This is a genomic window from Pseudodesulfovibrio nedwellii, assembly GCF_027923765.1.
GTDB classification, from domain to species: domain Bacteria; phylum Desulfobacterota; class Desulfovibrionia; order Desulfovibrionales; family Desulfovibrionaceae; genus Pseudodesulfovibrio; species Pseudodesulfovibrio nedwellii.
Genome location: NZ_AP026709.1, coordinates 1,287,158 through 1,344,828 on the forward strand (window position 1 = coordinate 1,287,158; position 57,671 = coordinate 1,344,828).

Consider the following 57,671-nt stretch of genomic DNA (forward strand, 5'->3'; position numbering starts at 1 on the left):
CCGAATTCACCAAGTCCTTTCAATACAGACAACATGGCGTGCCAGAGAGGTTCTTCCAGCGTCTCTGCATTCGCTGAGCAGTACTGTATGAACTTGCACTTCAGAATGAAGTCAGCAGGATTCACGAGGCTGTTACTAGGAGGCCTGTGAACCATTTCTTTATGCCATCGATATAAAGCGGCTAACGGCTCTGCCAAACGATAAGACGCAGGGGGGATCTCAATATGACGCGGCTCACGCGCTAATTTAATCAAGTCGTCGTAGCTTTGTGTCGACAGCTCCTCCCAGGTAATAGGAACCTTGTACATACCATTTGGCCGCTGGATATTATCCATCCGCAATAGCTTTCCTTTCCCCATGCAGTACATGCTGGTGTCCACTGAATTCGGTTGGTCATACCCAATACGCACAGTGATAAACCGCACCATGCTTCCATAAATACGTGGAAGCAAAGGGTCACCTTCAGTCCCGCCAAACAGATACGACGGGACCATTATATGAAAGCCCTTGGAGCCAGTTATCCAGTAAAGCAACTCTTCCGGACGTACGTGATGGCCTAGCAGGTATTTCACAAATTGAATGCAATCCTTCCGGGCTATTTCCGGATCATCTTTGCAGTCAAAATCAATGACAAGGTCACCAACCCGATTTGGTTCTTCCTTGCCTTTTTCTGGTTCATGCTCGAAAGCCATAGTCGACAGAAAGGCTGCCCCTTTTTGTCGCACCTGCTCTAGAACATTCTTACAGGCCTCAATAATTTTCCAGGGCCCTGGCTTATCGCCGTTCATGGAGGCCCAATAATGAATTAATTTCATTAGATTTCTCCTTTTACAAAATGAAAAGGCCGGGGAGCTTATGCTCTCCGGCCTTTCGTGCACCTCATTGAGGTGAACCTCTAGTTTATCTGTTGCATCCACCAATCCAAAAACGGATCACGTACAATCAGCACTTTTCTCGCTCCTTGCCGCTTGAAACATTCAGAAGGGATCTTCTTTTGTGCCCTCAAGTTCTGGACAGTCCTCCACCTAATTGCGCCCGAAAAGAGAGAATCCAATGATGTCCCAGCAAAGACCGGGGGTAGATGTTCAACCAGTTGTTGTTTTAAGTTTTCCACAGTAATCTCCTTGGTTTGTTTTTAACTCATAGGATGTCACCAGTGAATAAAAAATAATTTGAGGATGTCATTCGGCTAGCCTGCATATTTGCGTTAGCGGGCTGGACGTGACATTTAAAAGATAAGTAATCGTGAATTATTCAAACAGGTCTGAAAGATATGAACAACAAACGGTATCGCTATGTTCGTTATGAAAATAAAACCATTTCCCATTTCATAGACAGCCCTGATGAATGTGCACGGCAAATCTCTCTGGGGGCAGCGCAATTCAGCGTCCACTCTTATTCCAGCCCTCTGGAGCATGAGGCCCGACCGAAACGAATCTGGGGGGATTTACACTTGTGTTTTATCTTTTCCACCGAGACCTTCAATTCAGAAAGGCTCTCAAGCCTGCTCAACCTACTCACCATCCACGATATCCCAAACCAAAGTGTAGCTGCTTACTACATAAACAACGGCGTTGAAGTCATCATTGATGAACGCACCTTCAGGGGCGAAGTCGGGTCGCCTTGTCGTTTCGATTTTGACGGAGCCATTCAAAGACTGGCCCAAGCTGACTCCCTTTCATACCTAACAATCAACAATGTCCGAGTGACAATGAGCCAGATCCCAGTGGCCACAATTAAAGACCCGGAAGCATTGGAACAGACTCGCCATCCGTTATTCGCAACCTGTACTCACTCCAAAAACACAGATGTCGTCACCACTTTAGCCAGGACCTACTATGCCCACCACTACAAGCTCAAAGGTTTGCAGGACTATATGGTCCCAAAACATGCATACACAGCCAACTGTTCAATATACAATACATTATTAAAGAGAAGTGAAGCCTCGTTAAATGAACTGGCGATCATATTCGATCTCTTCGGAGGTGACGATGAGTACTTCAAATATCTACTAGACCTTCACGGTCGCCAAAACATCCTTATCAACGTCCCGTCCATCCAACTCCGAAAGGCCCGCGCGCACCTAAAATCACGAATGAAGTGTAACAATGTGGAAAAAGCTCTTGGACGCATCGACAAGGCATACACCTGCCACCAAAAGTGCGGCGTCTCGACACCTCAGGCGTTCCCGTTCACAGCCGGTCACGATTGCCCGGCTGGATTGATCAAAGAAGACTCTATCTTTTCCCTTCGGCCTACGGGGCTATATGCCTTCTACCCTGAACAAGACCGTTGGTTCAGAATCATGGACCCGATTTGGGTGAACCGGACCATGCCTGACACTCAAGGCGGCCTAGGTGCCCGAGAGATAATCTGTCACGATGTCGATGGTTTCTCCAAAACACTCGTCATTAACCAAAAGGATTTTGACTCCACGACTTTCTTTTCCATTCTGCAAAATAACCGCGTCCACGTACCGAATGACAACAGGATGAAAGGACAACTTCGTGCCTTCTTGGCTGGCCAATATCCCCGACAACCACGCACTGACCAAACAACTATGGTGGACCAATCCGGATGGCAGAACGGCTTTCAGTATATACCGTCAGGCACGCAACACTCACTATCAGCACCATACAAAGCACGAAACCAGGCCCTTCCCATCACATATGATGTGCGGCCCTCCCTCAAGGGTCTCCGCAAAACGCAAGATTCCGCATGCCGCCACCTGCTCCTTGGCGCACTCGCTTCTATGACAGCCCCGACCCTGGCCCTAGTCAAGACTCCGGGCATTTGTCTGCACTTTCACGGGAGAAGCCAGAGCGCTCGAAACGCACTGCTTGCTTCCATCTCCAAGGTAGCTGGCCACGCCATCTACTCGCTCCCCGACGCTCTCAAGCACGTGGTAGCGCTAAAGGGACATCACAAGGACTCAACTCTTCATATTGCCGAAGTCGAAGACGACGACATCAAAGGGATGCACCGTTTCATCCGCCGCTATTTCCTAGGCAGAAAAGGAAAGGATGGGCCTGTTGCCGGGATCATCATCTCAACGGGCAATAGCCCGCTTGGGCAAAAAGGCGGCCACCTGTTCACCCACAACAAAAGAGTCCTCGCGGTTGACGTGGAGTTACCCGAAGACCACACGGCAACCTACACTGAACTGCAGCCACTCCAGGACGCACTCATTGAAGCGTTGACAGTGCACCGTGATGAAACTCTCTCCGCTCTCAAAGGGAAAAAAGAGGAGCTTCTACGCGCCGAGCCTCAAGCCAAAGACCAGGTCGGAAAGCAAGTAGCATCAATCTTCTGGCTGTGCGCAGCTGTGGGAACTTGGTTTCAGGAACAAGGAAAGCTTAGCTGGTGGAAAGGCAGAACCATTCAGAATCTGTTCAACGAAATAATCGTCAAATACAACCAGCATGAGTGCTTCATTTCAGCCTTGCATAAGCTATCCCTCATCATGCCGACGAACGCCAAAATCGGTGAGTATAAAATCAAACGACCACGCGAGATGGAAGAAATATCCAGAGGGGAAATTCTGATCCCTACAGCCGAAATGAGAGAGGTTGTGCCACCTCAACACACGTTACGCCAATGGACGGCCTGGCTTCTGAAGAATACAATTTTGATCCCCAACAAAGCTGGAAGATTGAGCGCCACCTACTATTCAAAGAAGCAAGGAAAGTCGATCAAAGGCTACTTGGTTAACCACAGAAAATTGCATAAAGTCCTGAATAGAGCCCAAAAAAATGTTGCCAAATCTAGTTATTTAGTATTCTAAAAAAAAGCGTAAGAGAAAGAAGCTTACGCAATATAGAATAAAAGATAACATTCGCATACACAAAACAAAATCTCAAAGTAAAATCACTCAGATGACCCCTGAGCCTTATGCAACGGCACCACTTTTCCACCAGTTTTCTCAGCAGTTCGACTAGCTTCCATCTGCTTGACTGCAGCAACCAAGTCATCGTTAGCCAGATGCCCATATCGCTCGGTCACGTTGATACTGCCATGTCCCATTAGCTTGGAAAGAGCGTAGAGACTACCGCCTGCTTTGAGGAAATTACTAGCGTAAGAATGCCGTAGACTGTGAAAGACAACCCGCATCTTACGGTCGGTAACACCATCATTCAAACCGATCCTGTTTACGGCCTTGTCAAATGAGTTGGAGAGCGCCACAAGCTGCCTGCCGAATCGATCCTTGAAAACGAACTCGCCGGTATTACCAGGAGCCCTTTCCTGCAGCATAGATTTAGCTCTCTGGGTAACAGGAACCCAACGGCTTTTGTCACTCTTGGTGCGACGTAAATGAAGCGTGTCAGAGTCAAAGTCTACACAATCCCAAGTCAGAGCAAACATCTCGCCACGTCTAAGACCGCACTCAATAGAAAGCAAAGCCATATCGTGCAATTGCTGACTTCGTCTGGACAACTCTTCAAGAAGTTTGTCCTCTTCTCCTCGTGTCAAAAATCGCTCTCGGCGGTTATCCACCTTGGGCATAGTTTTGCGAAAGCTCCGTTTCTTCGCAGGACTTTCACCCTCAACAAAACCATCCTCTCTAGCCATATTCCAAATCGCATTGAAAGTGATGAAAACGTACTGAATGGTCCGAGGGCTGCGTTTTTTCCTATTCAGATTGGCCCGGATTCGCTTGAGATACTCAAGTCCAATCTCGCGCATCGGCAGTCCCTCTACAACCGGATCTATCCATATATTTACTTGGATTTTTGTCTTGTCGACTGTCTCAGGCCTATTCGCTAGCTCTACTTCTGGGAGATAATACTGCTCGAAATAATCCTTAAACGAAATATTTAGTCGAGCTTGTCGTCTCTGTTCAGCCTCGCGTTCTGACCGCTCTTCATCACCCTCTGCACGCATCTCAGCAATGGTTCTTGGACCAAATCCTTTCTTACGGTTCTCTTTAAGCTTACAATGAAGCTCAAACGCTTCGGACGGCTTTATCCCTTCCGATGCCCACCCAACAGCCTCTGTTTTGGTCTTGCCATCAATCTTGTACGTCAGCACATAGTACCGATCAGGCTGAACACCATGCTTTCTCGTAGCATGCTTCCGATACCTGACACCTTTGAACTCAGTTTTGTGGAATTGAGGCGATTTCGACATTCTGTACAACCCCTGTACAACTTTTTAGCGTGACACTCTGTTTTTTCTTGTGAGAACATGTGAACTTTAAACCCAGCGTTAACCCCTGTCAACAAAGGGTTTTCAAGTCATTTAGTGTTTTCTTGTGCAGACCTGTGAAAGTACCACCTTTTTGAGTTCAAATCTCCTCGTCTCCACCAAGAAAAGATGGGACTTCAAGAATATACTTGAAGTCCTTTTTTTATTATTTGAAATATATACCATACTCTCACCTTTACTCCCCACTGCTCTTGGCAAAAAAGCACCTTTCATAAAAAATGGAAAATCCGATAATTTCCAATCTAAACATTCAACACATATCCAAAAGAACAAACTCGACCCCATGCGACGAGCAAAACAATCCCACTACACTACGACCGTTTTAGCCACGCTTTCTTTCGCTTTAGCGATGATCCCCTCAATGCAGTCGATTGTGTCCTCGACCATTTTGACGCAGAGCTTGCTTTCACGAAGGCGTTGTTTTCCCTCGGGGGTATGCATTTCCATATTGTTAAGAGAAAGAATCTTTGAGCATTGGTGGGAGCCGTTGCGCTCGGCAAATCTGGCGAGAAGTGACTGTGTTGCATTGTACGTTGTATCTCGGGCGTTGGCATCACTCAAATCATTGGATGCGAGAGCCAAACCGAGCACCATGCAGCCAGCGGCCACTGCGCCGCAGGTCAGACCTGATGCAAAACCACCGCCAAACCCTGCGGTCAACTTTCGGGCATCTGTTGAGGATACGCCATATCGCTCGCAATAGGCCTCGAGTACGGCCTGAGCACAGGATGAACCACCCAACAGAGCGATCACAGCGTTTTCTTTGATATTCATGATTCATCCTCGTTTATGTGGTGGGGAAAAAAAAGAGACCGTGAGCCATTGCATTGACAGTGGCGTCAATTCGTTCCCATGCAGCATCCGCTCGCAAATCAAGCCCACCGACAGTGCGGGTATGTCGCGATTTCACCAACAATAAATTCACTGCTGCAAAAAGCATCAATACGCCGGTGGTCAAATCACACTTCTCCGCGCCGTGCAGTTCCATTTGCTCAAAACATTCCAGCGCAGTCCGCACACGGATATCTTCAAGTCGAATCGCCATGTCATGGTGCGCAGTCATCTCCCAAGCCATTATTTCAAGCGTCAACGGACGCTGCCGAATAGCGCGTACATAATTCCTGAAAAAAAACCGGAGCATTTCCGCGCCACCCACCGGCCTGACCTCGTTTAATGGCGGGATCAATTCCTCAAGAGGCGGCCAATATTCGATTGAATTTCCATACTCGGTAACAAGCTCAGCCAACCCACCAAAATAACGGTAGATAAGCACCTTATCCACACCAGCTTCCTTGGCGATACGGTTCACGCCGAGTCTTTTGAATCCACCTTCGGCAAGCACCCTTCCTACGGCTTCGACAATCCGATGCCGAGTCTGTTCCTTATCTTTTTTTATGTGTGACATAAGGTCCTCCTGTCTCCATGTCACCACTAGTGACATAAAGGCAAAAGCGTTGTCAAACATGACAAAAAAAAGCGAATGTACTGAGTACATTCGCCCTACGAAAAGATGTTTTTTGTCAGTACATCAATTTTTAAAGTTTCTCTTTATGATAGCATCATATGTCCCATCGGCCTTGAGCGTATCAAGAGCCTTCTGCCATTTTTCAATGGTAGTATCCAGCACATCACGAGAAAAAGCGATCCATGCTGTCGAACCGGCTACTTTGGGACCAATCCGCTCAAAGGAGATTGGATCCAATCCGGCTTCACTCACCATATAAAAATATGTTCGTTCACCCATAAGGACTAGATCAACACGCCCTTGAGAGAGTTTCTTATAACTGGAATCATACGTCGGTCCGACATCCAAATTGGTAAAATTTTTCGCCGTCAACAATTGATGTGTATATCCATCTTTACGCACAGCAATACGATCAACTTGACGCGCGTCAGCAAGACTTTCAATTTTTAACTCAGTCCCTGTTCGTTTAAAAAAATAATCACCCTCTCCAAAAATCGGTCCGACCCATTTAAACAGATCCTCTCGTTCAGGAATCCGAACAATAGCAAACAGCGCCTGACGTTTTAAATTCTGCGTCTGAGTATATGCCCTCATCCAGGGAGCTATTTGAATTGAATTGGTATCACCTATCATGACTTGAATAGCCCGCACGACTTCAGGAGCAACACCACTCAATTCACCATCCACCTCATAGGCAAGTGGCGGGTAAATAATCACCTGCATATTAATGCTCTCTGCAAAAACATACGATGAAGATAGAAGAAAAATAAATAATACAATCAAAATCTTAGGCACAAAATATTCTCCATGAAAAGTATCCACCCACAATATCCGATAACAATAATTGAGTCTATTTATTTTAAGTTTTTACAGGTGAACACATGAACATTTATTCATTTATCCAGACAACGTTGTATTACTAAAACAAAAAAAGGATCCCGACTGATGTCGGAACCCTTTATCGGTTACTATCCTGTAAAGCTTTATACTATCCACTCTTCAAGTTTTTCCTCGAACATGCCCTTGATTTCAGCCAACCGCTCCTCTGTTTCCGCCTCAAAACGTAAAACAAGAACAGGTTGAGTATTGGAAGCGCGGAGCAACCCCCAACCATCAGGGAATATGGCACGAACACCATCGATATCGATGGCCTCAAACTTGGCACTAAAATACTCAACGGCCTTGCCAACCACCGTAGGCTTCATCGCTTCGGAACAAGCAACACGAATTTCCGGGGTGGAAAAAGTCTTGGGCCAATCGGCCAAATGATCACTCATGGTCTTGTCCGACTTGGCAACGATCTCAACGATGCGAAGCGAAGCATACGTGGCATCATCAAAACCATAATAACGATCAGCAAAAAACATGTGTCCAGACATCTCACCTGCAAACTTGGCATCAATTTCCCGCATACGGGCCTTGATCAATGAATGGCCTGTTTTCCACATGACAGCGTCACCGCCGTGAGCCTTGATATCCTCATACATCAGATGGGAACACTTGACCTCACCAATAATGGAAGCACCGGGGAAATTTTTCAAAATATCGCGCGCATAAATGGCGACCAACTGATCACCAAAAAGCAAATCACCCTTTTCCGTGACCACACCAATACGATCACCGTCGCCATCCAGCCCAATACCAAGATCTGCTTTTTCGGCCAAAACAGCCTTTTGCAAATGCACCATGTTCTTTTCGATCACTGGATCGGGATGATGATTCGGAAACGCACCGTCCGGGTCACAGAACAGACGGACAACCTCCACACCAGCCAACTCAAGGGCATCTGCGGTAATATTACCACCAGCGCCGTTGCCACCGTCCACAACGACCTTGAGAGGGCGCTTGATTGTCACGTCCGCAGCCAACTCATTGATATAACCAGGAACGATATCTTCTGTAGAAATAGTACCAACGCCTTCCGGGAAGACGCCTTTCTTCAGAACTTCGTACACATCCTGAATTTCGTCGGAATGAATAGTCGATTTGCCCTGCCATACCTTGAACCCATTATATTCAGCGGGATTATGACTAGCGGTGATCATTACGCCTGCCGTTTCGCCAAGCGTGGTAACTGCATAATAAAAAACAGGAGACGAGACCTGACCGATAGAGACAACATCCACACCCACAGCAGTCAGCCCGGCAGTTAAGGCCTTGGCATAGGCAGGGGAAGAATGACGACAATCATACCCGACAACAGCGACCTTTGATCCATTTTGCAAGAAATAAGTACCACATGCCTTACCAAGCTGCTCCACCCATTCTTCATCAAAATCCTGATCAACAATTCCGCGAATGTCATATGTTCTAAAAATTTCCCTTACGATCGGCTTCATGCTTTCTCCCGGCTGCACGGTATTTGTAAATGAGGTATATCCTACAAGACTGTTGCTTGATATCGTTGATTCTCGGTTATTTCAATGGGAATCATAACAGTCATCAGGCACAACACATGGCATATCATATATCGCAGAAAGACGCCTCCGTCCCAATCTCTTGCTGCAAACCATCAATCAAAAATCTTTTTGAAGAAAAAAAGACAAAAAAAAGGGCCTGCCGCATACGACACGCCCATGATCCCCACCGCCAAGCGGAAATATTTATTTCTCCCCAAAAACTCCTTGAATAAAATCGTCCAGTGTTTCTCCATCGGATTCACCAATAAGCCGATCAACCTCCTCTCCTTTGTTAAAAAGAAGAAAAGTAGGTGTTCCCTTCACGGCAAAACGCTCTTGTGCCGTATGCAGATAATCAGAATCATACAAAAAACACCGCACCCGGTCCTTATGGAATTGTGAGGCCTTTTCCAATATTTCAGCCTGATCGGCGTACCGCTCATTCCGCTTGAGAAATGCAACAAGCAAAGGCTCGTCACTCTTCTGCAATTCGAAATCAAAAGCTTGTGGTTCTATGGTTCTGACCATAAAAGCTTCCCCATTATAGACTACTCGCCGGAACTCCCCAATAAAACTTTGTATCTTTGGCATGGTGATTAGACCATACCAACCAAAAGCAATGAGTGCATTATATCGTCACGTTATAATGATTATAATTTGAAAAGAGTAAGAAAAACGAAACGTCAGGTATCGATGCCCCACGCCTTAAGCTTACGATACAAAGTAGCCCTATGAATACCAAGTTGCCGGGCTGTGCGGGCCTTGTTTCCAACGTTCTGCTGGAGAGCAGCCAAAATATCCTCTTTGCCGGGCTTACGAGGGACAAAATGCACAGACTGATATTCTGAAATAATTTCAGGCATCATGACAGGACTACTCTGACTATTGTCCGTCAAATCTTTACGGATATGTTTGAGAGAAACAGTTTTACCCGGAGCAAGTATACAGGCGTGTTCAAGCGCATGCCGTAATTCTCGAATATTGCCGGGCCAACTGTATCCCATAAACAAATCCATAACCTCCTGTGAAACGCCTTCAAAAGACTTTCCAAAATGTTCCGAAAACATACCAAGAAAATGATTAATCAACAGAGGGATATCAGCCTGACGATCTCTCAGAGGCGGCAACGTAACGGGCATAACATTCAAACGATAGTACAAATCTTCTCGAAACACGCCCTGCCGGACGGATTCCAACAGGTCAACATTCGTGGCGGCGAGTATACGCACATCTGCTGAATACGTCTTTGATTCCCCAACCCTTTCGTACTCTTTCTGTTCAAGAAAACGAAGCAACTTGAGCTGAAGCAAAGGAGATATATCACCTATTTCGTCCAAGAAAAGAGTACCGCCCTGAGCGGCCTGAATACGTCCGACTTTATCCCTGACCGCACCGGTAAATGCCCCGCGCACATGACCAAACAGTTCACTTTCCAGCAAACTTTCTGACAATGCCGAACAATTCACCTTAACCAAGGGCTTACCTGCACGCACACCGCCGTAATGCAGGGCTTCGGCGGCCAACTCCTTTCCTGTGCCGGACTCGCCAAGAATAAGCACAATGGAATCCAAAGACGAAAGCTGTTCCAAAAGCTGATAAATATCCTGCATGGAAGAACTACGACCAACAATTCCTCGAAACCCATGCCGCTGTTGCAATTGTTTTTCCAGATCAGCAACGTGGGATACGTCTCGAACAACCAACACAGCCCCATTATGTTGCCTGTCCTGCCCCACCAACGGAGAACAATTGATTTCAACCATGCGCTCGCCAATACCCTTGATTTCCAACTCGATCTCATAACCACGCACAGGCTTATCCGTCTTGAGTACCTGCTTGAGTACGCCCACACAGGGATTACCATCGCCCTCAACCAAGTCTTCAAGGTCGAGGCCACGCATACGACCTCTATCAAAATTGAACAATGAAGCTGCCGCTCTATTTGACGCCATAATAATCAGATCATTATCCACTGTCAGAATAGCATCAGGGATAGATTTGAAGGTTGCCACCAAATTCAGACGATACTGCTCTTTTTCCTGATTAGCCCGCCCGAGGGCATTCTCAGCCAGCTTGCGATCCGTCACATCTCGTCCCACGGCCTGCACACTAAGAACTGCTTTTCTGTCATTAAACACAGCCCGATTGGTCCAATGAATCCACCGGACGTCACCGCCATGCCGTGTCAGCATAATCTCCCTGTCAAAAACAGGTTGAGCAGGATGGGCATTTTCCAACCAGTTCACAAAATACTGGCGATCAAGGGAGGCGTGATGAGCAAAGACATTCGAACCGATAGCCTCTTCCTCATCCTCCCCAAAAAAACGGGCATACGCACCGTTGACAAAATTCAATGTCCCGTCCGCTTTAAACCGACAAATCAACTCCGTCTGGTCTTCAACCACGGCCCGATACAACCTGGCTCCTTCGCGTAGGGCTTCTTCCACCACTTTGTGCCGTGAAATGTCTTGCCCAGACATAACACACACCTCACGGGCACCATTGGTATAATAACTCAGAGAAAGTTCTACAGGAAACGAAGAGCCATTCTTGCGTCGCAGATATTCATAAGAAATACGTTTTACCCCGGTCTTCATGGCATTCATGGTCTGATCTGGATGATCCACCATGGTCCGAATATCACGTCCGCACATTGCATCAGCCTCAAATCCCAGCATGCGAACAGAAGCACCATTACAATCGATGACGATGCCGGTTTCCTTGTCTATAAGAAGAATCGCGTCGGTCGCGCCTTCAAAGACGCTCCTATACTGCTTCTCGGCTGCCGCCAGTCCGGACTCACTCCACCGTTTAGCTGTAACATCACGAACTGTAACGATAAATCCGGTCAAAACTTCATCTTCAACAATCGGCTTGATGCAGGACTCGACAACGACGCCGCCGCGCTTCTCTTCAATACAGACAGTCTTCATCGTGGCACGAACCTCTGACAACGTTCCTGCTTGGCGTATGGCGATAAATTCCGGCAAAACCGACAGATAATCGCAACCTGAAATCTGTTCCTCAATGGGATTGACCAATTCTTGAATAAGACCACCGCAATCCAGTATGCTAGCCTCTTCATCCAAAACAAAAAAAGCCCCGTCATCCATATGGAGCGTGGCGTGAACGATAGTCTGCATACGCAATATTTCTCGAGCATGCCCAGCCGCTTTAACCATCTTTTTCTTGGCGACAACACCTTGTCTAGCAAGCATCTCCAACTGAAAACGATCCACCGGCTTTTTCAGATAGGATAAAGCCCTATTCATGCTGACTGCTTCCACTGGGTTATCAAAAGCTGCATCGACCAGCAAAATAAGAGGCACCTGAAAACCCAGTCGATCGGCATCGTCCGACAGGTCACACCCGCCTTCAAACACCAAATCAGCGGAAACAAAAAGAACATCCGGTTCCTGCCGAGCCATCAAGGCCGAAGCCGAAGCCAGACTGGAAGCAGTTTCCACATAATATCCTCCGGAAACGAGAATGTCCCGGATCAATGCACGTATGGCGGCGTCACCTTCGGCGACAAGAATGGTCGAACTCACTACATATCTCCTAGACATGACTCATACATTAGTTGAGTCGCGAAAACCAGTCCCCAACCCATATCGGATGGTTTTCCGCTGTTCATTTTATGTTTCAATGTGTATAGAGAAATTGTGGAGGATTCCAGTTCAGCCAACAAGGAGGAGAATATGTCTTTTACCGAAGCCGACCTGCCCGTTGACGTTCGTCACGGAGAAATGATCACACTTGGAGACGGAACAACTGTTCGCTTTGAATCCAATGGTGAAGCCAAAAACATCATGGTCAATGACGGATTCGAACCTGCATGCACATTATTTCCCGGTTGCGACTATACCGTGGAAACCAATGGCGGTAACTATCAAGTAAGCTGTGAGTTCGGTGACTGCATGCATGTCAAAAAAATCTGAGTGAGCACCGCGCCCGAATGCAAACATTCGGGCGCGAACCCAGTTCAGCTAAAGTGGTTTCATTATTAAAATCACGGCCTTTACTTTTCTTAACGACCTGCTACAATCCTAAGGTGATTGACTTTTGTCAGGTCTTTTCGCATTTGGGTGCTACGCCCCACAGACTCTTGCGAGACAAGGAGAAAACCGTGGCCAGGATACTCATAGCTGAAGATGATAGAATTTCCCAAAAACTTGCTGTCAGAATTGTAGAAGAGCAGGGACATGTCGCGCTTGTCAGCCCTCACGGAAAACATGCATATGAAACGCTGATGCACAACGACATCGATATGCTTCTGACCGACATCATGATGCCGGAGATGGACGGTCAGCAACTTATCAAGACACTGCGCGGCGACCAAAAATTCGCCAATCTTCCCATCATCATCATGTCCGCCGTTGTCGGCCTCAATGACATTTCCAACCTGCTCAAACTTGGAGCAACGTTCTTTCTCGCGAAGCCTCTGGATCGGGAAGAACTATTGTCATATATCTCCCGTTGTCTGGCTGAAAAGGACTTCTAGGCACAAACCTTCCGCAAAGGTTTTCTTTCCTCGCCCCTGATTATGAGAATACTTTTTTACGCACTATTCTTTTACGACGTTAGTGCAGGCATAACGCAGGGACTCTTCGCCGACTTCCATTCCCCGGAAAAAATAGCTATCCTCAAAATGAATGCTTTGCCGGTCTTGATGAATGTCCTCCGGCGTATCATCAACTTTTTGAACCGAATCGTTCAAAAAGGACCGAACCATAGCACAAACTCTAACCCGACAACGGAATACTCATGAAAATTATCTTGAAAGCATTATTCGCATTTACTCTGATTTCCCTACTCACCCTGTCCTCAGCGATGGCAACAGACTTGGAAAACACGCTATATCTCGACCTCAAAGATGGTCGGGTTGTCATTGAACTGAGCCCTGATCTCGCGCCCAAACACGTGGCCCGCATTAAGGAACTGACCCGAATGAAGTTCTATGACGGCATCGTCTTCCACCGCGTCATTTCCGGCTTCATGGCCCAAACTGGCGATCCTACAGGCACAGGTCGTGGAGGTTCCGGCGAAAATCTGCCAGCAGAGTTCACCGACACTCCTTTTGAACGTGGCACCGTAGGCATGGCTCGTGCACAAAGCCCGGACAGTGCGGACAGCCAATTTTTCATCTGCTTTGCCCCAGCCCCGTTCCTCAACGGCCAGTATACGGTTTTCGGACAGGTAACGAGTGGCATGGATCTCGTGGACAAAATAAAGAAAGGCGCTGGCCGCAGTGGTGCAGTTCAAGACCCCGACGCCATCGTGCGCATGCAAATTGCTGCCGACGTCAAATAATTAAAATTCTTTGGTGACCAGAACCTTTTCTCACGCCTACGGCGATGTTGAGAATTAAAAAAAAGGCGCATCCCTTATGGAATGCGCCTTTTTTACGTTTATTTTAACGATCCAAATAAATAAATCGTTTAATCTTTTGAGTAGGTGTCTTTTCAAAAGGTTCCATTTGTTCGATCACTCGATGCAACCGGGCAAACGTGGAAACTTTGGTATTCACATCCTTGCGAATATCTTCAAGCAATTTTATCACCTTGGCTCGAACTTCGGATTCGATCAATTTCTTGACATCAAAAGCTTCATCCAGAGTTTCATGGTTAAGATGAATTCTGGCGACGACTTTACCGTCGACTTCATACACCATGGATTCTACAACATGCTCACATTCATTGATGATGGATTCAAGCTCTTCAGGATAAATATTCTCACCGCTGGGACCAAGTATCATGTTTTTTAAACGACCTTTGATATACAGATAGCCGTCCTCAAACTTGCCAAGATCACCAGTTTTAAGCCACCCATCCTCGGTGAACGTTTCCTTCGTGTCCACGGGAGCCTTGTAGTACTCACGCATGACGTTAGGTCCTTTGGCCAAAATCTCGCCCTCTCCGGTTTCCGGGTCAGCATCCACGATTTTAAGCTGAACTCCGGGCAGTGCAGGGCCAATGGCTCTAAATCTCTGCTTACTCGGCAAAGCTCCAGCCAAAAGCGGAGAGGTTTCGGTCATGCCATACCCAACAGCATGCGGCACTTTTGCATCAGTCAAGAACTGCTCGACCTCCGGGGACAAAGGCGCGCCGCCAATACACATACACCGCAACTCGCCACCGAACGCCTCGATAAGCTTCTTGCCCGCCACCTGAGAAAGTTTTCTCCGGGTTGCACCAATCTTCATCAAACCGCGCATGACACCCGAACCTGTCAATTTACGTTTAATCCGACTTTTGTAAATTTTCTCGATAATGAGCGGCACCACACCCATGACGGTAGGTCTGACTATCTGCATGGCAGGCAGCAATGTCCTCGGGGTGGGCGGTTTTTGCAGATAATGAATAGAGCTACCACAGTGCAAAGGAATAATGAGGCCAACAGTGGATTCATAGGTATGCGCCATAGGCAGGACAGACATGAAACGGTCGGTTTTGAAAACAGGAATGACCTGAATACCTGCCAAACAGTTCTGCACCAAATTACGATGAAGCAACACAACACCCTTGGAGTGTCCAGTGGTCCCAGAAGTATACAGAATTGCGGCGACGGATTCTTCCGTTAATTCAAAGCCTTTGCCTGTCTTCCTATCAATAAACTTCCTTGCAGAATCGCTGAACTTATCCACTTTCTTTCGGGCAGTGCCACCGATTTTCTCCACTCTTTCCATGGCTGTGCCACCAAGCTTTTCAAGCTTCTCGACCTTCTCTCTGGCGGCTTCACCGAGATGTTCCATGCGCTCCTTGGTAGAGTCACTGATCTTGTCCCGTGCGGCTTCACCCAGATGTTCCATCCGCTCAAGAGCCGCCTCACTGAAATGTTCAATGCGTTCCCGAGCAGCCTCAAGGGCTTCCGTATAACTTGTGGTCTCGCCCTCGTCATTCTCAAGAGAAAAATCATCCATGACCATAACAGTCTTGAGTGCGGAAAAATCTTCTTCTTCAACCTTATGAATAAACCGCCTGGACGCGATCACCATCTTGGCCTCAGAATGACGCAGAATATGATGCACTGCACTGGGATGAAATTCTTGCAAAATTGGAACAACAACGGCTCCCATCATGGTGATGGAAAAATATGCGATAGCCCAATTGGGCATATTTTCACTGATAATGGCGACCTTGTCGCCCGGCTTGATGCCAATATCACTGAGCAAGGTCTGCAAATCCTTAATATGCTCACCCAGTTGAGTGTAGGTGATAGGCTCTCCGCCAACAAAGGCAAGAGCTGTCCGCTCAGAATACTGCTGGATCGAAGACTCCAACAAATCTTTTAATGTCTTGATTTGGTCGCTCACACATCCTCCCGATGACTGGACGCAACAAAGCGCACCTCTCGTGCGCCTTAAATTGAATACCACGTTATAGCATTGGGTCAAGCATGTGATTATCGTCTATGGCGGTATGCTAAGCCAATGCCGTATCCACGGATTTTGTCGCATGAACTCTGCATGTATCCAGCGTGGGAATGTCTGTGTCACCGGACCGAACCAACATGCCTATCTCAGTACAGCCAAGAACAATGACCTGTGCTCCACGGGATGCCATCTCCTCGATAATACGCAGGTATTCTGTCCGAGAAGCCCCCTCCAGCACACCTTTGCACAGTTCATCAAAGATAATCCGATCCACCAATTGACGGTCCTCGGCATTGGGGACAAGTACTTCAAGGCCATGGTCCTTCAATCGGCCAGTATAAAAATCATCTTCCATGGTGAAAAGAGTCCCGAGCAATCCGACCGAAGAAAAACCAAGCTCTCGCACCGCATCTGCCGTGGCGTCGGCAACATGCACCACAGGCACAGAGACTGCCGCCTGAATCTGTGGGGCCACCTTATGCATGGTGTTCGTCCCGATAACAATCATGTCAGCCCCACCCTGCTCCAGCATTCGGGCAGCATCTGCCAGATGATTGCCAATACTGACCCAGTCACAGGTCAACATAAGTTCACGCAGTTCCGCGAAATCAACACTATACATAAGTATTTTGGCCGAATGCAAGCCACCAAGGCGAACTTTCACTTCCTCATTCATGACCTGATAATACCCGACTGTGGATTCCCAACTCATGCCACCAAGCAGACCAATAGTTTTCATGCAATCCTCTCCTATCCAAAGAAATAACGAGCACCGGCCACCAAAGCCATACCCAATGCCACAGTTCCGAAGAAACTCCGAGTGCGCCATGCCAGAATAAATGCGGGAATGGCCGCCCACAAAAAATAGTTATCCGGTTCAAAATTGAAACTTGTATCCTTGAGCAACAAAGCCGGAAACAACATTGCGGACAACACTGCCACAGGGACATAGGAAAGCCAACGAACGACTGGTTCAGGCAGAGTCCGCGATGCAAGCGCCAACATGGGCAAAACGCGCGGGATGTATGTCACAGCCAACATGCCAAGAAATGTCAGAAAAACTATTTTTTGGTCCATGATTCCACTCCCACACCAAAAGTTGCACCGATAACCGTTGCCAAAATGACGCTCCACTGGTCTGCACCGGCCTGCACGAGAACAACGGCCATCAAGCCGGAAAAACCAGCCACCAAAACATGCATTTTGTTCTTGGTCTGCATGATTAGCAAAGCAATAAACATGGCTGGCAAAGCATAATCAATGCCCAACGGTTCCACATCCGGGATAGACGCCCCGGCCACAAAACCGACCCAGGATGCAAGAATCCATGACGCCTGCGCAATACCGTTAATACCGAAACAGGTAGTCTTATTCAGATCGCCACGAGCAAACCGGACCGAATGAACGGCAAAGGATTCATCGGTGATTTCATAAGAAAACAACGCCAATTCCCACTTCTTCCACGTTTTGAGATTCGGAGCGAGCGATGCGCTCATGAGCAAATGCCGCAAATTGACCACAAATGTTGTGGCAATAATAGATAATGGGGGCATCCCCACTGCAAACATGCCCACTGCAATAAGCTGGGCAGAACCGGCATAGACCAGAATAGACATAAGTACGGTGTTGAGCATGGAGAGTCCTGCCTGATGTGCCAACACGCCATAGGCGGCACCAACAGGGACATACCCCATAATAATGGGTGCAACCTGTTTGACGGCTGACATCATCGGGGAGTCGGCCTCTTCTCCGGCAACAGCTTCGATAGTCATGATGAGTTTCTCTCTGAGTGTCTTTCTGGGCATAGCCCGGTTAATCTGATTCATCCGTGACTTGCAGTAAAGCGGAAAAACTGTAATCAGTACAGATACAGATATTATAAAAACAAAGCATAACAGTTTGAGCACCCCATGGAAACGTATCGCTACCAGGCCGTTGAAAAACATATCATGTCGATGATTGAAACCGGTGCGCTCGGATTGAGTGACAAGCTCCCCTCCCTGCGTTCTTTGAGCAGCAAAATAGGCGTATCGATCTCCACCGTAAATCAAGCGTATCTTGAGCTGGAACGCAAAGGGGTCATCGAATCCCGCCCCCGATCAGGATTCTTTGTCCGCCGAGAATCCACCCGGCTACCCCGCACTGAAAAAAAATCATCCCCCATGGATAAGCCCCGCCCTGTAACGCGCATTGGCCTGATCCAAACAGTTCTGGAATCTGTAGGAGAAGAAGGTGCAGTCTCTCTGGCCGTGGTCGCTCCAGGCCGCGGATTACTTCCCCTCAAAGATTTGGGACGCATAACAGCGGCAATGGTCCGCGATGAACCAGGACGCGCTATGGATTATGCCCCTATTCCAGGCGACCCGCGTCTCATTCACCAAATAGCCTACCGCTCCATGGAACACGGAATTTCAGTTGCTCCAAATGACCCGATCATCACAGCCGGATGTCTTGAAGCTCTTTATATCTCTCTGCGTTCGACATGCAGACGAGGCGACACGGTATTGATTCAATCCCCGACCTATTATTGTTTCCTTCAGTTATTGGAAACGCTCGGACTCCGTGCCATTGAAATACCTTCATGTCCCCAAAACGGAGTATTGCCCGAAGTCCTTCATCGAGCCTTGAATACTTTTGATATTTCCGCCTGTGTGCTTGCGCCCAACTTCAACAACCCGGATTCCAGCCTGACGTCGGACGCACGCAAAAAAGAAATTGTCTCCATCCTTGCGGCACGAAACATCCCTTTAATTGAAGACGATGTTTCAACAGACCTCCACTACGGTCCCAAGCGGCCGGGAACATTCAAGCAATTCGACACAAAAGGACTGGTGCTCCTCTGTTCTTCATTTTCCAAAACTATTGCACCGGGTTATCGTGTCGGCTGGATGCTGCCAGGACGATTCCGACAAAAAGCATTGGAAATAAAAGCGACCACCAACGTTTCCTGTGCCACATTGTCTCAGATGGCCATAGCCGAATATCTCCGTCAGGGGCGCATGGAAAGACACTTGAAAAAACTTCGAAGCTCTTTGGAAAAACAGATGGACACCATGCAATTCCACCTCGGCCGCGATTTCCCGAAGGGGACACGAGTCACGCACCCCACAGGTGGCGCTGTACTCTGGCTCGAACTCCCGCATGCCATCAACGCTGTAGAACTCTTCTTCCAAGCCCGAGACAAAGGCGTCGGCATCGCACCCGGCGCAGTATTCACCACACAGGATAAATTTTCCAACTACATCCGCCTGAGTTATGGCATTCCGTGGACCAATGAAGTGCAACAGGCCATCCAGACCCTCGGAGAACTGGCAAAACAGATGAACCAATAAGAACGGCAGCCACTTTTTCACGCTTTACCAGACCGACCAACCAGCGTACTTTCCCTCTTCGGGCTATACGCCTGACAAGGAAACATCATGCCGGATATTGCCTCAAAACAAAAAACATATGGCCTCTTTGCCGCCCTTGCCGCCTTCTTTGCATGGGGATTACTGCCAATCTACTGGAAATCACTCATTGTAGTGAATCCTGTTGAAATCCTGTGCCACCGCATCATTTGGTCCTTGGTCTTTATCGCCATAATCCTGACCATTCTCAAGGGATGGAAAGAAACGTTTGCATCCATGCGATCCCCCAAGGATATCGGTATACTCATTCTGAGCAGCCTGATGATCGGTGGCAACTGGCTGCTCTACATATGGGCCGTAAATACCAATCATGTGCTGGAAACCAGCCTTGGATATTTCATCAACCCATTGGTCACAACTTTGTTGGGTTATATTTTCTTCCGTGAACGCTTGAAACCTTTACAACTGGTTGCCATCGGGCTGGCAACATTGGGCGTTGCCAACTCCATATTCAGTTACGGCGAACTTCCATGGATATCCCTGACACTCGCCCTTTCCTTCGCCTTCTATGGATTACTCCGAAAGATTGCCTCGGTGGAATCACTGCCTGGCCTATTCCTTGAAACCATGGTGCTGGCACCACTGGCGCTGACCTATCTGATAAAAATGCAAATGGACGGTACTTCGGCATTTTTCACCGTCAGTCCGACCATTGATCTGCTCCTCATCGGAGCAGGTGCAGCTACAGCCACCCCCCTCATCGGATTTGCCTATGGCGCCCGTCGCCTACAATTGTCAACGCTTGGTGTACTGCAATACGTAGGTCCATCCATCGCCTTCATCCTCGGCGTCTATGTTTACAAAGAGCCGTTCACCGCAAGTCATCTGGTAACTTTCACGCTGATCTGGTCAGGATTGGCCGTTTACACAGGTGAATCCATCTGGTCTATGCGCACACATCGGCGACTGACACGAAAGGAATAATCCCCTCAAACACGAAACAGGCAACCTCTTAAAAATAGAAAAATCGGCACGACTTTGAGCAATTATGCAAATTGTCGCTCATTGTGGATTTTTTCTCTGGTATATGCGAAGTGTTATCCCGATTCCAAACATGGAGCACACTGCTATATGCCATTTAACAAAAAGACAGCGACAACGGCTCGCTCAGATCAATCTGCCACAATCCTTATCGCCGAGGATTCCGAAAGCAACGCCATGCTCTTCTCTCTCTATTTCGAAGGGACACCATACACGCTTGATTTTGCGAACAACGGGCAACAAGCGGTAGAAAAATATAAATCTTCCCCTTATGACCTTGTGCTCATGGACATACTCATGCCTGTCATGGACGGTTGGCAGGCCACTCGTGCGATACGTTCTTTTGAAGCTGAAAAAGGGCTGCTCCCTTCTCCTATAGTGGCCGTCACCGCTAACGTTTTTGAAGAAGACAAGCAAAAATCACTCAATGCTGGCTGTACCGAGTTTCTCCCCAAACCCGTCAGAAAAGCTGCACTGCTTGAATGTGTGACACGCCTGACACAAGGCTAAACTCTATTTTGAGAGCGGCAGCCCGCTCTCCTTCCAGTCAACGACACCTTTGTTCAAATGCCAAACTTTGGTAAACCCAAGGCGATGCATCAATTTCAACGTTGACAAACTTCGATTTCCGGTCCTGCAATAAACGAAATACTGTGCATTCCGATCCAACGCTTTCAATTTCCTTTCGAAATCATTCCTATAAAAATCAATATTCACAGCATTGTTAATATGACCATCACGAAACTCTACAAAAGTCCGCACGTCGAGGATGAGCACATCCGAAGACTGTACAAGCTGTACCTGCGCCGCCTTGGCATCAAAATCCACATACCCCTCAGGCAGTGGCGGATTCATGTTCACATAAAACAACAAGGCCGCAGCGATAAGAATAACGGAGGGTACAATTATCTTAATTTTCATGGTAAAAACCTCGCCATTACATGTCTATCACACGAAAAAAGCCGTACCCGATTCACGGGTACGGCTTTTAGTATAGCATCTTTAGCCTAAATTAACCAAGCAGCTCGTTCACTTTCTTCATAATCTCAAAGGCGTCGCCAACATATAGTACGTCGCATTTACCCTGTGCCCAACCGCAGCTACCGTCAGTGTTAATCGCACGACGTTCGTTGACAAAACGCCAACCAACGACATGCGGCTCTTCACCGTGACAACAAGTTGACAACCCCTTGGCATGCCGCGGAGTGGAACCGGTCTGACCGACCTGATGCATATGCGTCAGGAAGGAAATAATGGCCCCCCCTTCGCCCGAGATATCCACCAAAGACTTGGAGGAACCAAGGGAACTTTTGGTGGCAGTCAGGAAGCTCATGATGGTTTCTTCGGCAACATCCACATGGGTCGCACCGTCTGCCTGCTTCTTGGTCCAACCGGCACCGGCCACAAGCAACATTTCTGCATCAGGGCGAATGGTCTGCTCGTCTTCGGACACGCATTCCATACCTGCAATCTTGGTACGCACACCAGACACATCTACGGCTACAGCTTCCACGTCAGCGGAACCAGCACCGTCAAAAGCCTCTGCGCAGCCTGAATCCAAGGTCATGACCCAAGGACGTTCATCACGGGTCAAAGTACCTTCCATACGCTGGCGATAGAACCACCGTTTGGCGATAGGCTTGCCGTCAACGGCATCCAAACCGGACAAATGAGTATCCACTCGACCATCCAGACGGATAGCCAACCCCGGCAGGGCACGGCTGAAACGGGAAGTGGCCGAAGCCACCACGATCTCGGCACCGCACGCCTTGGCAATGGCCTCGGCAGCGGTCAAATCGGAAGAATAGCGTGCGTCCGCGAATTCGGGACCGGCCACACCGTAAAACTTTGCACCGCAGCCACCAATAGAATCAGCGGCAGCAGAGATATCAGCACCAATAACGCCCACGGCCAAATCAGCCCCCATGCCTTCGGCCAAAGCCTTGGCTGCAGTCAGAGCCTCAAGAGCGGACTTGTGCAGGGTATTGTCACATTCTGTATGTGCAAGAAATAAAATTGTCATGTTCGTCCCCCCTAACCCTTGATCCATTCGACGATTTCTTTCGCCATTTCTTCAACGGGAACGTCCTTGACCACACGAGTCTCACGACGTTGCTGCGGTACTTCAACGGAAGCAAAGCTCAAGCTGGTGCCGGACAAATCCGCAGGCTTTGCCTGTTGCAGCGCAGGCATGTTTTTCTGCATGTTCTGCATACCGATCTGAGGATTATTGGGAGGCTCAGGCAATTCACCAGTGGCCCAACCCAAAACAGCAGGAGCACCGTCCACCACAGACTTCTGATAAGCACCACCTTCGACACGCTCCAGCACTTCAAGAGAGCCGTCGCCTTCCACGGTAAGTTTATCAACGCCCTGAAATTGTTCTGTAACACCAAGCAGTTCACCGACCATCTGCATCACGGCGCCGGAGCCACGGGATGCGGACTGCCAACCACCAAAAAGCAACATTTTTGATTTATCCAGACCGGCGATACCATCAATAGTATCGGCAAGGGTCTTGGCTGTCTCGAAGCTATCTTCAAAACCAGAGGCAGAACCGTCGGCCACGACCAACTGGAAGGGAGCTTTCTGAGATACGGACATCATGACCTGCTGGAGCTTGGCCTTGGGACCGAGGCTGACCAGCCAAACCTGACTTCCGGGATTTTTGGCAGCCAAATCAGCAGCTTCAAACAGCGCGTGTCCGGCCCACGGGTCGAGCACGGCGGGAAGCATCATTTCATTCTGCAAGACCGGGCCGTTGGGACCGTCCTGAGGTGCGAGCGTTTGGAGCGGGTCCGGTACGATGGAGCCGCACACCACAATGTGGAATTCATTGCTCATTCAGTTTCTCCTTAATGTAGTGGCGACACTCGTATTTCTCATGTCAGCCATTCAAAAATGACGCGGCTATTACCGCACCACCCCTTGGATTCTATGTATGCCTCCGGCGGGCCTACCGGCAGTCGCCTTCGGCGGGACCAGAGAACCTTTTGAAAAAGGTTCTCTGGACTCTCCAAAACTTCTTATGTCGCTTCGCGAAGGGTATCGTATGCAAAAGGACTTCTTTTATATTAAACACTTCGCCGAAGGGGACACGGGATCCTTAAGGCCCTCGGCCTTAAGCCGCCAGAGGCGAAATCACCCGACAATCGCCGCCAAAGGCGGCATCAAATCCTGCCTTTATCCTAATTCTCAGCAGAATGCAGCCCGCCGGATCCGCCATTAAACGAAACGTTCGTCCGTTCCGGGTCCTTGTAATTGGATTTGCTGCAATTCCACATGCAGGCACCGCAGTGCACACATTTTTCCCGATCAAACAACGGAACGCCGCCTTCGGGATTGGTATAAATGGCCTGGCCGGAACACGCCTCGATACAAACCTGTTCCCGACATGTCGCACAGGTATCCGGGTCAGCAAAACGGACATGATCAGCGTAACCGGGATTAGCCTGCACCTTGCCACCCATGAGCAATGCATCCTGATGGGATACGAGTAAGGTTCCGTCCAGTGGAATTTCGGGCCACCCCACACGATCCATGAGCGCATCGTGCAAACTGGTTCCCTTCTTGGCACATTCGGCACGGATTTCCTGAATTTCGCCTTCAGTAAGGTAACCCTTGTAATATTCTTCGATGGTCGGAATACGATCCTGCGGTTTAATCTGTTTACCAGGCATATTGAGCAACCCGTTGGTCAAACCGGTCATTCCCATGCCGATAAAACCGCGCACCACGGACTTGGTAAAACCTTCACGGGCCTTTTCCGCCACCTTGGCCTCTTCTTCCACCCATGACTCACGTCGTTTAACGACATACGTGGCTTCAAGGTTTTCCTTGGTAAATTCCTTGCCGTCTTTCAACAATTCCAACACGGATTCGCCAAGCTGAACGCCTGTAGCCCATGCCTCATCAACACCGGAACCGGACAAAATATTGGTGGAACCGGAGCCTTCACCGATACGGGCGAACCCGTCACCACACAGAATTGGCTCGCCACGTCTTCCGGATTCATTCAGGGACTTCGCGCCCCAAGAACGCATGGTACCGCCTTCAAGACGCTTCCAAAGATACGGATGCATCATCCAATGCTGCATGTAGCGGTAAGCGGTCCGCACCGGATTATCGAACCACGACGGCACAAATATTCCGAGCGAGGCGACATTGCCGGGATAAACATACAGAAAACCAAAAATTTCAGGTTCGGGATAGCCAATGGTATGAAGTACTGTACCCGGTTCCCAATCACACCCTTCTGGCAGGTCAACCACACACTTCATACCCACAGCCCACTCGCGCTGGTGATTGCCTTCAGGCAGGCCGAGATTGCGGTCGAGATGTTGACCAACAGGTCCGACAGGACCATCGGCAACGACAGTCAATGCGGCCTTCATATCCATACCGGACATAAATCCTACGCCGGGGGTTCCGTCTTTCTCCACACCCTGGTCGGCCATGCGCACACCCTTAACGGCCTTGCCGTCCATGAGCGGTTCCGCCACCGGACTGGAAGGCCAAACCTGAGCCAAACCTGTACCCATCAGATTACCGCCCACCCACTGGTTGAGCTGGCCTATGGAAAAAATCATACCCGGATGCTTTTCCAGAAACGGCGGAATGTACGGCAACTCGAAGGCATCGTCTTTCATCCACCGGGAAAGCATTTTGTCCGCCATCTTGAATGCGGATGGCCTGCGGCTCGCGCCCACCGGGTCCTTAAGATACAGAACTTTTTCACTGGTGACTTCATGGGCCATGGGAATCTGCGAAAGATCGAGGTCGGGGAAGCTCGCCTTAATGGAACGCCCCTTGGTAACCACGCCGGATACACCGAAACCGATGTCGTCAGCGCGTTCATAGCAGATTACCTGCGGCGGCATACCGGGCATGGCCTTGGATTCGGCCACGGGTGTGCCATCTTCGTTCATGAGACCACGGGTCAAGGTGGTCAAGAAACCACCCGCTGCCGGGCCGAAACCGACACAAACGATATCAGTCTCCATTGCTGCTCTGGGAGTCTCGTCGCTCATAAAAAATGCCTCCGGCGGCTTAAGAAACCTTTGAGAAGGGTTCTTAAGAATCTCCTAAACTTTGTGTATAAAACGCCGCTGAATGAATTGCTGAACTCAATTGTTCCACTTGCAGCGTTTTGAATCATTACCTAATGAAAGCTTTGTTTTTTCCAAGTCAAAACTTTCAAAAAAGACCATTACTCTAAATTCGTATTTTCTTAAAACCCATTGGTGGTATTCAATGGTTTTCAATAAAAAAAGGCGAGGGGGAAGCTTGATAACAAGCTTCCCCCTCACACAAATTTTTAACCTATGGGATAATCGAGAGCTTCCGGAATCATGACACTGGTCAAAGCATTGCCTGCACGATCTTTGGCCATGCGGGAACCAGCCATGCACATGTCGACCTTGGCCTTCAGTTCACGGAACTGCGCAAGGTCTGCACGACCAGTGCACTCAGGTCGTACACCGGGTTCAGCGGTCGGCTCGTTGCAGCAACAGGTATTGAAACCGTAGACCAATTCGGTACAAATACGGGCAACTTCACCGGCAGCACGAGCAGCCTGAATGTGACACAAGTCCTTGTAGAACCCAGTCAAATCGTCAAGACCTTCTGCCAAAGTCGGAGACATGGGGCCCTTCTCAATAAGTTCCATGACGTCCGTGGCCAAATAATACGGTCCAAGCAACCAGCCAAGCGCATCAGCCAGCGGAAAGGTCACACCCTGCCGCTTGTTGTGATACAGTTTGCGGCCATCATCATCCTTGGCAACCTTGAGATGATTGAGAGTCCACTGCCAGAGTTCCATGGCGGAAGCGATGACGTATCCGCCCAGCCCCGGCACGTTCTTTCCGGCGGCCTGCATCTGGTTCACCCAATTATCCATGATATGCTGGAAAACTTCCGAGGTCATGGTCATGGTCAAATGGCGACGCTGCACAGCTTCCGGGCCTTCGTAGGTCGCTTCAAGCTGACAATCCGACCACTTCTGCATAAGGAAGCCAGGGCAGTCTTCAGTGATACCATAACCGCCGACCAGAGCCACGGCTTCGCGCATCTTGTTGGCACCCTCGCCAGTATTCCAAAGCTTGACGCCGGGATTGAGGACACCTGCTAACGCTTCCATGTAGGCGTACTGGACAAGCGTGTCGCCCTGCAATTCTACATAGCGAGCCTGATCGCGCTCGGCTTCAGGTGTGTATTCGAGATCAATGAACTCACAAACTTGATCTTTAAGTTTGCGAAGGACTGCCATCTGCTTACGAACGGAGGGAATTCCCTCTGCCACAAAATGGGCTTCCTTGGCTTTCTCGATAGGATCGAAGCGGTCAGCCAGACGAGACGCGCCGAATGCCAGAGAACACCCTGCTTCACCAGACGCCCAGACATCAGCCAGACGTTGAAGTGCGTCCTCGTTAATCTGGAGGCCCTTATCAAAACGAGGAGAGCCTTCAGTGCAGGCATCGCCACCGCGGAAGCGGTTACGGTGATACCGAATAACCGGCTCAACAGCGGAAATAAGCTTGGCTGATGTCATCAGGCCCACGGGAATACGGGTACGGTGGAAAACCGCACCGATGATTTCCGAATGATTATATTTGGGAATGATCACGCCGTCGACTACATCGTAGCCACCGATGATACGGGAAGCCGGAACCTTAAGGTTCAACACGGGGTCACGAGTGGAAGAAAGCTGGTGAACCATCTTCAAGGTCGGTGCACCTCGATCGAAAACACCTTCATCGGTATCTTCAAGGATGACCATGAACGTCCCCTTGATACGATCGTCTTTGGACTCAACGGCAGCGGTCACGAAGTTGGCGAAATCCATATTCGTGATAAACCGACCACGCTTGTCGATCTGAAGCATAGGCTCTTCGCCTTCGGTCCAGTCGGCCACGGAAGCCTTGCCGCACAGCACGCCGGTATCCACACCCACGTAGGGCAGCGGTTCGGTCAAAGCAAATGCGCCACGCCAAATTTCACGGTCCTCACCCGGCTGGGGAGGAACGCACTTGGCCATATAAAAATCACGCTGCTCGGCAGTCCCTTTTTCATGAATGGGCGCCAGAGCAAGGTTGGAAGCCAACGATGAAGTCGCGGCACCTGCATCAACCCAGGCCAGCTCGAAAGCGACCAAAGCCAAGGCGAAGTTCTTGGGACCTTCGATAAAACCGCCCTGATGAGGGTCCATAAACAGTGCGGTCAAACCGGACTGATCGAATGCGGTCAGCAGATCATTCTTCTGCTCGGTCCATTCGTGTGTATTGCGTGCGCCTTCGGCCACAAGTTTAGCAACTGTGCTTCGAGCAATAGCGCGGGCAGACTGCACCGACATTTGAAGGTCGAAACGTTCGGCGAAACGCCACATGATCTGACGGACGTCATCTCCCGGAAGAGTACGCAGTGTATACATAAGTATCTTTCCTGAAAAGTTGATTGAGTGCTATTTTTATAGTGATCAGTAATAGTCGGCGACGATAGGCCATTGTCATATGCGAGTCAAAGTCTTTTTGGGTTTAAAACGAGTGTTTCAGGGGCTTCCCGGCCTTTTCCCTCTAGGCATGCCGAATGATTGAAAACACCGCACCCAGCAATTTCCTCAAAAAGAACAAACATAAACGATGAAAATTTTGACATCCCCGCCCAATCACTGCAATATTAGACGCTCATTATCAGGCGGTATGCCAAACAATGGACGACAAACAACACACTATACGAAACATAACCAACTCCATCCGGGAATTCGCAACAGATTCCATACTTTCGGACGGCCCTGGCATAGGAGAACTGACATCCGAATTCATCGGATGGTGCAAAGATGCGTCTCCTCCCCTTCGAAATGACGCCGCCTTTCGTGCAGAGATAGCCCTACTTCTCAACAGTATCGCTAAAAACTCCAAAGACATACAGACTGTTCAACACTGTTTACAGGCCATAATTCGCTCTGGCCGATTCGGGCGTATATTGTGTAGCCGTTTCATCCTTGCCAAAACGGTATCGTTGCACAAACTGGATGCTAAAATTTCTAACTGGCCCGTACGTGACAGGCTGGCTATTGCCCATGAAATGCTCAAAGAATATCCGGGGGACAATGACAAGGAAACCCTCACATGGCTAGAGAGTTTGCTCAAACCTCTTATGGCCACGGACCCTGTAGAACTTGCTCCCTTTGTGGCTGAACTCGGTGAAATGGGGGAAACTCTGGCCTTCCCTGTCAAACAGGCCGTAATGGGTGGGTTACTTGGACGATGGATCAACACCCGCTTGTCCAATGGAACAAACGATACTGAACTGCACCAGATATGCCTGATCCTCAAGGCTATTGATGACGCTTCGTATGCCGAAGCCTTGGCCAAATCGGTGGAACTCAAGCACATCAAACCCAACGTGGAAGTTCTTCGCACCATCGCCACCATTGGAGAAGCCGGAAACAAGACCATCCTGACCATGCTTTTCAAGACCTTGTCAGACGCCTCAAACGGTCTGGCCGGAGCCTGTCTCGACACCATCATAGCGCAAGACTACCCAGGAGTCGGCAAGTTGCTCGCCTCGGTTCGCACTAAAATACCCGGTCTGAAAAAAGGAGCAATTTCACGCGCTCCACTTCTTGGCGACACAGGGTATGCCAATTACATTCAGGCCCTCCCCGAAGACCAACAAATAGACGCGCACTTGGAATCCCTCGGCGTATTGGAAGCCATTGCCCCGGATTTCATACGCAATGTCACCAAGCAATGTATGCCTCGTGGACAAAAGCTACGCGCCAAAAAGAATGGTAGCCAGCCAGTTGTAGCACCAAACCGCAAAAAGGAGACAGATGGGCCTCAGCAGGGGTTCTTTGCAAAGTTCTTCAAAAACAAACCAAAAACATTGGAATTCATACTTCCCAAATACCGGAACATCCGCGACATGACCCTTCCCAATTCGCATATTGAAGATGAAGATCTGGATGGACGCGAACTGACCGCACTGACCCTTGCCAATTCCATGTTTTCAAAGACCCGATTAACCCGCACCAGAATCGCAAACTCAACGCTAAACAACACTGTTTTTTTCCTGTGCCAATGTACGGCCACGACTTTTAACAACATCGACTTCACAGACTCTCAGTTCGCCAAAACAACTTTCAGCGGCTGCACGTTCACGAATTGCACTTTTTTTACCACAACCTTTGACGACTGCACTTTTTTGGAATGTCGATTCCGTGACTGCTCTTTTGGTAACGCTTCGTTCCAACAAATAAAAATGCGTATGACCGACTTTGGGACCGGCTCGCTAGCAGGAGCGACCATTCATGATTGCAGCATCCGCACGACCCGCTTCACAGCCATGGACCTGACTTTCAGCGAATTAGTGAGCAACGACGTACGAGGTGTAGAATTTATCAATTCGGTTCTGCACGCTGTCTATATACGGGACTGCACCCTCACCTCGATGGAAATGCCAAGAACCACGGTCACCCGCTCCATCATTAAAAATTCCGACGTGGCACACCCTCTATTTCTAGCTAACCGCATCCGCCAAATGACACTCTTTGCCAGAGAAGTAGAAAAAGGAGTCATCCCCAAAACACAGGAAACCGATCCGTTCTTGGCCCAAAAAACGCTGACCATATGGTCTCAGGAACTGAGCTTCATGCGCCGCGAACGACGCATGCTCGACAATAACCGCACACGAATTTCACGAGCTGTCACGACCATGGGGCGCACTCAACAGGAATTCGTCCGCATACTCCCCCTACTTTTGGATACGGACAATTTCGAACGAAAATTCAATTTCAGCGAGACTCCAATATGTCGAATCTGGGGATATTATCCCAGTCTGAGCACTCTTGAAATTGGACGACAACATCTGAACAGACTCCAGCTTCGCCCTACAACACCGGATGTTCGCATTCTCGCCCTCTACGCCATGGGTAGCACAGGCACTGTTGCACAAACGGCTCAATCCGACTTTGACTGCTGGGTATGTTATGACGGCGACCTCACCATCGCCATGGAAAATGGTCTCAAACGGAAGCTGGAAGCCATCGCTTTGTGGGCAGAAAGCGAATTCAATCTGGAAACACATTTCTATCCAATGCGCATGGACGATGTACGGGACAATCGTTTCCTCTCGGGCGACGAAGAAAGTTCCGGTTCAGCACAGGTCCTTCTTCTCAAAGAAGAATTTTATCGGACTGCACTCAAAATTGCAGGCAAAAGTCTCGCGTGGTGGATCACTCCGGCTGGAGCCAATCGAAAAACATATGCCGCATGTATCCGTGCGTCCCGACGCTATCCGGTCTGCGGAAAACCACGACTGGAAGACTTCGGGTATCTCGCACCAGTTCCGCCTGATGAATATTTCGGAGGCTCCCTCTGGCAAATGGTCAAAGCGGTGCACGCTCCCTTCAAATCCGTGTTGAAGCTGGGGCTGCTTGAGACATATGCCGCACCCGGCATTTCATCGCTCCCACTATGCGAACGGATCAAACGAGGTCTGGTCGGCAACAGGCGGGGCAAGCTGGACACCGACCCATATACAGCCTTGTTCACCACCCTGCACAACTATTACATCAAACGTAATGAAACCAACGCCGCAGCCCTGCTCAAGGAATCATTCCGGCTTAAAGCGAACCTAACAGATGTACCGTTCTTCATGAACCTACCCACCCGGCCAGAAGATGAAAGCCTTATCTCGGTACTCTTCGGTGTCGGCTATGTGGAACCGGACCGTATTGCCAGGGTCAACCGGTCATGGTCATTCAGCAAATCTCTCAAAATGGGTTCACGAGTCCGCCAATACATGGTGGACACCTACCAACGGATTCAGTCAGGACTTTCGACAGAAGGAGCGACCAAGGCACACATCAATTCAGAAGATCTGACTCGCATGGGCCGCCGAATCAGTGCCAATTTTTCACGAAAAACGCATAAAATTATGCGAGTTCCGTTCATGGATACCACTGAAACCGGATTCCCCATTCTGCATTTTTCCGCAGTCAAACATTCACACAAACCGCCCGTATGGGTTGTTCGTGGCGGCTCTGCGGTAGAAGCCAAGCAATCCGCAGAAGCTTTGCAACCATTACACCGAAATGTAGACCCCGTTCGCATGCTCGCATGGTTGCTTGCCAACCGCATCTATCATCCCAAAAGTCTACTCCAAGCCGACAGGTCAATTGCACCAATCGCCGTGGCCGACCTACAAAAACTCATGCCCGCCCTACACAATTTCTTCCCATTTGACGCGACATTTGAACGCGATATCAACGAGGGCCTCAACTCGGAACAGGTTACACGAGCTTTCTTCATTCTCAACCTGACCAGTCCGCACGATACAAGACGAGTTGATCAGGCAGCCGTCATATACGCCACCAACTGGGGTGAAATGTATTGTCGCACTTTCCTTCGTCCCGGCCAGATGTTCGAATCCAACCCATCACTATTTTTGGCCCAAAAACTTGATCAACCGATCACAGAAACACCCAAAATGTCCCTGTTCCTTCCCAAGGGAGCACAATGCAAACGGATATCTTTAACATAATCCATTCTTCTGGCTGAACACAGTCACCGTATCTCCCCATCATAGCTGAGCAATCCTCCTTATTAGGACTTTTTATCGACAATTCACAATATATTGTCTATTCAAATGCGCGCGTTGATGAACAATGTTTCGCCAACACGCATTATACCCGATTGTTTTTCTGTTTAACTGCTTTTCAAGGAAAGGATTTTCAATGAAGAAACTGCTGACTCTCACTTTAGCCTGCCTTTCGGTCGTCGCTTTCCTCGCCGACCCGGCAATGGCGGCTGATTCGTCCAAAGGCGCAGGCAACGCCGAAATTTTCGGTCTACTCACGCTGATCCCACCCGTAGTTGCCATCGTTCTCGCATTCATCACCAAAAACGTCGTACTCTCACTGTTCCTCGGCGTTTTCTCTGGCTGCTTCATGCTCGATCTCAGGGGTTGGGACATATACCACGCTCTGATTGATGCATTCCTGCGCTTCTCCGGCGAAATCCTCGGTTCTTTGGCCGATAGCTGGAACGCTGGTATCGTACTTCAGTGTCTGGCCATTGGCGGCCTCATCGCTCTGGTGTCCAAAATGGGTGGAGCAAAAGCCATTGCCGACGCACTGGTCAAACGGGCAAGAACCCCTCGCAGTTCCCAGTTCGTCACCTGGCTCATGGGCCTGTTCATCTTCTTTGATGATTATGCCAACTCCCTGACAGTCGGCCCAATCATGCGCCCGGTTACTGACCGCATGAAAGTTTCCCGCGAAAAACTGGCCTTCATCATCGACGCCACCGCCGCCCCCATTGCAGGTATCGCATTGATCTCCACTTGGGTTGCCTACGAAGTCGGCTTGATCCGCGACGGTTACCAGATGATTCCGATCGACGCCAATGCATACGGCGTTTTCGTCGAGACTATCCCTTTCCGTTTTTACAACATATTCATCTTGGTGTTCATCATCTTCACCATCTGGTTTATGCGTGAATTCGGCCCCATGCACAAAGCGGAAGTCCGCGCCCGCACAGAAGGCAAAGTCATCGCTGACGACGCCACTCCCATGGCTGCTGAAGAATCTTCAAGTCTCGAACCTGTACCCGGTGTGAAGCTTTCCATTTGGAATGCCATCATTCCCATCGGCACCCTGATCGTGACCGCCTTCCTCGGTTTTTACTTCAACGGATATGGCGCCATCGATGATCCAGCTCTTCTGAAATCCATCCAAACTTCTCCGCTGAGCTTCGCCTCCATGCGAGATTGCTTCGGTGCATCCGATGCCTCGGTCGTTTTATTCCAAGCCGCGCTCATCGCCAGCATGGTTGCTATCGGCATGGCTGTCGTGAAAAAGATTCTGCCCGTCAAAGAAGCCATCGAGACATGGGTCACCGGCGTCAAATCCATGAACATCACCGCCGTCATCCTGCTTCTCGCCTGGTCCCTGTCCGGCGTCATCAAGGAACTGGGCACCGCAACCTACCTAGTCAACGTGCTTTCTGATACGCTTCCGGCCTTCCTGTTGCCGTCCATCATCTTCATCCTCGGTTCCATCATATCGTTCGCGACCGGAACCTCTTACGGCACCATGGGTATCCTCATGCCGCTAGCCATTCCCTTGGCCTATGCGCTTCAGGCAGACCCGAACTACGTCATCCTGAACATTGGTTCAGTCTTGACCGGTGCCATCTTCGGTGACCACTGCTCCCCCATCTCAGACACCACTATCCTGTCCTCCATGGGTTCCGCATGTGACCACATCGACCACGTTAAGACGCAGCTCGCTTACGCCTGCACCGTGGCCCTCATCGCTATTGTCGCCGGATACATTCCGGCAGGACTCGGCATGCCAGTCTACATTACCCTGCCTGTCGGCATCGCCATCACTGGCCTCGCCGTCCGTTTCCTGGGCAAAAAAGTCCCGGCATAGCCTCTATCCACAGCACCAAAAAACAACCGCCCGACCAGTCACACTGGTCGGGCGGTTTTCTTTTAGTCACTCAAAAAGAATAAATCAGAAAGAATAACGGTAGTACTTCACATCCACACACATAACCGGAACTCTTTCCGGTAACTGCGCCTTGGTGATTTCCACAAACTCATTCTTCTCATAAAAACGATGGGCAGCGTGATAAACATCCACTGTGCCAAGATAAATTTCCCGGACACCCTTGTCTCTCGACCAATCGATCAAGATCTGCATTAAAGCGGCAGCAACACCATATTTCTTACCGCGATACTCCTTTTTGACAAACATCTTGCGCAAGGCGCACACGCCGTCGCCAGTGTCAAGGAGTGCAATGGTTCCTACCAATTCGTCGCCTTCGAACGCAAGCCAAAAGTTGCCCACTCCCTGCTGATAAAAATCAGAAATAGTTCGTAAGTCTGGCTGTTGATCAGCAGATGTCTGCACACCAAATTCATTAATCTGAATCGTCGTAATAAGGTCGACGATGGAATCTGTGTCGTGATCGCAAAAAGGTATTATTTGCATAGGATTAAATCATTCGCGTTGCGACCCAATCCAACACCATGGCCGGATTAACCGGCACCTGCGTATTCAAAGCTTCCTGAGCCTTGTCGAGCACTAGGCCGATACGCCGAAGGAACGTAAGGTCGTGAGAATTAGCAAGGGTTGATGAAAGCGGTGTCCCGCACGAACCAGACATGGCCTCACGAAGTTCTCGTTGCATACCAAGCACTATCTGCATGGCAAGATGCTTATCCACAGCTCCCTTGGTTGATGTCCGGGCAAACCAGCCGCGTCCTGTCTGCCAGAATGCAACCAACGCCTGCAACCATTCGGCAATCTCAGGCGTGTTTTGTCGTACATCGGGCCAAGCCAAAGTGACAACCCAGGATCGAGAGACCAATGTCTCCAACAACCGCTCACGTTGTGGAGCTGCAAGGACAAAGACGTTGCCGGGGCGAGGTTCTTCAAGGGATTTAAGCAATGCGTTGGCCGCCTCGGTCATGAACATCTGGGCCTCGGCAAAGATGGTCACACGGTAGCCGTCACCATTGGGCGGTTGCCCCCAGGTGGAACGCAATTGACGCACAGGATCAACTTTGATCAGTCCTTCCCGGCCATCAAAAAAAAGAAGGTCATTAAAGGCAAGATCCCCGATTTGCTTACAGGCCGGACAGTGTCCGCACGGAACAGAACCAGACGCACAGTTGAGTCGCATGGCCCAATACAAGGCGAGGGCGACGCGGGAATCCGCGTCGCCACCTTCAATAACGATTGATTGGGGAGGATCATGCGCAATGGCATTGAGGCGTTTCACCGCATGCTCGTGCCCTGCGAGGGCAGCCAGCGGATCACCGTTCAACATCATTGCCATCCTCCTGAACTAAAAGGTCTGAACCCGATCAGGACCAACAGAAACGATACCGACTTTCACACCGGAAATTTCCTCGATCCGTTTCAAATATGCCACAGCGCTGGCCGGAAGATCATCCCAACTCCGTGCGCCAGTAATGTCCTCGTCCCATCCAGGCATGGTCTCGTAGACCGGCGTGACATAGGCCATACCGTTCTGTTCCTGCGGCGGGTAGGCAATCTGCTCACCCTTATAATCGTAGGCAATACAGAGCTTGATCTCTTTCAGACCGGACAACACGTCGAGCTTGGTAATAGCCAACTCGGTGGGACCATTGAGCCGTGCGGATTCCTTGAGCACAACCAAATCAAGCCAGCCACAACGACGTTTACGACCTGTGGTTGCACCAAATTCATGACCCTGGGTCTGCAAATATGTACCGTCGGCATCAAACAGTTCCGTGGGGAACGGACCGGAACCAACACGAGTGGTATAGGCCTTAACGATAGCAATGATACGTTCCAGATCACGCGGCGAACAACCGGAACCGGATGCAGCATTGGCGGTCACTGTATTGGAAGAAGTCACGAACGGATAAGTGCCATGATCAATATCCAGATGAGTACCCTGAGCGCCTTCAAACAGGACATTACCCTGTGCTTCCTGAATAGCGGAAGAAACATCCCCCAGATACGGGATCAGTCGTTCGGCCACGGGCAGGACTTGATTGAAAACAGCCTCGGCATCCATGGGCTCTGCACCATACATATGCTTGAAAAGAATATTTTTTTCCTCAAGGGCCTTCACAATCTTGGCCTTGAGCAGTTCTGGATCAGCGAAATCTCCGGCACGCACACCGCAGCGATTCATTTTGTCCTCATAACAAGGACCGATACCGCGACCAGTCGTACCAATTTTACCATCATCAGACTTGGCAGCTTCGCGGGCTGCGTCCATCTGGCAGTGATATGGCAGAATGACATGGGTCTTTTTGCTGATCATCATGCGAGAGGCTGAAACATCCAGTCCCTTGGCATCAAGTTTATCCAGCTCTTCGCAAAAAACAAACGGATCCAACACCACACCATTACCGATGAGACATTTTTTACCGGGATGCAATACGCCGGAAGGGATCAAGTGCAAAATACACTGTTCTCCATCCACCACCAGGGTGTGACCGGCATTGTTACCGCCTTGAAAACGAACGATGGCATCTGACTTCTCGGCGAGCATGTCGACGATCTTGCCTTTACCCTCGTCCCCCCACTGGGAACCGAAAACCACTATATTGGACATGAATTGCTCCTTGAATAGCCGGATTCTCGAACCGGCGTAAATTGCGCGCACAAACGGTTATCTTCCGTAAGTATAAATACGTGCGTCTGTCAACTGACAGAAATAGCAATTACTTGGTATTTTTGGGGGTCAATGTCAGTAACTTGCCCCTTCTATCTTTCTTCTGTTCATCAGCAACAAGCTCTGGTCCCGTACTATTTGCACCGGATTCAGAGTCTGCGACACGCTTTTCCGGAGAAGTCAATGCAGCAAAATCTATTTCGTGAGGAGCAGCATCCGGCATACGGGACTGCGCCCAATTATAATTGAAAAGTTGATTTTTCAGGCGAGTAGACTGGATAAGATTGAAGACCACCACGGACTCCTCCCATCGCTTGGTGGGTTCGAAATGGCGGACCTTTTCCGCATATTTCTCCCACAGGCTCATAAGTGAAGCCTCGTCAAAAGCATTGATTTGACGCGCCAGCTTCAAGAGCGCTTTTTCCATGTAACTTTCAGACATCGATTATCCTTGATTTATACACACAGCAATAGCCGGGACATTCTCCATACCAAACATCCCGCCACCACGCCAAGGCAAAATCTCGCCAGTTTTCATAAAAAACAAGACCACCCATACGTTTCGTACGAGCGGTCTTGAACAACCAAGCCTCAACAGTCAGTTGCGGACCGTCAAAAGACGGTCCGCAAGGAGAGGTCTGACTCACAATATATTAAAACTTTTCAAAGCCATCATCATCGTCATCCATATTCATGCTCACTCCACCTCCTTGAGATGGTGCGGCTTGCGCGAGCGGCTTGGGTTGCACCGCCTGAATCCGGGGAGCTGGCTTCTGTGCAACTGATACGGAATTATTTTGGAAGGGTTCATAGCCGCCAAGCTTGAAGAACTGCATCGAATTTTGCAACTGCACCGCCTGAGCAGACAATTCTTCCGCAGTGGAAGCAAGCTCTTCTGAAGCAGCAGCATTTTGCTGAATGACCTTATCCATTTCATGGATTGCAGAGGTCACCTGAGTGCCTCCTTCATTCTGTTCATTGGTGGCGGCAGATATTTCCTGCACCAACTCTGCGGTCTTCTGAATATCCGGAACGATCTTCGACAGCAATTCACCGGCTTCTTCGGCCACCTGCACACTGGAAGATGACAACTCGCTGATCTCGGAAGCAGACGTTCCGCTCCGTTCGGCCAGCTTGCGGACTTCCGCAGCGACAACAGCAAACCCCTTGCCATGTTCACCCGCACGGGCGGCCTCGATGGCAGCATTAAGAGCCAACAGATTGGTCTGTCGAGCTATATCCTCAATGATGGATATCTTTTCCGCGATCTGCTTCATAGCATCCACGGTCTTGGCCACAGCCTGTCCGCCTTGTTCGGTATCGGACGCAGCCTGATTGGTCATGGAATTGGTAGTCTGGGCGTTGTCAGCATTTTGACCGATGGAAGATGTCATCTCTTCCATAGAAGCAGAGACTTCTTCAATGGAAGAGGCCTGCTCAGTCGCACCTTGTGATAACTGAACCGAAGACGAAGCCAATTCCTGACTACCTGCTGTGACCTGCTCAGTCGCGGATCGGACATCAGTGACCACACGACGCAATTCACGCAACATATTCGCCATGGCTGAAGCCAACTGCCCGACTTCATCCTTACTACGGGCAGTGATATCAGCACTCAAATCTCCATGCGCCATACGATTTGAAGCCTCGACAGCTTCATTCAACGGGACCGTCATGCTCCGAATGACAAACATAACAACAAGAATAAGAATACCCATGGCGATAACCGTTGGAATAAGGATCTGCCAACGCAAGGACGCAACCTGAGCTTCTACGTCGTCAACATAGATTCCGCTCCCTACAATCCAACCCCAAGGCTTGAACAATTTAACATAAGAAACCTTGGGTACAGGCTTAGTAGCTCCTTTCTTGGGCCAAGAATAATGCACAAAACCTTCGCCGTCCTTACGACTGACTTCAACAAATTCCCGAAAAAGATAAATACCGTCCTGATCTTTGACATCACCCACATTCTTACCGACAAGCGATGCATTGGATCCATGAGCCACGACAACGGGCTTCATATCGTTAATCCAAAAATATTCATTTCCATGATATCTTGATTTTGTAATCTCTGCGATAGCGGCTTTCTGAGCCTCTTCCTTGGTCAATGCACCGGAAGCAGCCTGATCAGCCCAATATTCGACGGAACTATACGCCACATCAACAACACTTTTTGTTGCGATCTGCTTCTCTGCCATGAGAGAATCACCGACAACAGGAAGAAAATATCCAACCAGACCAAGGACAACCAAAGCAATAGCCCCCAAGAAAATGCTGAGAATCTTGCTTCGCATGCTCCAGTCGCGGAATCGCAGTATAGTCATATCCCCCTCCAAGGTTGGAATTTCGCTGATAAATCAATGGGTAAAGATCATACACCCTGCTACTTATCAATTTTCTCTAACTGGACAATACACTGTTTCAAACGCTATAAGTAGGAATATAATACATTGGGGGGTTATATATTTCCACCTGGCCCATATGGGGATTATTGCCCGTCGGAACAAGCTGTGATATGACCGCCACCTCACATGAGCACAACAGGGAGTTGATGAAATGAGCGATTTGAAAAAAATGTACCATACCTTGCAGCAAGACCCATTTCCAGCTGACATGAAACTGACTCTGGGTGACCAGGAATTGGTTTTCAAAAAACGCACTTGGGAAATTGAAGGCGAAACCAAAGGGTTGCGGTACGGCGAGAACCCGGATCAACCGGCAGCATTGTACGAATTGACCAAAGGTCAACTTGAAGTAGGCGGCGTAAAATTCATCGGCCAAGGGCAGGGACTGGTGTCCGCATTGACCGAAGAACACATGCTTCAGGCAGGCAAACACCCCGGCAAAACAAATTTGACCGACGTGGACAACGCCCTAAATATTTTGCAGTACCTGTCCGCCAAACCAGCCGCGCTCATTCTCAAACACAACAATCCCTGTGGCGCAGCATGGACCAACGAAGGCGTATCCGTTGCCTTGAAACGGGCCTTTGAAGCGGACCGCATAGCAGCCTTCGGTGGAGCTGTAATCGTCAACCGCAAGCTTGACCTTGCCACTGCCGAACTTATCAACTCCGTCTATTTTGAAGTAGTGGCTGCCCCTGAATTCGACGATGATGCCTTGGTTGAACTCAAAAAGAAAAAAAATCTTCGCATCTTGCAAATCCCCGGCATCACCAAATTGGAAAGTCTGGTCCAAAGTCCATTTCTGGACATCAAATCCCTGTCGGACGGCGGCATGGTTGTTCAATTCTCCTTCCGTAACGCCATTCTCAAAACGGAAGATTTCATTCCGGCCACTGCGGAAAAAAACGGCAATCAGTTCGTAGCTCGTGCTCCGAGCAAACAGGAAGCGGATGATCTGCTTTTTGCCTGGGCTGTTGAAGCCGGTGTGACATCCAACTCAGTCCTGTTTGTACGCGACGGTGTGACCACAGCCATCGGAACCGGTGAGCAAGACCGCGTCGGCTGTGTCCTTCTGGCTGTAACCAAGGCGTACATCAAGTACTCCGACCTGTTGTCATCCAAAGAACTCGGCATGTCGCTGTTCGAATTGAAACTGGCGGCCATCAAAGACCCAGAGATGAAAGCAAAACTTGATGATATCGAGAAACGCACCGAAGAAGCCCGTGGCGGACTGCCCGGCTCTGTAGTGGTGTCAGACGGATTCTTCCCCTTCCGTGACGGCGTGGACCTGTGCATGAATCAAGGCGTAACAGCCATTGCCCAGCCCGGAGGCTCCATCCGTGACAACGAAGTGATTACTGCCGTCAACGAAGCCAGCCCGCAGGTGGCCATGGTCTTCACAGGACAGCGTTCCTTCAAACACTAATTAGCACTCTGTATTGAATAGACAAGGCTTCGTCGGACAAGGAGTTCGACGAAGCTTTTTTCACGACAAGGAGTCGACCTATTGTCGTCCTCGATTACGATACAGAACTTTCATGACAAGGATGGAGGATGTCAAAATCAGGCTGACTCCATTGGTAAGAACCAGTGCCACTGACTGCATGCTAATACCATAATAAAGCCACAGCAAAATGCCAAAACAAAGTAGCAGATACATGCGCAGTGAAATATCATCCACGGACTTGGTTCGCCATGTTCGAACGACCTGCGGTAAAAATGAAAACGTGGTACAAAAACCAGCGATCAGGCCTATTATTTCTATGGGTGTTATATTCATGCACCATCATTACTCGCACACTCTTACACTGACAACCATTTCATGATATCCAAGCCGTTACATTGACGAAAAAACTCATCAGATAGATATATGGTAAAAAAAACGACCTTCAGCCCAACAGTTCGCCCCGGTACAGTGGTAGAATTCATGCACGGAGACCAGCCACAATTAGCTTGGGTGCTGGAAGAAGCATCCAGCAAACTCCGCCTGCTCACCATCAACAAACGGGAAATGAAACTCCCGGCAGCACGCCTTTTGCCATGGTATGGACCAACCCTGTCTGCGGAACTCTCCCGACAGGATATCCAGAATACACTCAATGAACACCAGGCAGCCCGCGGAGAAATCCTGGCAGGCCTCGATGTTATGGAACTCTGGGACCTTGCTCAGGGAGAAATGGAATCCGCCCCACTGTCATGGTTTGCCGATCTGCTCTGGGAAGACGCAACTCCCGATCAATTGGCTGCATTGGGTTGTGCCATGCTTCAAGCCAAAACGCATTTCAAGTTCCGGCCCCCGAATTTCGAAATATGGTCTGCGGAAAAGGTTGCATTGAAAATGCAACAAAAAGCCGAGGAAAAGGCTCGCGAAGCCGTCACTTCCGCCGGTCAAACTCTCCTTCAGACGCTCTGGGCGGCATATAGTCAGGGCCGCACGCCCAAGCTCCCGGCCATGAACCCGGAACTCTCTGCCAGCCTCGAACAAATACTCAAGCACAAGGTCGGCGACTCTCTCGACGAAACCGAACGCAAAGTATGGACTGCCATAAGCAAGGGATTGCCCGACCAACAGCACCTTGCTCTTCTCCTTGCTCAAACATGGGGAGTCTTACCACGCCACCACAACTATCATCTTGACGAAGCCGATTTTGCATGGGGCGACAGCTGGTCTGAATCATACACCAATGAAATCAATGAAATAGAAAAACGCTTTTCCAATCAGGCCGCAACTGCTGAAATTGACGATTTCATTTCCATAGATGGCATAACCACCCGCGACATCGACGATGCATTCCGTATAGAAAAAACCGACACAGGATACACCCTGTCCATCGCTTTGGCCCGTCCTGATGAGCACTGGGAATTCGGTTCCCCGCTGGACAAGGCAGTGTTATACCGTGCGACCAGTCTGTACCTGCCCGAAGGCACCAGTCACATGATGCCCGAACAATTCGGCACAGGCCTCTACAGCCTGATTCAAGGCGAAACACGCCCTGCCATGATTACAGATTTTTCCCTGAACAACGAAGGAAAACTACTCTCAGTCACGCCGCGTACCGCCTGGATCACGGTAAAAGCCAACATTACCTATGAGAGTGCTGACACAGCCATTGCAAACGGCACTGATGAATCACTTGTTCTTGCGCACCAATTGGCAGAAAAACTTATTGAACGTCGTATAGCCTCCGGCGCATGTGTCATCCGCAAACCGGAACCTATAGTCACTGTATCGGGTGAAGGCGCACAATCTTCTGTCGAAATAACCCTCAAAGAACCAAGCCCGCGTTCAGAATTGGTTATCAGTGAATTCATGGTTCTGGCTAACTCCGGCCTTGCCCTGTGGGCCAAAGAGAATAACGTACCGCTTCTGCATCGCACGCAGGACATCGCCCTGCCGCAAGAATCCGCAGGCATCTTTACCGAACCAGCCGCTATCCTGCGCGCCGTAAAATTACTTTTGCCTCCAACGCTGGAAACCAATCCCAAACGCCATGCGGCCCTTGGCGTCCCGGCATATGCCCCCATAACCTCACCCCTGCGCCGCTATACGGACTTTATCAACATATCTCAGGTGTGTACCTATCTAACAAATGGTACCCCTCGACTGGATAAGGAAGCGTTGAAGCATCTCATCATTCACTTAAGAATGCGCATCCAAGCGGTGAGTGCTGTTCAGCGATTCCGGCCCCGGTACTGGAAACTCGTATACCTCGCCAAACAACGAAAACAGTTCCAATCCGCCGTACTCGTGGAAGAAGCCGGCCCTATGGCGACACTGGCCATGCCCCATTTGCAGGTCAACGTACGTGCCCCGAAAAAGATGCTCGGAGACAAACTCTATCCGGGCCAACAATTCCAAATCAATTTCTCACGCATCGACCCATTGACCAACGAAATCAGACTGGGCGAAGCACTTGAGGAATAGACACTCTTTTCATCTGTCGGCAAAATAGATACAGTCACCGCATACAGTGAAATTTCAGGAGAACTTTTTATGGCTTTAATCATAGGCTCTTTAATCGCATATATCCTCGGTTCCATTCCCTTCGGACTGGTCATTGGAAAAACTTTATGCAACATCGACCCGCGTGAAGATGGCAGCAAAAACACCGGCGCGACCAACGTGGCCCGTTTGTGCGGCACGAAATACGGAATCATAACTCTGATTCTGGATGTTCTCAAAGGAATGCTCCCGGTGTTGTTCGCCGCCACCTGGATTGAATCACATCTGGCCCTAAGCATCGTGGCACTGGCCGCCATTCTCGGTCATGTTTATTCTTGCTTCATGAATTTCAAAGGCGGCAAAGCTGTTGCCACAACTGTGGGTGCTTTTTTCGCACTGGCCCCATGGGCAACGGTCTTTTCTGCAGCCATGTGCCTCGCCATGGTAGCACTGACCGGCCACGTTTCCATGGGTTCCCTGACTTTTGCCCTGGCCCTACCTGTATTCATGATTCTGACTGGCAACTTTGGCTACGTTCCCGTTGCCCTAATTGTCATGGTCATCTTGTTCTGGAGACACAAAGAAAATATCCGCAGACTGGCACACGGTGAAGAAAACCCTTGGATTAAGCCTAAGGAATAAACATGTTCTCCGACTCCCCCAAGCGGTACGCCATTTATTCCATCGGGGCGTCAATCTTGACCTTGGCTCTCAAATTCGGAGCCTGGGCCATGACGGATTCCGTGGGGCTGCTTTCGGATGCAACAGAATCTCTCGTTAATCTTACTGCGGGCGTCCTCGCGCTCACGGCCATCACCATCGCTATGCGTCCGGCGGATGACGAACACGCTTACGGACATGGCAAAGCCGAATATTTTTCCAGCGGTATCGAAGGTATTCTCATCATCATAGCCGCATTTGCCATCGGTTATGCTGCCATCAGCCGTTTCCTTTCCCCACAACCATTGACGAATCTAGGCCCCGGCCTGATTCTCGCTCTGCTCTCATCCGTGGTCAATTATGTGGTTGCCAAAGTCATGCTCAAAGCAGCTCACCGTTTCGATTCCATCACTCTGGAAGCGGACGCACGGCATTTGTTGACTGATGTCTGGACATCAATTGGCTTGGTGGCAGGACTGGCTATCATTATAGTCATGCCGGAATGGAAACTTCTCGACCCGATCATAGCGACTCTTATGGCGATTAACATCGTTTTCACAGGTGTCAGCCTACTCAAACGGTCTGTCGGCGGCCTTATGGACGATGCTCTGCCCAAAAAAGAACTACAGATCATAGCAAATGCCATCCGCAGTTACACAAACAGCGATGCAAGCTTTCACGGATTACGCACCCGCAAGTCAGGCTCAAGGCGCTTCATCGACTTCCACCTGCTTGTACCGGGTGATATGTCGGTCAAAGCGTCCCACGACCTTTGCGGTCTCATTGAAGAATTGATCCAATCGCAGCTATCTCGCGCCGAAGTCACCATTCATGTGGAACCTCTGGAATGCGAGTCATCCTACGATGGTTGGAAAATAGGCGGCACGTGCGCCAAAAAAGTAAAGCCCCTCGAGGACTAGAAACCCTTTTTTTCCCAAGGGATACCACGTAAGACAGCGTCCACGACAGGTTCCAAACTCGCTCGCTTCACAGCGACGGCTGGTATCCCATCCGGGTAGACATTGTGCATGGCTTCATGTCCTTCTGCATCCAGCTTATCCCATTTATTAAGTACAAGAATAGACGGAATATCATCCAATTCCATGTCTCGCAAAATGGAACGCACTGCCTCGACCTGCTCTTCCACTTCGGGATGGGATGCATCACACACCAACACCAGCAGATCAGCTGATTCCAACTCTTCCAATGTGGCCCGAAAAGCCTCTTTCAAATCTGGCGGCAATCGACGAATAAATCCAACAGTATCCGTCAGCACGACCTCGCGCTCCTGCGGGAACCGAATTCGACGACTGGTAGGATCGAGTGTGGCGAAAAGCTTATCCTCAGCAATAACCTTGGATTGAGTCAGGGTATTGAGCAATGTAGATTTGCCTGCGTTGGTATAGCCAACCAGCGACACAATGGGCAACCCTGCCTTGGCACGGCGTTCACGAGTCTGGGTACGCCGTTTACGAACGTCTTTCAGTTCTTTTTTCAAACGGGTCAACCGGTCATTGGCACGACGACGGTCGATTTCCAACTTTGTTTCACCGGGACCACGACCGCCGATACCACCCATGAGTCGAGACATGGCCCGATTCTTTCCGACCAATCGCGGCAAGGTATACTTGAGCTGCGCCATTTCCACCTGTAACTTACCGGACCGGCTGGTGGCATGTTGGGCAAAAATATCGAGAATAAGCTGTGTACGATCAAGAATTTTTCGTTCAGTCACCTTGGCAAGGTTACGTATTTGGGTGGGTGACAACTCCTGATCAAAGATAATGACCGAGGCATTAGCCTGAAGTGCATGGACCTCCAATTCAGTCAATTTACCCTTTCCCATAATAAATTTGGGATTATGCTTGCGCACTCGCTGAATCATGGTTCCGGCAGCGACAAGCCCTGCGGTATCAGCCAGCTCAGCAAGTTCTTCCAAAGAAAGTTCCTGCACAGGACGAGGAGTCTTGTCTACACTGACAAGCAGCACCCGATTCTCATCGGATTCTGTCCCTTGTCCAGCCAACTGTCGGCTAAACTCATCTTCCAGAGCCTCAACAATGCTCCCCAAATCAAGATCGAATCGATCCCAACGCCGAGGCTCAAAAATCTCGTAACTCTTTTCCTCAGGATTGGGAGGTAATAAATGCGCGGCCTGAACGACTTCAGGAAAACCATCACTGACATTCAGAGCAACCACAGAATCGAGTCGTAAGAACACCATATCCATCAGGTCTTCCTGCGACAAAGATTCATTTGAAAGATGTGTATGGAGCAGGCGTAAACCACGGAGTCGTCCTGTGGACAATCGTCTACGCGGTAATTCCGGAATGTAAATGGAACGATTGTCACCCACCAACACCATGCCGACCTTGCCTTGACGGTCAATGAGCAGTCCCAATTGACGGCCAATGTCTGCACTCAATTCCGCCAACTCGCGGGCCTGTTCATTCGTATAGCAATCGTCAGTGGGAAATTGACGTTGATACAACCGGGAAAGACGTTTTATCTGATTGGGTTTCAACCCTTGCAGGTTGCCCTCGGGTTTCTTTGCGATACCCCTACTCCTTTATGGTAGATGCCTTCAGCGTCCCAGCCGGGGCCGCTTTCCAGCGGGGACCAAAGGGCGAACCCCTTTGGAATCCTGTAACCGATCTGAACACAAGAATCGACCCAAACCGCTATGCTCTGTTGGGCCGATTCTTGTGTTCAGATCGGAGTTTATAATATTATCAATGGAAACTCGACAAGTTTCGCTCTCGCCGAAAAACACGAAAAATCATAAAAATTACCGCAAATCAAATCCCGTTTTTCCCTAACCTCATTAGGCTTAGAAAAATGGGACAGATTTGTAGGCGGAAGGTCTCGCGGTTCCCACGGTCGTATCTTACCGAAAAGGACAGTCACAGACCTTCCAATGACGAAGAAAGCCCGCTAAAGCCGCCTCCGAAAATGAAGCTATGCTTCGTTCTCGCTAAGATATTTGGTAATCATGGCGTCGTATTCACTAACAAGTTTAAAAGTCAGAGCAGCCATTTCTTTACGGAATTTCAAAGAGATACCACCATTCTCCTCGATTTCCTTCTGAACAACCGGATAATACTTTGGATCAGGGACTACGCAAATTGAATGAAAATTCTTGGCAGTGGCACGCAACATGGTAGGACCACCGATATCAATCTGCTCGACAGCGGCCTTGAGATCCAATCCCTTGGCAACGGCATCAGCGAAGTTGTAAAGATTGACGCAAATAAGATCAAAAGGCTCAATACCGAAATCACGCAAAGTCTCCATATGCCCTTCGTCATCCTTGTCAGCTAGAATACCGCCATGGATATTCGGATGCAAAGTCTTGACACGACCACCGAGAATTTCCGGAAAATCGGTCACATCAGACACTGACGTGACAGGCAATCCTGCTTCTTGCAGCATTTTTTTGGTACCACCAGTAGATACCAACTCACAGTCTTTGTCAGTCAGGAATTTTCCGAACTCGGCAAGACCGGACTTATCGGTTACGGACAATATAGCTCGTTTGACGGGCAACAATTTCATCACAGACCTCTCTTCTTGTTTCGAGAGGCTCTGCCAGATTCACGCCATAAACGCAAGTAAATGAGTCCGTGATGAAACGATAAAAGGGCCACAGAGAGCCAAAAAACACACCTCACACAACGTCAAGACTGTCGTCTCCCGACAGGATAGGATGCTATATTTCTGAAAAAATATGGATGTATGACTATAAAACAATAAGACATGAGCGGAAGCGTACGAGTGCAAGGCGCAAAAAAAGAATGAGACCGACGCGTAGTCCACTACGCGAGGATTCAGGCTTTTTAAAACAACGCAACAGTCGTGCGCTTATGCACAGCCTTCCTCAGAGGCTGGCTCCCCGCTCCACCAACCATGTGACACGGTGGCGGAACGGGAAACCAACGGGGAGGGGAGACCGTAGTTAGGACTGGAACTGTTCGAGCATTTCCTTGGCGGCTTCGTGATTCGGGTCTGCTTCAAGAATAATCTCAAGCTGAGCCCGTGCCGCATCTTTCTGATCGAGGCAGACAAAGCTTCCCGCCAGGGAATACCGCACTTCGTGCTTGCCCGGGTCAATCTCAAGGTAAGCTTCGAGATGTGGAATTATCTCTTCCAAACGTTCCAACTCATGGCCGAGCCTGATCAAACTGAACAGGGCCACCATATTTTCGGGATTCAGGGTTATGGCTTCGGTAAACAGGGAGTATGCTTCCTCTGTTTCACCATTTTCCAGCCGAATAAGCCCTATCCCAGAAAGACTTTTGTCAGAAGGCTCAATAGTGTGAGCTTTCTCATACATGCGCATGGCGTCTTCCAGTTGACCGCGCTGAACAGCAACGGTTGCCAGGCCGAGATAAGGATCGGGATGAATGCCATTAGAGCTTACAGCTTTCTTGTAATACTCTTCAGCTTTGTCGAGCTCACCCATAAACAGGTAGCATTCACCGAGTTCTTTGTTGATTTCGTAATCCAGATGACCACTCATAATGTCCCCTCCATTTCTCCCTTACCCGGAGGCCGGGTTGAAAAGATCTCCACGGTCACAGTTGACCGCACTGAATCTAGCAATGGCTGTGCCAAAGTCATGTGTTTCCCGATAGAGTCACAACGACATATATCTCTAACATATTGATAAATATTATTTTATGGTAAAACCAGCAATTCAACCCCATAGACCGTAAACGGCTTCACTCCTCTGAAAAGGGAATATTCTGCCCCTGTATTCATTATAAAAATGACGCCGTGCCTTCTTCCAATCAGCTTCTAAAAACATCAAGGAAACCGGAATAAACTTAATATTCTTTTATTTCAAGATGTTATTTGTTTGGAACGGGAGTTGCTTAACCTCTTGCGGACCTGACGGAAAAACAAGCTTGTCAGGAAACCGAACATCGCAGCGAATGCAGGAGGATCAAGGCATGAGAGAGCTTTTCGGACGACACATTCAATTGACAGGCAAGGTCATGGACCTGCACCTGCAACGTCAAAATCTCGTCACTGGCAACATCGCCAACTTGAATACACCGGGGTACAAAGCCCGTTCCATTGAATTTGAGGACAAGCTGCAAAAAGCGCTCAATCAGGATGGAATAGGAAAAATGACCCGTACCTCCAAGGCTCACCTTCCTTCCACATTCAACCCTGACGGATTTTCAGGTGATGGCTTGAAAAGTTTCAAGGCCCGGGAAATATACGGTCAGGACTCGGTGGACCTGGATAAAGAAATGGCAACAAACGCCAAAAACACCATGATGTACAACGCTCTTGCCATGGTCATTAAAAAGAATTTTTCAGGCATGGGCAAAGTCATAATGGATGGAGCGAAGTAATATGGATTTCATGACAGCAATGGACATCAGCGCATCCGGCCTCAAGGCCCAGCGTGCCCAGCTGAATGTCATTTCAATGAACATGGCAAATATCAGGACCACCAAGACAGAAGACGGTGGCCCTTATCAGCGCAAGTCCGTGTCTTTCGAATCCACGCCCGTGTACTCACCCTTCGCTCAGGAAATGCACGACCAGCTGAACCGCGACCTAAAAGGTGTCAAGGTACTCGGCGTGACAGCGGACGAACGTCCTTTCAAACAGGTATTCGAGCCGCATCACCCAGATGCCAACGATCAGGGTTATGTCACCTACCCTGACATCAACGTTGTCGAAGAAATGACCAACATGATGCAGGCAATGCGCGGTTACGAAGCGAATGTGCAAACCATCCAAGGCGCCAAGCGCATGTTCCAGAAAGCCTTGCAAATAGGTATGGGCTAAACTCGAAGGGGTAAAAATCATGGTCGTTAAAAGTGTCGCAATCAATGCATATCAAAATGCTATGGGCAACCGTAGCAAGGCTATCACCAACAAAGTTGCAGACAGCCTGAAAAAACCTCAAGAACCGGTCCAGGGCTTCGACGATACGCTGAAGACTTCCTTGAACAAGGTCAATGAGCTGCAAACAGTGAAGAAAACGATGATCGAAGAATTCGCGACGGGTAAAGCCCAAAACGTGCATGAATTGATGATCTCCATGCAAAAAGCCAGCATGGCCATTCAAATGACCGGCGCTGTCCGAAGCAAAATAATGCAATCTTACAAAGAAATCATGCAGATGCCTTTCTAAGGCTCGCATCAACTTACGTAAAACGCGAAACGTTCAATCTGCGGGAGAGAGAAAATGCCTCCGTTCGTCGCCGAATATTGGTCAAAAGTTTATGGGTTCTGGACCGACCGTTCCATGTCCCAGCGTATTCTCATCAGTGGTCTGGCCGTGTCTGTGGTCATCGCCTTTGCGCTCATGATCTACTGGATGAACAAGCCCGACTATCGGGTTTTGATGACCAATCTTTATCCTGAAGATGCTTCCAGAATCGTGGGCATGTTGCAGGCTGCCAAGGAAGATTACGTCCTCGAGAACAACGGAAAGACCATTAAGGTCCCCGTGGATCGCGTATACGAACTCAGACTCAAGGTTGCTGGCGAAGGCAATCTGCATGGTCAGGGTATCGGCTTTGAAATTTTCGATGAAGTCCAGATCGGACAGACCGACTTCGTCCAGCATATCAATTACCAGCGAGCTCTCCAGGGCGAACTGGCCCGCACCATCACCGAATTCCCCATGGTGCAAAAAGCTCGGGTCCACCTTGTCATTCCGCAGAAATCCCTATTTATCGAAGACCAGGTTGCACCATCGGCATCAATCATCCTCCAGCTGAAAAGCGAAAGTAAACTCGGTTCTGAAGAGACTCAAGGCATTGTCAATCTCGTCTCCATGGCCGTGGAAGGGCTGGACCCCAAGTATATTACTGTTACTGACATGAAGGGTCGTCCGCTCTATACGCCGAGTGACGAATCCTCCGGTCTGTCCCTGTCCAGCGCTCAGATGCTGCACAAGGCTGACGTTGAAGCCCATATGCAACGCCGCATCATCGAACTGCTCGGCCCCGCTGTCGGGCCGGACAAGGTCATTGCCCGTGTCAACGCCGACCTCGACTTCAGCCAACGCACCGTGCGCAAGGAAGTCTACGACCCGGATGGCGCAGTTGTCCGCTCTGAAACACGTAGCGAAGAATCCACCGCTGGCGCAGCATCCCTGGCAGGAGGCGAACCCGATGCCAACTTCCGTGGCGATGGATTCACCGGCACGCGCACAACGCAGGATTCCACCCGTGAAACCCGGACAACCAACTTTGAAATTAACAAGCAGGAAGAAAATATTGTTACCCCCGTTGGGGAGTTGAAACGACTGACCGTTGCGGTTATCGTGGATGGCACATGGGAGACAAACGCGGAGACTGGTGAATCAATCTACACACCCCGATCTGCTGAAGAACTCGCACGCATCCAGACCCTGATCGCCAATGCCGTCGGATTCGATTCGGCTCGCGGCGACACAATCGAAGTCAGCAACATTTCCTTCGGTGAACCGGAACTGTATGACGGCGACTCCCTCACACGGACCATGCTGGAATACGCACAGCGGTTAGGCAAACCTTTCCTAAACGGGCTGTTGATCTTCCTCTTCCTTATTCTAGTCGTTCGACCAGTAATCATGGCCCTTATCCGGCCCCGTGTTGCCGAACAGGAAATCGAAGAGATGGCTGGCCTGCCCGGAGCCGAACGTCTGGCCCTCGAAGAAGAGGATGTGGACGAAGAAGCCATGGATACAACTCGACGCTTGGAAAATGCGAAGAATCACGCTATCCAGTTGTCCGACGACAATCTTGACCAGGCAGTGCATCTGCTCAAAACCTGGCTCACCCAGGAGGCATAGACCATGGCAGACTTCTCCGGACCCCAGAAAACGGCCATCGTGCTGCTCGCCCTTGGCGAAAAATTCACGGCGGAAGTGTTCAAAAAAATGGAGCGCAACGAGATTGCGGCCGTATCCAAGGCCATGCTCGACACCGACTCCGTACCCAAAGAAGAAGTGCTCGACGTACTTAAAGAGTACAACGAAGCGTTGGCCTACGGCGCAGAACTTCTGGTAGGTGGCCCGGAACAGGTCAAGCGTCTCCTGACCAAATCTCTGGACGCAGAAACCGCAAAGTACATTATGGATTCTCTGGACTTGGATACCGGCCCCACGCCTTTCCAGGAACTGGAAAACGTCAGCCCACGCATCCTGGCACAGATTCTGAGAAACGAGCATCCCCAGACACTGGCGCTCATTCTCGGTCACTTGCACCCGGATCAGGCTGCCGAACTCATCCAAAACCTCCCGGCAGGTGTTCGTGCCGAAGTGCTTATGCGCCTAGCAAAACTCGAAGCCGTTGCCGAGGAAATGCTTATGGAAGTGGACAAAGTTCTGCAAAGCCAGCTTATCGCCATGGGCGGCAAGGAAGGCAAAAAAGTCGGTGGCGTCAATTCCGTGGCAGAAATTCTCAATGCCGTGGATCGCAACACCGAAGAAGAGGTTCTCTCCGAGATTGAAGAGGAATCCACCCAGATGGCAGAAGACATTCGCAACCTCATGTTCGTTTTCGAAGACGTCAAAGGTATCGACGACATCGCCATCCGCGAACTTCTCAAAGAAGTTTCCAACGAAGATCTCACCGTTGCACTCAAAGGTGCCTCCGAAGATCTCCGCGACAAGTTCTTCAAGAACCTGTCGGAACGTGCTTCTGCAATGATCAAAGAAGACTTGGAAATCATGCCGCCGAAGAAGTTGTCCGATGTCGAAGCCGCACAACAATCGATCGTCAAAACCGTCCGTCGTCTGGAAGACGAAGGCAAGATAGTTATCAGCCGAGGTGGAAGCGATGTCTTTATCTAATAACGCAAACACCAATGCCCCGAATCTGACGGGCAAGGTGGTCATTGGCATGGACTCTCCGGGTCCAGATCAAATGACCATCCAGGAACTCGAGGGCAAACGTCAACTCCTCTGGGATGACGCGACCAATAACGAGTACCTGGACCGCGTCAAAAGAAAGGCTATGGAAGCAGCCAAAGAAATCAAGATGTTGGCCGAACTGGAGGCAGAAGCCCTCAGAGCCACGGCCCGTCATGATGGATATGCCGAGGGCGTTGCCCAAGCACAGGAAGATATTAATAGTCATATTCAGGACATCTCGACACAAGGTGAAGCGTTGCTCGCAAAGATTGGTGCATACGGCACCACCATTTTTGAAGATCGCCGCGAGGACATACTCAATCTCATCAGGCTGGCCGTTGAAAAAACCCTCAAGGTGGAAATTGACGAAAAACGCATGGCCTCTCTTGAATCTCTCATGAGCGAAGCGCTTGATCGCATTGAATCCCAGCGGCAATTGACCATCAAATGTCACCCGGAAGACGTCACTGGTTTAGAAGAATATCTCCGTGCCATTCAAGACCGTAATCCGTCACTTCAATACTGGACTGTCAGAGGCGATGCCTCCATTGAGTCCGGTGGAGTAGTTATCGAAGGAGCCGGTGGCAAAGTAGACAATACCATCGATACACGATGGGAAAGCGTTGAACCAATTCTCGATCAATTGGCCGTGCAGATCACTGTCGACAACAACAAAGGGTAATCCATGACTCAGGAATCGAGACTCGGACTGCTCGAAGACCTCGATCCCTGCCAGACTTTCGGCAAGGTGACCAAGGTGGTCGGCCTTATTGCGGAAGGTCACGGCATCAAGGCCCCATTGGGGTCCGTCTGCTATCTTCTGCCGCCCAACAGCAAGCCTATCCCCGCAGAAGTAGTCGGTTTCCGTGATGGGGCATGCTTATTCATGCCCTACTCGGACATGCGCGGCATTGGCCCCGGCTCTCTCATCCAAAACGCTGCAACTCCACCCCACATCCCTGTTGGTAACGACATGCTTGGCCGTGCTGTGGATGCTTTCGGCGAACCAATGGACGGCAAAGGGACCTTCAATGCGGACACATTTGTCCCGTTGCACCGCGAGCCCCCAAACCCGTTGGAACGCCCCAGAATTAATGAACCACTCGACGTTGGCATCCGTTCGGTTAATTCCCTACTCACTCTTGGCAAAGGCCAGCGCGTAGGCATCATGGCCGGTTCTGGCGTCGGTAAATCCACTACGCTCGGCATGATGGCACGCTACACCAAGGCAGACATCAATGTCATCGCTCTGGTCGGCGAACGTGGCAGAGAAGTCGTGGAATTCATGGAACGAGACCTTGGTCCTGAGGGCATGGCCCGCAGCGTCCTCGTAGTCGCGACCTCTGACAAAAGCCCACTCATCCGAATGCGAGCAGCCTACGCGGCAACGGCAGTGGCAGAATATTTTCGTGATCAAGGCAAGGATGTCCTGCTCATGATGGACTCGGTAACGCGTTTTGCCATGGCTGGCCGTGAAGTAGGACTGGCCGCAGGCGAACCACCGACCCGTGGTGGATATACGCCAAGCGTGTTCGCTCAACTGCCCCAACTTCTGGAGCGTGCAGGGAAAAGCCCAAAAGGATCCATCACCGGCATTTATACCGTACTTGTTGACGGTGACGATTTTACTGAACCCATTGCAGACTCCACCCGTTCAATTTTGGATGGTCACATCGTCCTGACTCGCGAACTGGCCGACCGTGGTCATTATCCAGCCATCGACGTGCTCAAATCCATCAGTCGACTACGCAGCGACATCACCACCAAAGAGGCCCAAACAGATGGCCGCACACTGCTTCGGCATATGGCGACATTCAAGAAAGTGGAAGATATGGTCAATATCGGTGCGTATCAAAAAGGCGCCAACCCAGAAGTAGATAAAGCCATTTCCATGGTCGGTCCCATCAACAAATTCCTACAACAATTGGTGACAGACCAGGAAACTTTGGACGGATCATTCAAGACCATGCACGAACTGGTCAATGGGAACAGCAAACCACAATAAAAAGCTTAGAAAATTCCCAAGAATTTCTTCTTTTGTGGAGTCTTTGTAGAGGCGGGTGTGTCCTCGCAACAACTCTCATCCAAAGCGGACCCAACGCCCTTGATCGCATTGGTAACACCGCCAAACACACTCCCGACGACACCGACAACAGCACCACCCAAGGCTTTGACATATTCTGTCACCGACACCCAATATTGAGGATTGTCCAGTGTTCCTGTGACATGGATCGGCACCAAAACCCCAAAAAGATCATCTGACGTTTCCCCGCCCTGCCCTCCAGCCTGAGGTACTAATTTTGCTTTAACCATGTAGTCGATTTTATTGTTAATCAATGAGACCGCACCATGCCCATGAGCACGTAATCCCGGCGCCATGACTTCTAAGTCCTCATTTTTCAAGATACCGTCTTTAATGACACCGGTCCCTTTAATGGAACCAAACCGCGTATATTCAGTTTTATCGCCTTCCACCTTGCCGCCCTTGGATTCACGGCTATGAGTCTCTCGCGCCATTTTCACAACATTCACGCCAGGAAAAACACCATCAGCCAAATGAAAGGAAAGTTTACCATTCAGGGTACGCCGCATGGTTTGTATTCGTTCTCCCCGACTCATGAGTGTAGCATCAAAATCAGCTATACCGGCATACTTGGAATCCTTGTCAATATCACGACTTAACGCACCTATATCCAAGGATTTGACCTGCACCGCCACATCTGCTTTGGGCGTTTTCTCAACAGCCGAAGCAATGGCATCCAATTTCACTGACCCACCGTATGCACTCGCCATGACCGGTGAAAATTTAACCAGACCATCCTGCGCTGTAAGCTGTGCCGTCACAGATTGAAAGTGCGCTTGGGCCAACTTTAACTCTGCGACTTTGGCCTCAATATCCACATTCAACTCACGAAGAACTTTCGCCGACAGTACGACATCATCTGAATCACCGGATGCAACAGCTTCTTTTGCCGCTGCTGTTTGTGCTTCGTGTTCGAGTGGCAAATATCTGTCCAAATCAAGTTTACCCACGTCCAAGCGAGCAAAACATGAAGGCAAAGCATGGCCACGTTCCACACGCGCATTGCCCACAATTCGGGCGCCATCAACGTCTATTTTCAAAGTTTTCATATCAATTTTGCCGTGAACAAAAGAAAAATCGACCATACCACCAACACTGGTCAAAGCTGTCGAATCGGCCACATTCAATGGTTTTTCGCCCATGGCAACCATGGTTTTCTGAACATCGAACTGATCGACCGTGAGCACACCTGCGGCCGCTTTCAAACCTTGAGTTATCCCTTCAACAGTCCCATCAACATGAACCGTTGTCCCATAGGCAGACATATTCAGCCCCGTGATTTGGGCATGCTCCTTATTAAAATCAAGAGCCATAAAATTAAAGGAGGCAACAGCTTTGACACTGCCACCAGGGACAGATTGCCCCTGAGCATCAACACTCACCTGCATATCCATATGCCCATATTCACGATTGACTAAATCGATAGAAGACTTGCCTCTAATTTTTAAAACACCTCTCGCATCAGGCCGAGAACATTCAAAATTCAAGGACACATCAACGGGAAATAATGAACCTTCCGCGATCTTCCCGGTCGTCAGATCAATACCCCGTAATATAAATTTGGTCTCGGTTTTCCGATCATCCCACAAAAGACTGCCATTGCTGACCGACACCCCCGCCACCTCAAGAGAAAACGGTTCATCGACCTGCGCATCCGCATCGGTTTTTTCCTGACGCCCGACAATATCTTCCCAATTTGTCGTCCCATCGACTGCCCGTCCCATATTCAGGACTAAATCTTCCAATATGAGTTTACCAAATTTAACCTTGCCCAAGAGCAAAGGCAGAACTCGCACGGAAACGCTGACCGAAGAAGCCCGAATCATAGGATCAGGTCCAAAATCAGCATTGTTGCTCAGACTGACGGCGCCCATTTCGATGCCGACATTCGGAAACAACAGTAGATCAAGATCACCGTCAAAAACCAGTGTCCGCCCTGTTTCCTCTAGTACGATCCGCGAGATGCGGTCCTTATAGTCATTGGGGTCGACAACGGAAGAAAAGACCAAGAGTGCGACAACAAATAAAGCTGCGCAGGTTCCAATGAAAAAGATACTGTATTTCGCCACTTTGTTCATTAGAAACCCCGGTCAGGCCGTTGCCCTTTATGTGTTCAGGAGTTGTTTGATTGCAAGGAGTTCATCACGAACTTCCAACAAAATATCACTGTGCTCACTGCTGTGCAGCTTTCGTTTCGCGCCATCAATGGTCAACCCTTCATCATAGAGCAATCGTTTGATTTCACGAATAACCACCAAATTGTCCTCAGTATAGAGCCGCTGGCCACTCTCGGTTCTGATGGGGGTAATTTCATCAAACTCACTTTCCCAGAACCGCAGCACATACGTTTTCACGCCAAGTTCACGTGCCGCTTCGCCGATTCTGTATCGTTTGAAATCCTGCAAATCTTCCATTTGTTTTAACTAACAAATAGGGACGATTCCTTCAAATAAAAAAGCCTCCGTCCCATAAGCAGCACGGAGGCTCATTTCTCCATCAAAATCATACATCCCATTGTGCCGGATCAAGGGAGTTATACCGTTTAATTGACTTCAGGTCCTTATCGACCTTGATTTGATGATATTCACTCTTAAATATCTTCCACCGACAAAGGTCAATGGGCGTCACTTCAGAAGCATTGACAGTGCCGACAACTCCTGCTTTTTCCAAACCGGCTGCGACCAATTCA

The 57,671-nt window shown here is 49.6% G+C and carries 50 protein-coding genes (2 of these 50 running past the window's edge); 20 read left to right on the forward strand and 30 right to left on the reverse strand.

What is annotated here, in order from left to right; translation table 11 throughout:
* Nucleotides 1-815: the start of a hypothetical protein gene (locus tag SYK_RS06210; RefSeq protein WP_281762725.1), read on the reverse strand. The gene continues 1,648 nt to the left of window position 1, outside the view; only the first 815 of its 2,463 coding nucleotides appear in the window; its start codon is at nt 813-815; the stop codon falls past the left edge of the window.
* Nucleotides 816-1,273: 458 nt separating this feature from the next.
* Here SYK_RS06210 and SYK_RS06215 point away from each other — a divergent pair, with 458 nt between their 5' ends.
* Nucleotides 1,274-3,784, forward strand: a complete 2,511-nt coding sequence (locus tag SYK_RS06215) for a DUF927 domain-containing protein (RefSeq protein ID WP_281762726.1) — start codon at nt 1,274-1,276, stop codon at nt 3,782-3,784.
* Between the two features lie 83 nt (nt 3,785-3,867).
* Here SYK_RS06215 and SYK_RS06220 read toward each other — a convergent pair whose 3' ends face one another.
* The 7 genes from SYK_RS06220 to SYK_RS06250 form a co-directional block, all read right to left on the reverse strand.
* Nucleotides 3,868-5,127 (reverse strand): tyrosine-type recombinase/integrase, encoded by a 1,260-nt coding sequence (locus tag SYK_RS06220; RefSeq protein ID WP_281762727.1) that lies wholly within the window; start codon nt 5,125-5,127, stop codon nt 3,868-3,870.
* A 384-nt stretch (nt 5,128-5,511) separates the two neighbouring features.
* Nucleotides 5,512-5,979 carry a C-GCAxxG-C-C family protein gene (locus SYK_RS06225; RefSeq protein ID WP_281762728.1) on the reverse strand — a complete coding sequence of 156 codons (468 nt, stop codon included), beginning with the start codon at nt 5,977-5,979 and terminating at the stop codon, nt 5,512-5,514.
* A gap of 13 nt (nt 5,980-5,992) precedes the next feature.
* Nucleotides 5,993-6,610, reverse strand: coding sequence for a TetR/AcrR family transcriptional regulator (locus SYK_RS06230; RefSeq protein ID WP_281762729.1), 618 nt, complete (start codon nt 6,608-6,610; stop codon nt 5,993-5,995).
* A 123-nt stretch (nt 6,611-6,733) separates the two neighbouring features.
* Entirely contained in the window at nt 6,734-7,465 is a 732-nt protein-coding gene (locus SYK_RS06235; protein ID WP_281762730.1) for a substrate-binding periplasmic protein, read from the reverse strand.
* 188 nt (nt 7,466-7,653) lie between these two features.
* Nucleotides 7,654-9,009: a phosphomannomutase/phosphoglucomutase gene (locus SYK_RS06240; protein ID WP_281762731.1), complete on the reverse strand. Its 1,356-nt coding sequence runs from the start codon at nt 9,007-9,009 to the stop codon at nt 7,654-7,656.
* Between the two features lie 264 nt (nt 9,010-9,273).
* The gene (locus SYK_RS06245; protein WP_281762732.1) at nt 9,274-9,597 is read right to left on the reverse strand and encodes a thioredoxin family protein; all 324 of its coding nucleotides are present in this window, start codon (nt 9,595-9,597) and stop codon (nt 9,274-9,276) included.
* Nucleotides 9,598-9,752: 155 nt separating this feature from the next.
* Nucleotides 9,753-12,620: a sigma 54-interacting transcriptional regulator gene (locus tag SYK_RS06250; protein ID WP_281762733.1), complete on the reverse strand. Its 2,868-nt coding sequence runs from the start codon at nt 12,618-12,620 to the stop codon at nt 9,753-9,755.
* 150 nt (nt 12,621-12,770) lie between these two features.
* Between SYK_RS06250 and SYK_RS06255 the strand changes: the two genes are divergently transcribed.
* The 3 genes from SYK_RS06255 (at nt 12,771) to SYK_RS06265 (ending at nt 14,382) form a co-directional block, all read left to right on the forward strand.
* Entirely contained in the window at nt 12,771-13,010 is a 240-nt protein-coding gene (locus SYK_RS06255; protein WP_281762734.1) for a hypothetical protein, read from the forward strand.
* Nucleotides 13,011-13,198: 188 nt separating this feature from the next.
* Complete coding sequence (locus SYK_RS06260) at nt 13,199-13,573, forward strand: response regulator (RefSeq protein WP_281762735.1); 375 nt, start codon at nt 13,199-13,201, stop codon at nt 13,571-13,573.
* Nucleotides 13,574-13,836: 263 nt separating this feature from the next.
* Nucleotides 13,837-14,382: a peptidylprolyl isomerase gene (locus tag SYK_RS06265; protein WP_281762736.1), complete on the forward strand. Its 546-nt coding sequence runs from the start codon at nt 13,837-13,839 to the stop codon at nt 14,380-14,382.
* A gap of 103 nt (nt 14,383-14,485) precedes the next feature.
* Here the strand turns inward: SYK_RS06265 and SYK_RS06270 are convergent, their stop codons facing one another.
* From SYK_RS06270 to SYK_RS06285, 4 genes are all read right to left on the reverse strand, one after another.
* Nucleotides 14,486-16,384, reverse strand: coding sequence for an AMP-binding protein (locus SYK_RS06270; RefSeq protein WP_281762737.1), 1,899 nt, complete (start codon nt 16,382-16,384; stop codon nt 14,486-14,488).
* 109 nt (nt 16,385-16,493) lie between these two features.
* Nucleotides 16,494-17,183, reverse strand: a complete 690-nt coding sequence (locus SYK_RS06275) for an aspartate/glutamate racemase family protein (RefSeq protein ID WP_281762738.1) — start codon at nt 17,181-17,183, stop codon at nt 16,494-16,496.
* Between the two features lie 11 nt (nt 17,184-17,194).
* Entirely contained in the window at nt 17,195-17,521 is a 327-nt protein-coding gene (locus SYK_RS06280; protein WP_281762739.1) for an AzlD domain-containing protein, read from the reverse strand.
* Nucleotides 17,506-18,216 (reverse strand): AzlC family ABC transporter permease, encoded by a 711-nt coding sequence (locus tag SYK_RS06285; protein WP_281763241.1) that lies wholly within the window; start codon nt 18,214-18,216, stop codon nt 17,506-17,508. Before SYK_RS06285 ends, SYK_RS06280 begins: the two co-directional genes overlap by 16 nt.
* 138 nt (nt 18,217-18,354) lie before the next feature.
* Between SYK_RS06285 and SYK_RS06290 the strand changes: the two genes are divergently transcribed.
* From SYK_RS06290 to SYK_RS06300, 3 genes are all read left to right on the forward strand, one after another.
* On the forward strand, nt 18,355-19,776 hold the full coding sequence (locus SYK_RS06290; RefSeq protein WP_281762740.1) for an aminotransferase-like domain-containing protein: 1,422 nt from the start codon (nt 18,355-18,357) through the stop codon (nt 19,774-19,776).
* 87 nt (nt 19,777-19,863) lie between these two features.
* Entirely contained in the window at nt 19,864-20,778 is a 915-nt protein-coding gene (gene rarD / locus SYK_RS06295) for an EamA family transporter RarD (protein WP_281762741.1), read from the forward strand.
* 147 nt (nt 20,779-20,925) lie between these two features.
* Entirely contained in the window at nt 20,926-21,345 is a 420-nt protein-coding gene (locus SYK_RS06300; RefSeq protein WP_281762742.1) for a response regulator, read from the forward strand.
* A gap of 3 nt (nt 21,346-21,348) precedes the next feature.
* Here the strand turns inward: SYK_RS06300 and SYK_RS06305 are convergent, their stop codons facing one another.
* The 5 genes from SYK_RS06305 to SYK_RS06325 form a co-directional block, all read right to left on the reverse strand.
* Nucleotides 21,349-21,756 (reverse strand): rhodanese-like domain-containing protein, encoded by a 408-nt coding sequence (locus tag SYK_RS06305; RefSeq protein WP_281762743.1) that lies wholly within the window; start codon nt 21,754-21,756, stop codon nt 21,349-21,351.
* A gap of 91 nt (nt 21,757-21,847) precedes the next feature.
* Complete coding sequence (locus SYK_RS06310; protein WP_281762744.1) at nt 21,848-22,858, reverse strand: electron transfer flavoprotein subunit alpha/FixB family protein; 1,011 nt, start codon at nt 22,856-22,858, stop codon at nt 21,848-21,850.
* Nucleotides 22,859-22,869: 11 nt separating this feature from the next.
* Entirely contained in the window at nt 22,870-23,679 is an 810-nt protein-coding gene (locus SYK_RS06315; RefSeq protein WP_281762745.1) for an electron transfer flavoprotein subunit beta/FixA family protein, read from the reverse strand.
* 344 nt (nt 23,680-24,023) lie between these two features.
* The gene (locus SYK_RS06320; protein WP_281762746.1) at nt 24,024-25,865 is read right to left on the reverse strand and encodes a 4Fe-4S ferredoxin; all 1,842 of its coding nucleotides are present in this window, start codon (nt 25,863-25,865) and stop codon (nt 24,024-24,026) included.
* Nucleotides 25,866-26,152: 287 nt separating this feature from the next.
* Complete coding sequence (locus SYK_RS06325) at nt 26,153-28,264, reverse strand: acyl-CoA dehydrogenase family protein (RefSeq protein ID WP_281762747.1); 2,112 nt, start codon at nt 28,262-28,264, stop codon at nt 26,153-26,155.
* Between the two features lie 278 nt (nt 28,265-28,542).
* On the opposite strand from SYK_RS06325, the gene SYK_RS06330 reads away from it, so the two are divergent.
* Both SYK_RS06330 and SYK_RS06335 read left to right on the forward strand, forming a co-directional pair.
* Nucleotides 28,543-32,379, forward strand: a complete 3,837-nt coding sequence (locus tag SYK_RS06330) for a class I adenylate cyclase domain-containing protein (RefSeq protein WP_281762748.1) — start codon at nt 28,543-28,545, stop codon at nt 32,377-32,379.
* Between the two features lie 193 nt (nt 32,380-32,572).
* On the forward strand, nt 32,573-34,273 hold the full coding sequence (locus SYK_RS06335; protein WP_281762749.1) for a Na+/H+ antiporter NhaC family protein: 1,701 nt from the start codon (nt 32,573-32,575) through the stop codon (nt 34,271-34,273).
* An 84-nt stretch (nt 34,274-34,357) separates the two neighbouring features.
* On the opposite strand, the gene SYK_RS06340 is transcribed toward SYK_RS06335, so the two are convergent.
* The 6 genes from SYK_RS06340 to SYK_RS06365 form a co-directional block, all read right to left on the reverse strand.
* Entirely contained in the window at nt 34,358-34,837 is a 480-nt protein-coding gene (locus tag SYK_RS06340) for a GNAT family N-acetyltransferase (protein ID WP_281762750.1), read from the reverse strand.
* Between the two features lie 4 nt (nt 34,838-34,841).
* Entirely contained in the window at nt 34,842-35,681 is an 840-nt protein-coding gene (locus SYK_RS06345) for a DNA polymerase III subunit delta' (protein WP_281762751.1), read from the reverse strand.
* A gap of 15 nt (nt 35,682-35,696) precedes the next feature.
* The gene (locus tag SYK_RS06350) at nt 35,697-36,962 is read right to left on the reverse strand and encodes an adenylosuccinate synthase (RefSeq protein WP_281762752.1); all 1,266 of its coding nucleotides are present in this window, start codon (nt 36,960-36,962) and stop codon (nt 35,697-35,699) included.
* A 109-nt stretch (nt 36,963-37,071) separates the two neighbouring features.
* Nucleotides 37,072-37,464, reverse strand: coding sequence for a hypothetical protein (locus SYK_RS06355; protein WP_281762753.1), 393 nt, complete (start codon nt 37,462-37,464; stop codon nt 37,072-37,074).
* Nucleotides 37,457-37,669: a hypothetical protein gene (locus SYK_RS06360; protein WP_281762754.1), complete on the reverse strand. Its 213-nt coding sequence runs from the start codon at nt 37,667-37,669 to the stop codon at nt 37,457-37,459. Before SYK_RS06360 ends, SYK_RS06355 begins: the two co-directional genes overlap by 8 nt.
* 6 nt (nt 37,670-37,675) lie before the next feature.
* Nucleotides 37,676-39,349: a methyl-accepting chemotaxis protein gene (locus SYK_RS06365; protein ID WP_281762755.1), complete on the reverse strand. Its 1,674-nt coding sequence runs from the start codon at nt 39,347-39,349 to the stop codon at nt 37,676-37,678.
* 232 nt (nt 39,350-39,581) lie between these two features.
* On the opposite strand from SYK_RS06365, the gene SYK_RS06370 reads away from it, so the two are divergent.
* On the forward strand, nt 39,582-40,856 hold the full coding sequence (locus tag SYK_RS06370; RefSeq protein WP_281762756.1) for an IMP cyclohydrolase: 1,275 nt from the start codon (nt 39,582-39,584) through the stop codon (nt 40,854-40,856).
* Between the two features lie 78 nt (nt 40,857-40,934).
* Here SYK_RS06370 and SYK_RS06375 read toward each other — a convergent pair whose 3' ends face one another.
* The gene (locus tag SYK_RS06375) at nt 40,935-41,210 is read right to left on the reverse strand and encodes a SemiSWEET family sugar transporter (RefSeq protein WP_281762757.1); all 276 of its coding nucleotides are present in this window, start codon (nt 41,208-41,210) and stop codon (nt 40,935-40,937) included.
* Nucleotides 41,211-41,300: 90 nt separating this feature from the next.
* Here SYK_RS06375 and SYK_RS06380 point away from each other — a divergent pair, with 90 nt between their 5' ends.
* The 3 genes from SYK_RS06380 to SYK_RS06390 all read left to right on the forward strand — a co-directional run bounded on the left by SYK_RS06380 (nt 41,301) and on the right by SYK_RS06390 (nt 44,953).
* Nucleotides 41,301-43,355 (forward strand): ribonuclease catalytic domain-containing protein, encoded by a 2,055-nt coding sequence (locus SYK_RS06380; RefSeq protein ID WP_281762758.1) that lies wholly within the window; start codon nt 41,301-41,303, stop codon nt 43,353-43,355.
* Between the two features lie 69 nt (nt 43,356-43,424).
* The gene (gene plsY / locus SYK_RS06385) at nt 43,425-44,015 is read left to right on the forward strand and encodes a glycerol-3-phosphate 1-O-acyltransferase PlsY (RefSeq protein WP_281762759.1); all 591 of its coding nucleotides are present in this window, start codon (nt 43,425-43,427) and stop codon (nt 44,013-44,015) included.
* A gap of 2 nt (nt 44,016-44,017) precedes the next feature.
* Nucleotides 44,018-44,953: a cation diffusion facilitator family transporter gene (locus SYK_RS06390; protein ID WP_281762760.1), complete on the forward strand. Its 936-nt coding sequence runs from the start codon at nt 44,018-44,020 to the stop codon at nt 44,951-44,953.
* On the opposite strand, the gene hflX is transcribed toward SYK_RS06390, so the two are convergent.
* From hflX to SYK_RS06405, 3 genes are all read right to left on the reverse strand, one after another.
* Nucleotides 44,950-46,557, reverse strand: coding sequence for a GTPase HflX (hflX, locus tag SYK_RS06395; RefSeq protein WP_488663691.1), 1,608 nt, complete (start codon nt 46,555-46,557; stop codon nt 44,950-44,952). The genes SYK_RS06390 and hflX overlap by 4 nt on opposite strands.
* A 434-nt stretch (nt 46,558-46,991) precedes the next feature.
* Nucleotides 46,992-47,588 (reverse strand): IMP cyclohydrolase, encoded by a 597-nt coding sequence (locus SYK_RS06400; protein ID WP_281762761.1) that lies wholly within the window; start codon nt 47,586-47,588, stop codon nt 46,992-46,994.
* A 400-nt stretch (nt 47,589-47,988) separates the two neighbouring features.
* Nucleotides 47,989-48,552, reverse strand: coding sequence for a tetratricopeptide repeat protein (locus SYK_RS06405; RefSeq protein ID WP_281762762.1), 564 nt, complete (start codon nt 48,550-48,552; stop codon nt 47,989-47,991).
* A gap of 433 nt (nt 48,553-48,985) precedes the next feature.
* On the opposite strand from SYK_RS06405, the gene flgB reads away from it, so the two are divergent.
* The 7 genes from flgB to SYK_RS06440 are packed head-to-tail and all read left to right on the forward strand — an operon-like array spanning nt 48,986 to nt 54,904.
* The gene (gene flgB / locus SYK_RS06410) at nt 48,986-49,396 is read left to right on the forward strand and encodes a flagellar basal body rod protein FlgB (protein WP_281762763.1); all 411 of its coding nucleotides are present in this window, start codon (nt 48,986-48,988) and stop codon (nt 49,394-49,396) included.
* 1 nt (nt 49,397) lies between these two features.
* The gene (gene flgC / locus SYK_RS06415; RefSeq protein WP_281762764.1) at nt 49,398-49,838 is read left to right on the forward strand and encodes a flagellar basal body rod protein FlgC; all 441 of its coding nucleotides are present in this window, start codon (nt 49,398-49,400) and stop codon (nt 49,836-49,838) included.
* 19 nt (nt 49,839-49,857) lie between these two features.
* Nucleotides 49,858-50,187, forward strand: coding sequence for a flagellar hook-basal body complex protein FliE (fliE, locus tag SYK_RS06420; RefSeq protein WP_281762765.1), 330 nt, complete (start codon nt 49,858-49,860; stop codon nt 50,185-50,187).
* Nucleotides 50,188-50,241: 54 nt separating this feature from the next.
* A complete protein-coding gene (gene fliF / locus SYK_RS06425) occupies nt 50,242-51,837 on the forward strand; it encodes a flagellar basal-body MS-ring/collar protein FliF (RefSeq protein WP_281762766.1) in 1,596 nt (531 codons plus the stop codon).
* Between the two features lie 3 nt (nt 51,838-51,840).
* Entirely contained in the window at nt 51,841-52,839 is a 999-nt protein-coding gene (gene fliG / locus SYK_RS06430) for a flagellar motor switch protein FliG (RefSeq protein WP_281762767.1), read from the forward strand.
* Nucleotides 52,826-53,581: a FliH/SctL family protein gene (locus SYK_RS06435; RefSeq protein ID WP_281762768.1), complete on the forward strand. Its 756-nt coding sequence runs from the start codon at nt 52,826-52,828 to the stop codon at nt 53,579-53,581. Before fliG ends, SYK_RS06435 begins: the two co-directional genes overlap by 14 nt.
* 3 nt (nt 53,582-53,584) lie before the next feature.
* The gene (locus tag SYK_RS06440) at nt 53,585-54,904 is read left to right on the forward strand and encodes a FliI/YscN family ATPase (RefSeq protein ID WP_281762769.1); all 1,320 of its coding nucleotides are present in this window, start codon (nt 53,585-53,587) and stop codon (nt 54,902-54,904) included.
* 5 nt (nt 54,905-54,909) lie between these two features.
* On the opposite strand, the gene SYK_RS06445 is transcribed toward SYK_RS06440, so the two are convergent.
* The 3 genes from SYK_RS06445 to SYK_RS06455 form a co-directional block, all read right to left on the reverse strand.
* A complete protein-coding gene (locus SYK_RS06445; RefSeq protein WP_281762770.1) occupies nt 54,910-57,060 on the reverse strand; it encodes an AsmA family protein in 2,151 nt (716 codons plus the stop codon).
* A 27-nt stretch (nt 57,061-57,087) separates the two neighbouring features.
* Nucleotides 57,088-57,396, reverse strand: coding sequence for a MerR family transcriptional regulator (locus SYK_RS06450; RefSeq protein ID WP_281762771.1), 309 nt, complete (start codon nt 57,394-57,396; stop codon nt 57,088-57,090).
* Between the two features lie 88 nt (nt 57,397-57,484).
* A protein-coding gene (locus tag SYK_RS06455; protein ID WP_281762772.1) for a hypothetical protein crosses the window boundary here: on the reverse strand, nt 57,485-57,671 show its final stretch. Its footprint extends 476 nt past the window's final position; 187 of the gene's 663 nt are visible here — the last part of the coding sequence; the start codon falls outside the window, past its right edge; its stop codon occupies nt 57,485-57,487.

Coding starts and splice junctions, on each gene's coding strand:
- SYK_RS06215 (WP_281762726.1), top strand. CDS start 1,274: ATGAACAACAAACGGTATCGCTATGTTCGTTATGAAAATAAAACCATT.
- SYK_RS06220 (WP_281762727.1), bottom strand. CDS start 5,127: ATGTCGAAATCGCCTCAATTCCACAAAACTGAGTTCAAAGGTGTCAGG.
- SYK_RS06225 (WP_281762728.1), bottom strand. CDS start 5,979: ATGAATATCAAAGAAAACGCTGTGATCGCTCTGTTGGGTGGTTCATCC.
- SYK_RS06230 (WP_281762729.1), bottom strand. CDS start 6,610: ATGTCACACATAAAAAAAGATAAGGAACAGACTCGGCATCGGATTGTC.
- SYK_RS06240 (WP_281762731.1), bottom strand. CDS start 9,009: ATGAAGCCGATCGTAAGGGAAATTTTTAGAACATATGACATTCGCGGA.
- SYK_RS06245 (WP_281762732.1), bottom strand. CDS start 9,597: ATGGTCAGAACCATAGAACCACAAGCTTTTGATTTCGAATTGCAGAAG.
- SYK_RS06255 (WP_281762734.1), top strand. CDS start 12,771: ATGTCTTTTACCGAAGCCGACCTGCCCGTTGACGTTCGTCACGGAGAA.
- SYK_RS06265 (WP_281762736.1), top strand. CDS start 13,837: ATGAAAATTATCTTGAAAGCATTATTCGCATTTACTCTGATTTCCCTA.
- SYK_RS06275 (WP_281762738.1), bottom strand. CDS start 17,183: ATGAAAACTATTGGTCTGCTTGGTGGCATGAGTTGGGAATCCACAGTC.
- SYK_RS06280 (WP_281762739.1), bottom strand. CDS start 17,521: ATGGACCAAAAAATAGTTTTTCTGACATTTCTTGGCATGTTGGCTGTG.
- SYK_RS06285 (WP_281763241.1), bottom strand. CDS start 18,216: ATGACTATCGAAGCTGTTGCCGGAGAAGAGGCCGACTCCCCGATGATG.
- SYK_RS06290 (WP_281762740.1), top strand. CDS start 18,355: ATGGAAACGTATCGCTACCAGGCCGTTGAAAAACATATCATGTCGATG.
- rarD (WP_281762741.1), top strand. CDS start 19,864: ATGCCGGATATTGCCTCAAAACAAAAAACATATGGCCTCTTTGCCGCC.
- SYK_RS06300 (WP_281762742.1), top strand. CDS start 20,926: ATGCCATTTAACAAAAAGACAGCGACAACGGCTCGCTCAGATCAATCT.
- SYK_RS06305 (WP_281762743.1), bottom strand. CDS start 21,756: ATGAAAATTAAGATAATTGTACCCTCCGTTATTCTTATCGCTGCGGCC.
- SYK_RS06310 (WP_281762744.1), bottom strand. CDS start 22,858: ATGACAATTTTATTTCTTGCACATACAGAATGTGACAATACCCTGCAC.
- SYK_RS06315 (WP_281762745.1), bottom strand. CDS start 23,679: ATGAGCAATGAATTCCACATTGTGGTGTGCGGCTCCATCGTACCGGAC.
- SYK_RS06320 (WP_281762746.1), bottom strand. CDS start 25,865: ATGAGCGACGAGACTCCCAGAGCAGCAATGGAGACTGATATCGTTTGT.
- SYK_RS06325 (WP_281762747.1), bottom strand. CDS start 28,264: ATGTATACACTGCGTACTCTTCCGGGAGATGACGTCCGTCAGATCATG.
- SYK_RS06330 (WP_281762748.1), top strand. CDS start 28,543: ATGGACGACAAACAACACACTATACGAAACATAACCAACTCCATCCGG.
- SYK_RS06335 (WP_281762749.1), top strand. CDS start 32,573: ATGAAGAAACTGCTGACTCTCACTTTAGCCTGCCTTTCGGTCGTCGCT.
- SYK_RS06340 (WP_281762750.1), bottom strand. CDS start 34,837: ATGCAAATAATACCTTTTTGCGATCACGACACAGATTCCATCGTCGAC.
- SYK_RS06345 (WP_281762751.1), bottom strand. CDS start 35,681: ATGATGTTGAACGGTGATCCGCTGGCTGCCCTCGCAGGGCACGAGCAT.
- SYK_RS06350 (WP_281762752.1), bottom strand. CDS start 36,962: ATGTCCAATATAGTGGTTTTCGGTTCCCAGTGGGGGGACGAGGGTAAA.
- SYK_RS06355 (WP_281762753.1), bottom strand. CDS start 37,464: ATGTCTGAAAGTTACATGGAAAAAGCGCTCTTGAAGCTGGCGCGTCAA.
- SYK_RS06365 (WP_281762755.1), bottom strand. CDS start 39,349: ATGACTATACTGCGATTCCGCGACTGGAGCATGCGAAGCAAGATTCTC.
- SYK_RS06370 (WP_281762756.1), top strand. CDS start 39,582: ATGAGCGATTTGAAAAAAATGTACCATACCTTGCAGCAAGACCCATTT.
- SYK_RS06375 (WP_281762757.1), bottom strand. CDS start 41,210: ATGAATATAACACCCATAGAAATAATAGGCCTGATCGCTGGTTTTTGT.
- SYK_RS06380 (WP_281762758.1), top strand. CDS start 41,301: ATGGTAAAAAAAACGACCTTCAGCCCAACAGTTCGCCCCGGTACAGTG.
- plsY (WP_281762759.1), top strand. CDS start 43,425: ATGGCTTTAATCATAGGCTCTTTAATCGCATATATCCTCGGTTCCATT.
- SYK_RS06390 (WP_281762760.1), top strand. CDS start 44,018: ATGTTCTCCGACTCCCCCAAGCGGTACGCCATTTATTCCATCGGGGCG.
- SYK_RS06400 (WP_281762761.1), bottom strand. CDS start 47,588: ATGAAATTGTTGCCCGTCAAACGAGCTATATTGTCCGTAACCGATAAG.
- SYK_RS06405 (WP_281762762.1), bottom strand. CDS start 48,552: ATGAGTGGTCATCTGGATTACGAAATCAACAAAGAACTCGGTGAATGC.
- flgB (WP_281762763.1), top strand. CDS start 48,986: ATGAGAGAGCTTTTCGGACGACACATTCAATTGACAGGCAAGGTCATG.
- flgC (WP_281762764.1), top strand. CDS start 49,398: ATGGATTTCATGACAGCAATGGACATCAGCGCATCCGGCCTCAAGGCC.
- fliE (WP_281762765.1), top strand. CDS start 49,858: ATGGTCGTTAAAAGTGTCGCAATCAATGCATATCAAAATGCTATGGGC.
- fliF (WP_281762766.1), top strand. CDS start 50,242: ATGCCTCCGTTCGTCGCCGAATATTGGTCAAAAGTTTATGGGTTCTGG.
- fliG (WP_281762767.1), top strand. CDS start 51,841: ATGGCAGACTTCTCCGGACCCCAGAAAACGGCCATCGTGCTGCTCGCC.
- SYK_RS06435 (WP_281762768.1), top strand. CDS start 52,826: ATGTCTTTATCTAATAACGCAAACACCAATGCCCCGAATCTGACGGGC.
- SYK_RS06440 (WP_281762769.1), top strand. CDS start 53,585: ATGACTCAGGAATCGAGACTCGGACTGCTCGAAGACCTCGATCCCTGC.
- SYK_RS06445 (WP_281762770.1), bottom strand. CDS start 57,060: ATGAACAAAGTGGCGAAATACAGTATCTTTTTCATTGGAACCTGCGCA.
- SYK_RS06450 (WP_281762771.1), bottom strand. CDS start 57,396: ATGGAAGATTTGCAGGATTTCAAACGATACAGAATCGGCGAAGCGGCA.